The sequence below is a fragment of the Alicyclobacillus contaminans DSM 17975 genome, assembly GCF_000429525.1.
In the GTDB taxonomy this organism is placed as follows: Bacteria; Bacillota; Bacilli; order Alicyclobacillales; family Alicyclobacillaceae; genus Alicyclobacillus_A; species Alicyclobacillus_A contaminans.
This window is the reverse complement of record NZ_AUCA01000015.1, coordinates 1-57,671: the sequence shown is the minus strand read 5'-3', so window position 1 is coordinate 57,671 and position 57,671 is coordinate 1. Positions and strand designations below refer to the sequence as shown.

At 59.0% G+C, this 57,671-nt stretch carries 46 protein-coding genes, 1 rRNA gene, 1 pseudogene and 1 riboswitch (1 of these 49 running past the window's edge); of the genes and pseudogenes, 14 read left to right on the top strand and 34 right to left on the bottom strand.

Translation table 11 applies throughout. From position 1 onward, the window contains the following. Positions 1-743 carry the 5' portion of a branched-chain-amino-acid transaminase gene (ilvE, locus tag G463_RS0107975; protein WP_026974742.1) on the bottom strand. 160 nt of this gene lie to the left of the window's left edge, so only the first 743 of its 903 coding nucleotides appear in the window; its start codon is at positions 741-743; the stop codon falls past the left edge of the window. Positions 744-1,477: 734 nt separating this feature from the next. Then, positions 1,478-1,611: riboswitch (cyclic di-AMP (ydaO/yuaA leader) on the bottom strand. A gap of 213 nt (positions 1,612-1,824) precedes the next feature. Here ilvE and G463_RS0107970 point away from each other — a divergent pair. Next, positions 1,825-4,017: a HelD family protein gene (locus tag G463_RS0107970; RefSeq protein ID WP_026974741.1), complete on the top strand. Its 2,193-nt coding sequence runs from the start codon at positions 1,825-1,827 to the stop codon at positions 4,015-4,017. A gap of 80 nt (positions 4,018-4,097) precedes the next feature. Here G463_RS0107970 and G463_RS0107965 read toward each other — a convergent pair whose 3' ends face one another. The 5 genes and pseudogenes from G463_RS0107965 to G463_RS19425 all read right to left on the bottom strand — a co-directional run bounded on the left by G463_RS0107965 (position 4,098) and on the right by G463_RS19425 (position 9,269). After that, positions 4,098-4,859: an SDR family NAD(P)-dependent oxidoreductase gene (locus tag G463_RS0107965; RefSeq protein ID WP_026974740.1), complete on the bottom strand. Its 762-nt coding sequence runs from the start codon at positions 4,857-4,859 to the stop codon at positions 4,098-4,100. A 68-nt stretch (positions 4,860-4,927) separates the two neighbouring features. Further along, positions 4,928-5,341 carry a MaoC/PaaZ C-terminal domain-containing protein gene (locus G463_RS19430; RefSeq protein ID WP_035486273.1) on the bottom strand — a complete coding sequence of 138 codons (414 nt, stop codon included), beginning with the start codon at positions 5,339-5,341 and terminating at the stop codon, positions 4,928-4,930. After that, entirely contained in the window at positions 5,338-5,778 is a 441-nt protein-coding gene (locus G463_RS0107955; RefSeq protein WP_026974739.1) for a MaoC family dehydratase N-terminal domain-containing protein, read from the bottom strand. Before G463_RS0107955 ends, G463_RS19430 begins: the two co-directional genes overlap by 4 nt. A 122-nt stretch (positions 5,779-5,900) precedes the next feature. Continuing rightward, a complete protein-coding gene (locus G463_RS0107950; RefSeq protein WP_026974738.1) occupies positions 5,901-7,523 on the bottom strand; it encodes a long-chain fatty acid--CoA ligase in 1,623 nt (540 codons plus the stop codon). Positions 7,524-7,744: 221 nt separating this feature from the next. Beyond that, positions 7,745-9,269 (bottom strand): annotated as a pseudogene (locus G463_RS19425) (M3 family metallopeptidase). Positions 9,270-9,420: 151 nt separating this feature from the next. On the opposite strand from G463_RS19425, the gene G463_RS0107940 reads away from it, so the two are divergent. Then, the gene (locus G463_RS0107940) at positions 9,421-10,401 is read left to right on the top strand and encodes an NAD(P)H-quinone oxidoreductase (RefSeq protein ID WP_026974737.1); all 981 of its coding nucleotides are present in this window, start codon (positions 9,421-9,423) and stop codon (positions 10,399-10,401) included. A gap of 28 nt (positions 10,402-10,429) precedes the next feature. On the opposite strand, the gene G463_RS0107935 is transcribed toward G463_RS0107940, so the two are convergent. Further along, a complete protein-coding gene (locus tag G463_RS0107935; RefSeq protein WP_026974736.1) occupies positions 10,430-11,263 on the bottom strand; it encodes a L,D-transpeptidase family protein in 834 nt (277 codons plus the stop codon). 200 nt (positions 11,264-11,463) lie between these two features. Next, entirely contained in the window at positions 11,464-12,630 is a 1,167-nt protein-coding gene (locus G463_RS0107930) for an FtsW/RodA/SpoVE family cell cycle protein (RefSeq protein ID WP_026974735.1), read from the bottom strand. Between the two features lie 100 nt (positions 12,631-12,730). On the opposite strand from G463_RS0107930, the gene G463_RS0107925 reads away from it, so the two are divergent. Continuing rightward, complete coding sequence (locus tag G463_RS0107925; RefSeq protein ID WP_245575726.1) at positions 12,731-14,134, top strand: MFS transporter; 1,404 nt, start codon at positions 12,731-12,733, stop codon at positions 14,132-14,134. Positions 14,135-14,174: 40 nt separating this feature from the next. Here G463_RS0107925 and G463_RS0107920 read toward each other — a convergent pair whose 3' ends face one another. The 3 genes from G463_RS0107920 to G463_RS0107910 all read right to left on the bottom strand — a co-directional run bounded on the left by G463_RS0107920 (position 14,175) and on the right by G463_RS0107910 (position 16,656). Then, complete coding sequence (locus tag G463_RS0107920; protein WP_026974733.1) at positions 14,175-15,125, bottom strand: GNAT family N-acetyltransferase; 951 nt, start codon at positions 15,123-15,125, stop codon at positions 14,175-14,177. Positions 15,126-15,193: 68 nt separating this feature from the next. Beyond that, positions 15,194-16,138, bottom strand: a complete 945-nt coding sequence (locus G463_RS19420; RefSeq protein WP_051322083.1) for a diguanylate cyclase domain-containing protein — start codon at positions 16,136-16,138, stop codon at positions 15,194-15,196. Positions 16,139-16,284: 146 nt separating this feature from the next. After that, entirely contained in the window at positions 16,285-16,656 is a 372-nt protein-coding gene (locus G463_RS0107910; protein WP_026974732.1) for a VOC family protein, read from the bottom strand. A gap of 168 nt (positions 16,657-16,824) precedes the next feature. Here G463_RS0107910 and G463_RS0107905 point away from each other — a divergent pair, with 168 nt between their 5' ends. Further along, positions 16,825-17,253, top strand: coding sequence for a DUF4395 domain-containing protein (locus G463_RS0107905; RefSeq protein WP_026974731.1), 429 nt, complete (start codon positions 16,825-16,827; stop codon positions 17,251-17,253). A gap of 53 nt (positions 17,254-17,306) precedes the next feature. Here G463_RS0107905 and G463_RS0107900 read toward each other — a convergent pair whose 3' ends face one another. Genes G463_RS0107900 through G463_RS0107890 form a run of 3 tightly spaced genes read right to left on the bottom strand, consistent with a single transcriptional unit; the run spans position 17,307 to position 21,722 of the window. Beyond that, complete coding sequence (locus G463_RS0107900) at positions 17,307-17,843, bottom strand: GNAT family N-acetyltransferase (protein ID WP_026974730.1); 537 nt, start codon at positions 17,841-17,843, stop codon at positions 17,307-17,309. Positions 17,844-17,895: 52 nt separating this feature from the next. Then, complete coding sequence (locus G463_RS19415; protein ID WP_035486271.1) at positions 17,896-19,935, bottom strand: ABC transporter ATP-binding protein; 2,040 nt, start codon at positions 19,933-19,935, stop codon at positions 17,896-17,898. Beyond that, entirely contained in the window at positions 19,932-21,722 is a 1,791-nt protein-coding gene (locus tag G463_RS0107890) for an ABC transporter ATP-binding protein (RefSeq protein WP_026974729.1), read from the bottom strand. The genes G463_RS19415 and G463_RS0107890 overlap by 4 nt, the downstream gene beginning before the upstream one ends. A 173-nt stretch (positions 21,723-21,895) precedes the next feature. Here G463_RS0107890 and G463_RS0107885 point away from each other — a divergent pair, with 173 nt between their 5' ends. The 3 genes from G463_RS0107885 (at position 21,896) to G463_RS0107875 (ending at position 24,938) form a co-directional block, all read left to right on the top strand. Further along, a complete protein-coding gene (locus G463_RS0107885; RefSeq protein ID WP_051322082.1) occupies positions 21,896-22,465 on the top strand; it encodes an acyl-CoA thioesterase in 570 nt (189 codons plus the stop codon). Positions 22,466-22,657: 192 nt separating this feature from the next. Then, positions 22,658-24,031, top strand: a complete 1,374-nt coding sequence (locus G463_RS0107880) for a sugar porter family MFS transporter (protein WP_026974727.1) — start codon at positions 22,658-22,660, stop codon at positions 24,029-24,031. 115 nt (positions 24,032-24,146) lie between these two features. Beyond that, positions 24,147-24,938 (top strand): ABC transporter ATP-binding protein, encoded by a 792-nt coding sequence (locus G463_RS0107875; RefSeq protein ID WP_035486270.1) that lies wholly within the window; start codon positions 24,147-24,149, stop codon positions 24,936-24,938. A gap of 53 nt (positions 24,939-24,991) precedes the next feature. Here G463_RS0107875 and G463_RS19410 read toward each other — a convergent pair whose 3' ends face one another. The 4 genes from G463_RS19410 to G463_RS0107855 form a co-directional block, all read right to left on the bottom strand. Further along, positions 24,992-26,515, bottom strand: coding sequence for a S53 family peptidase (locus tag G463_RS19410; RefSeq protein ID WP_169725445.1), 1,524 nt, complete (start codon positions 26,513-26,515; stop codon positions 24,992-24,994). A 250-nt stretch (positions 26,516-26,765) separates the two neighbouring features. Continuing rightward, positions 26,766-27,602: a hypothetical protein gene (locus G463_RS0107865; protein ID WP_026974725.1), complete on the bottom strand. Its 837-nt coding sequence runs from the start codon at positions 27,600-27,602 to the stop codon at positions 26,766-26,768. Between the two features lie 100 nt (positions 27,603-27,702). Beyond that, positions 27,703-28,593, bottom strand: coding sequence for a DMT family transporter (locus tag G463_RS0107860; protein ID WP_035486294.1), 891 nt, complete (start codon positions 28,591-28,593; stop codon positions 27,703-27,705). Positions 28,594-28,735: 142 nt separating this feature from the next. Then, positions 28,736-29,887 (bottom strand): acyl-CoA dehydrogenase family protein, encoded by a 1,152-nt coding sequence (locus G463_RS0107855; RefSeq protein WP_026974723.1) that lies wholly within the window; start codon positions 29,885-29,887, stop codon positions 28,736-28,738. A gap of 257 nt (positions 29,888-30,144) precedes the next feature. Between G463_RS0107855 and G463_RS0107850 the strand changes: the two genes are divergently transcribed. Next, positions 30,145-31,881, top strand: a complete 1,737-nt coding sequence (locus tag G463_RS0107850; protein ID WP_026974722.1) for a phospho-sugar mutase — start codon at positions 30,145-30,147, stop codon at positions 31,879-31,881. 16 nt (positions 31,882-31,897) lie between these two features. Here the strand turns inward: G463_RS0107850 and G463_RS0107845 are convergent, their stop codons facing one another. The 9 genes from G463_RS0107845 to G463_RS19395 form a co-directional block, all read right to left on the bottom strand. After that, the gene (locus G463_RS0107845; protein ID WP_026974721.1) at positions 31,898-32,560 is read right to left on the bottom strand and encodes a ferric reductase-like transmembrane domain-containing protein; all 663 of its coding nucleotides are present in this window, start codon (positions 32,558-32,560) and stop codon (positions 31,898-31,900) included. After that, positions 32,548-33,462 (bottom strand): FAD:protein FMN transferase, encoded by a 915-nt coding sequence (locus G463_RS19405; RefSeq protein ID WP_156900133.1) that lies wholly within the window; start codon positions 33,460-33,462, stop codon positions 32,548-32,550. The genes G463_RS0107845 and G463_RS19405 overlap by 13 nt, the downstream gene beginning before the upstream one ends. 8 nt (positions 33,463-33,470) lie before the next feature. Continuing rightward, complete coding sequence (locus G463_RS19400; protein ID WP_169725444.1) at positions 33,471-34,067, bottom strand: peptidoglycan-binding domain-containing protein; 597 nt, start codon at positions 34,065-34,067, stop codon at positions 33,471-33,473. Between the two features lie 162 nt (positions 34,068-34,229). Then, complete coding sequence (locus G463_RS0107830; protein ID WP_026974720.1) at positions 34,230-35,399, bottom strand: sensor histidine kinase; 1,170 nt, start codon at positions 35,397-35,399, stop codon at positions 34,230-34,232. A gap of 5 nt (positions 35,400-35,404) precedes the next feature. Further along, complete coding sequence (locus tag G463_RS0107825) at positions 35,405-36,085, bottom strand: response regulator transcription factor (protein ID WP_026974719.1); 681 nt, start codon at positions 36,083-36,085, stop codon at positions 35,405-35,407. 248 nt (positions 36,086-36,333) lie between these two features. Continuing rightward, the gene (locus G463_RS0107820; RefSeq protein WP_026974718.1) at positions 36,334-36,993 is read right to left on the bottom strand and encodes a TetR/AcrR family transcriptional regulator; all 660 of its coding nucleotides are present in this window, start codon (positions 36,991-36,993) and stop codon (positions 36,334-36,336) included. 83 nt (positions 36,994-37,076) lie between these two features. Beyond that, positions 37,077-38,108 (bottom strand): ABC transporter permease, encoded by a 1,032-nt coding sequence (locus G463_RS0107815; protein WP_026974717.1) that lies wholly within the window; start codon positions 38,106-38,108, stop codon positions 37,077-37,079. Then, entirely contained in the window at positions 38,105-38,851 is a 747-nt protein-coding gene (locus G463_RS0107810; protein ID WP_051322077.1) for an ABC transporter ATP-binding protein, read from the bottom strand. The genes G463_RS0107815 and G463_RS0107810 overlap by 4 nt, the downstream gene beginning before the upstream one ends. Positions 38,852-39,005: 154 nt before the next feature. Continuing rightward, positions 39,006-47,102, bottom strand: a complete 8,097-nt coding sequence (locus tag G463_RS19395) for a GH36-type glycosyl hydrolase domain-containing protein (RefSeq protein ID WP_051322076.1) — start codon at positions 47,100-47,102, stop codon at positions 39,006-39,008. Between the two features lie 155 nt (positions 47,103-47,257). Here G463_RS19395 and G463_RS0107800 point away from each other — a divergent pair, with 155 nt between their 5' ends. Continuing rightward, positions 47,258-47,707: a GNAT family N-acetyltransferase gene (locus G463_RS0107800; protein WP_026974715.1), complete on the top strand. Its 450-nt coding sequence runs from the start codon at positions 47,258-47,260 to the stop codon at positions 47,705-47,707. An 18-nt stretch (positions 47,708-47,725) separates the two neighbouring features. On the opposite strand, the gene G463_RS0107795 is transcribed toward G463_RS0107800, so the two are convergent. From G463_RS0107795 to G463_RS0107785, 3 genes are all read right to left on the bottom strand, one after another. Next, positions 47,726-48,517 (bottom strand): MltG/YceG/YrrL family protein, encoded by a 792-nt coding sequence (locus G463_RS0107795; protein WP_026974714.1) that lies wholly within the window; start codon positions 48,515-48,517, stop codon positions 47,726-47,728. A 166-nt stretch (positions 48,518-48,683) separates the two neighbouring features. Further along, positions 48,684-49,484, bottom strand: a complete 801-nt coding sequence (locus tag G463_RS19390) for an IclR family transcriptional regulator (RefSeq protein ID WP_051322075.1) — start codon at positions 49,482-49,484, stop codon at positions 48,684-48,686. 51 nt (positions 49,485-49,535) lie between these two features. Beyond that, positions 49,536-50,399: a 3-hydroxyacyl-CoA dehydrogenase gene (locus G463_RS0107785; protein WP_026974713.1), complete on the bottom strand. Its 864-nt coding sequence runs from the start codon at positions 50,397-50,399 to the stop codon at positions 49,536-49,538. A gap of 256 nt (positions 50,400-50,655) precedes the next feature. Here G463_RS0107785 and G463_RS19385 point away from each other — a divergent pair, with 256 nt between their 5' ends. Next, the gene (locus G463_RS19385) at positions 50,656-51,168 is read left to right on the top strand and encodes a hypothetical protein (RefSeq protein WP_051322074.1); all 513 of its coding nucleotides are present in this window, start codon (positions 50,656-50,658) and stop codon (positions 51,166-51,168) included. 91 nt (positions 51,169-51,259) lie between these two features. Here the strand turns inward: G463_RS19385 and G463_RS0107775 are convergent, their stop codons facing one another. The 3 genes from G463_RS0107775 to G463_RS19380 all read right to left on the bottom strand — a co-directional run bounded on the left by G463_RS0107775 (position 51,260) and on the right by G463_RS19380 (position 54,703). Next, the gene (locus G463_RS0107775; protein WP_026974712.1) at positions 51,260-53,404 is read right to left on the bottom strand and encodes an ATP-dependent Clp protease ATP-binding subunit; all 2,145 of its coding nucleotides are present in this window, start codon (positions 53,402-53,404) and stop codon (positions 51,260-51,262) included. A gap of 325 nt (positions 53,405-53,729) precedes the next feature. Continuing rightward, on the bottom strand, positions 53,730-54,152 hold the full coding sequence (locus G463_RS0107770) for a universal stress protein (RefSeq protein WP_026974711.1): 423 nt from the start codon (positions 54,150-54,152) through the stop codon (positions 53,730-53,732). 62 nt (positions 54,153-54,214) lie between these two features. Then, positions 54,215-54,703: a universal stress protein gene (locus G463_RS19380; protein ID WP_051322073.1), complete on the bottom strand. Its 489-nt coding sequence runs from the start codon at positions 54,701-54,703 to the stop codon at positions 54,215-54,217. A 295-nt stretch (positions 54,704-54,998) separates the two neighbouring features. Here G463_RS19380 and G463_RS0107755 point away from each other — a divergent pair, with 295 nt between their 5' ends. The 4 genes from G463_RS0107755 to G463_RS23800 all read left to right on the top strand — a co-directional run bounded on the left by G463_RS0107755 (position 54,999) and on the right by G463_RS23800 (position 57,277). Continuing rightward, positions 54,999-55,541, top strand: coding sequence for a PadR family transcriptional regulator (locus G463_RS0107755; protein WP_026974710.1), 543 nt, complete (start codon positions 54,999-55,001; stop codon positions 55,539-55,541). A 110-nt stretch (positions 55,542-55,651) separates the two neighbouring features. Continuing rightward, on the top strand, positions 55,652-56,224 hold the full coding sequence (locus G463_RS21695) for an MFS transporter (protein ID WP_051322071.1): 573 nt from the start codon (positions 55,652-55,654) through the stop codon (positions 56,222-56,224). Further along, positions 56,187-56,756: an MFS transporter gene (locus tag G463_RS23805; protein WP_342663817.1), complete on the top strand. Its 570-nt coding sequence runs from the start codon at positions 56,187-56,189 to the stop codon at positions 56,754-56,756. The genes G463_RS21695 and G463_RS23805 overlap by 38 nt, the downstream gene beginning before the upstream one ends. Continuing rightward, complete coding sequence (locus G463_RS23800; protein WP_169725442.1) at positions 56,753-57,277, top strand: MFS transporter; 525 nt, start codon at positions 56,753-56,755, stop codon at positions 57,275-57,277. The genes G463_RS23805 and G463_RS23800 overlap by 4 nt, the downstream gene beginning before the upstream one ends. Positions 57,278-57,524: 247 nt before the next feature. Here the strand turns inward: G463_RS23800 and rrf are convergent. Next, a 5S ribosomal RNA gene (gene rrf, locus G463_RS0107745) occupies positions 57,525-57,641 on the bottom strand. Positions 57,642-57,671 lie beyond the last annotated feature (30 nt).

The window sequence follows — 57,671 nt, the reverse complement described above, 5'->3', positions numbered from 1 at the left end:
GTACCGGTCAGGAAGACCTCGTCCGCGTTGTACACATCGTGCAGCGTGAAAGGCTCTTCTTTCACCACGTACCCCGATTTTTCCGCCACTTCCATGACCGCGCGCCGCGTGATGCCGTCCAGTGCGCCCAGGTAGCAAGGAGGCGTGTACAAAACGCCGCGCTTGACCAAGAACACGTTGTCACCGGACCCCTCTGTCACATATCCCTCGGTGTTCAGCGTCAGCGCTTCCGACGCTCCCGCTTGATGAGCCTCGATGCGGATGAGAATGTTATTGAGATAGTTCAGAGATTTGATCTTCGGATTCAGCGCATCCGGACGGTTCCGCCGCGTCGGCACCGTCACCAGCGCGGTGCCCGACTCATACATCTCCTTCGGGAACATCGCGAGCTGCTCCGCAATCACAATCACCTGAGGCTGTTGGCAACTGAACGGATCGAGCCCGAGATTGCCGATGCCGCGTGAAACGACCACACGAATGTAGGCGCTTGCTAATTCGTTCTTCTGCAAGGTTCGAACAATCACGTCTTCCATTTCACTCGGCGAATAGGGCATATTCAACATCACCGTTTTGGCGGACTCGTACAGCCGTTCCACGTGAGCACCCAATCGAAACACATTGCAGTCATAGGAGCGAATTCCTTCAAAAATCCCGTCGCCATACAAGAATCCGTGGTCAAACACGGAAACTTTGGCTTCCTCGCGAGGAACGAATTGGTCGTTCATGAAAATCCATTGTCCCATGTCAGGTCCTCCTCAGATGTCGGAATATTATAACTACTAAAATTGAAATAAAGAGACCTCTGCATTCAGTTCCGTCCATACGGCCATCTGGGCTTTCCGGTTCAGAACCTTCCGCGGAGGCTTTTATCCTCACGGTGTACACCGATTGGGTGCTGGCATCGCTCGGTCCAATTTGTCCTGTGTTGAAATCACAGCGGAACCCTAGATACCCTCCTGAGCCTGCTGCACCGTTTGCAGTCCCTCACTGCCAACGAGACGGTGAATGCCATCCCTGGGGATGCCGAAGCGGCGTTTTCCGCGCCATGGCGGGGACTGCAAAAGCTGTTGTTGTGATTGTACCGATGCGGACGATGGAGGTCAATACAACGGAATTGCATGAAATCCGGAGCATTCTGACGTGTAAGCGGTTACCTATCGATGTGAAGAAGAATTGAGAGGAATTGTGAAAAAACGATGAAAGACATGCCTAAGCCAGCGACTGCGCCTGCCCGAATTCACACCCGCGTCTCTGTGTAAATATGTTTTACAAAACGAATGCGATAGGACTAAAAAATCGTTTGTTTGATAACAAACCTCATCCATTACGTTCGTTTATTTGCCATCAACGATAGGCTGACTCGTTCCATTCGTCAATCCCATCGTTCACAATGCCATACAGCGAATGGATGAAGACGAACAAAAGCCCCCACAGTTGCACTGAAGGGGCTCACGGTCTATGCAGACATCACACACGAGTGTGCTCTCATGGTACGCTTACGAAGTTAGCTGTCGGATTCGGACAGGAGAGACTGCCCTACCAGCCGTGGCCGGATTCACCCCAGAAGTCGTGGGTCCCCCGCTCCCATTCGGGATTCAGCGCGAATATCCGATTGTGTGACCATCTTATCAAAAGACTGTGGGCGGTGCAACACGCAGGTCCACGTGGCCTCCGCTGATTTTGCGCGGTGTGTGGCGCGGTGCGGAGCTGAATGACCGCGGAATCAGGTGAATGAAGAAACGACGGATTTATGGAATGCAACGACTCGGTTAAGATAAGGTTCGGTGCATCACAGGTGATGCGAGTCTGCACGGAGGTGTGCCCATGGACGCGAAGGAATGGAACTTTGAACAAGCTTACCTGGAACAGGTGCAGGACACCCTCGATGCCGCGAAAGCCAGGGCGACACAGGCGTCGTCAAAGCGTTTCCAAGACTTGTTGGAGCATCGTCGGTACATGTGGGAAAACGTGGGCCACGACGCTGCCAGCGAGGAAATCCGTATTCTGCAGGCGCAGCACGTGGCCGACCTGGCGGACCAGTCGCGGGACTACGAGACGTTCGACCGACTCGTGGAGCATTACAACCAGATTCAACGCCGGCCGTACTTCGCCCGCATGGACCTGCGGTTTCAAGATACGCCGTCGCCGGAAACATTCTATCTGGGCATCGCCACCATCCGGCGGCCGAACAATATGAAAATATTGGTGCACGATTGGCGAGCTCCCATTGCCAGCGTGTATTACGATGCAACCCCGGGGCCGTTCTCGGTCAACACACCGCTCGGTGAAGAGACGGGGCAAATGATCCTGAAGCGCCAATACCGCATCCAGGGCCGTACTCTGGAGGGAATGTTCGACACCGATGTGCACATTGGCGACGATATGCTTCAATCCCTCCTGGCCAAGCACGCGGATGAACGAATGACCTCCATCGTGACCAGCATCCAACGGGAGCAGAATCAGGCCATTCGCAATATCGATCACCGCGTGTTCGTGGTGCAGGGACCCGCAGGAAGCGGCAAAACGTCTGTCGCCCTGCAACGGATTGCCTACCTGTTGTACGTACGTCGGCAATCTCTCGCCTCTCAGCAGGTTCTGTTTTTCACCCCGAACGCGATTTTTCAGGATTACATCTCGAACGTCCTGCCGGAGTTGGGAGAGGATAACGTCCAAACGGCCACTTTCATGGATTATGTGCGTCGCGCCTACGCGCTCGACATCCCGATGGAATCGTTCTATGCGCATCTGGATGCCGTACTGGATGGCGTCTCGGCCATCAAAGCCGAGAGCATTCGACTCAAGTTCAGCCGTGTTTTCTACGAACTCATGCAACGCTATGTGGAACACCTGTCGCGGCGGGGCATTTCCTTTGCCCCACTGCGCCTGCGGGGCAAGGTGGTGCTGCGCGCAGAAACGCTGGCGGAATGGTTCTACGGGCCCCTGGCCCGTTATCGCATGCCCGCGCGTTTTCAGCATCTGGCGGACAGACTGGACGGTGCGCTTCGCAAGTGGTCTGACGCGCTGCAACAGCGCCTGACCGAGAAGTGGATGGCGCGAACCGACTACATCGGTACCGACGATGAGATTCAGGACATGAGCCGCCGCCAGGCGAAGCGCGAAGCGGACAAACTCCGCGCCGACTTCGAGCGCCAAGTGCGGGAGCTTCCACTGCGGTTGTACCGGCAGTTGTTTGAGCGGGATGAAACGTTCGCCGCGGTGAGCCAGGGTTTGGGTTTGCCGGCCGAAATGGCGGAAATCCGCCGACACACCGTGGCCGCCCTCGCGGATGGCGGCCCCATTCCGTACGAGGACGCAATGCCCATCCTCTACCTGTACACCGCGATGCTCCCTCCGGTGCACCGCGAGGACATTCGGCACGTGCTGGTGGACGAAGCCCAGGACTACACGCGGCTGCAGTACGACGCGCTCCGCCGCCTGTTTCCGCGCGCCGGATTCACCGTGCTGGGTGACCTTCATCAATCGGTGCACCCCCTGATGCCGGCGAACGAGTTCCACCACCTCGATGAACTGTTCGGCCCAGGGGAAACGGCCGTTTGTCGGTTGCACAAGAGCTACCGTTCCACAGCCGAAATTCTCCGTTTTGCGGCGGACGTGCTCGGTGAACCCGACGTCGCTGATTCCATTCGTCGCGGCGGCGACGCGCCACAGGTCCTCTCGGTGCCCGTGACGGAGCGCATCAGGGCTGTGGCGGACGCAGTGGAGGCGCTCCAGCCATCGAGTGCATCCATCGCTGTCATCTGTCGGACCGCCAGCGACACGGAATCCATGCACCGCGCGCTCTCCAGCCGATGGTCTGTCCATCTGATAACGGCGAACGCGGACACGTTCCAATCGGGCGTGGTGGTGGTGCCTTCCTATCTCGCCAAGGGATTGGAGTTCGACGCCGTGATTGTCAGCGACGCTGACGCATATGCGCCGGAAGAACGCCGATTGCTGTACACCGCATGCACACGCGCCCTGCATCAGCTAGTCGTCATCCGTGCCGCTGGCCGATGAACCGGAAAAGCCCGGCCGCCCAACCGCGTGCGTTGGGGAGCCGGGCTTCGCGAACCCACTCACCATCCGGACGTCTGCCCTCAGCCGCGCGGTCCACCCGCGACATAAATCACCTGTCCGGACACAAAACTGGCATCCTCACTGCACAAAAACGCAATCACGTTGGCGACGTCCTCCGGTTGGCCGATGCGCCGCAGCGGGATCTCTTTCGCCATGTACGCCTTGAATTCATCCGGGCTGATGCCCATCCGCTCGGCCGTCTGTTTCGTCATATCGGTGTCGATAAAGCCGGGGGCCACCGCGTTGACATTGATATTGAACTGGCCGAGCTCAATGGCGAGCGTTTTCGTGAACCCTTGAATCCCCGCCTTGGCCGCGGCGTAATTGGCCTGTCCCCGATTGCCCAGGGCCGATGTGCTGCTGACGTTGACAATTTTGCCGAACCGGTTGGCCACCATGTGACGCTGTGCGGCGCGGCTGCACAAAAAGTGTCCGCGCAGGTGCACATTCATGACGGTGTCCCAGTCGTCGTCCGTCATCTTGAACAACAGGTTATCCCGGATCACGCCCGCGTTATTCACAAGAATATCCAGACTTCCGAACGTGGAAACGATGTTCTCCACCGCAGCTTCCACCTGCCCCGCATCCGCCACATTGCACGTGACCGCCAGCGCCTCGCCACCCGCAGTGCGGATTTCCGCCACCACGGCCTCACAGGCTGCCTCGTTCAGGTCCACCACGGCCACCTTTGCACCGTCTCTCGCCAACCGCTTCGCGGTCGCCGCGCCAATGCCCCGCGCCGCGCCGGTCACCATGGCTGTCCGGCCCGCCAAGTTTGCCATATGCATCTCTCCTTCTCCCGTTGTGCAGTTTCGTATTGAGAAGTACGGATCCGACTGATATACTCGCTTCAGACGGTGAACACGGCTGTTCCCGCCACCGCCAAGCGCCCATCCTGTTGGACCGTGGCGGTGACTTCGCAGGTCACATATTGGAGGCCGTCGCGCTCCTCCACCTCGGTGACCGTCCCCTCGCACACCAACACGTCCCCTGGACGGACCATTTCGCGGAAGCGGACACCGAACGTTTTCAGCGCGCCCATCGCTCCGACCGTGTCCGTCAGCAGTTGGCCGACGAACGCCATGGTCAGCATGCCGTGAGCAATCACGCCGCCAAGGCCGGCTTCTCTCGCGAACTCGTCCACGGTGTGAATGGGGTTGAAATCCCCGGATGCCCCCGAATACTTCACCAATTGCGTCTTGGTGACGGGCGGCTTCACCAGCGGACCCAATTTGTCGCCTACGGCGAACCGTTTGCGCGTCACGCGGAAAGCCCCCCTTCCCGACAGATGACGGTCAGTGTTTCACGAACCACCAATTCTCCCGTTTCATCCACCGCCGTGTTGTCAAATACTAGAAAAATCATGGTTCCCAGCCGCCCATTGCGTTCCCGCACCTCGCGCAGGGTGGAGGTGCAGTAGAGCACGTCCCCTGAGTAAATGGGTCGAAAGTACTCGAACATCTGCTCGCCGTGAATGAGTCCCGCCGATGGCAGGGGAAGGTCGGGGATGCGCCCATAGTCAAACGTCCGGCTGAACGTCGGTGGCGCAATCAGGCGTCCACCCGCCGCCTCGACATCCCGGTACACGGGATTCGGATCCCCGATGGCGTCGGCAAACTTCCGAATCGCACCGCGCTCCACCTCATTGCGCACCGGCGAGGACGAGCGGCCAACAAACGGTTCGAAGTCCTGAAGCGGCACAGCCACTCCTCCTTTTCACACATCTCTACCGACCGATTGGTCGATTCTATCATACACCATCGAGGCGGGTCAGAGCCCCACCTTTGTCCAACGAGTGAAGCAACAGGGCCATGTCGCGATGGTCAGGATGTGAGTTGCCCTTGTTCATACTGTTCGCGAAGGGTCTTCTTCGAGAACTTGCCGACGCTCGTCTTGGGTACCTCGTCAATGAAAATGACGTCGTCCGGAAGCCACCACTTGGCCACTCTGTCGGAGAGGTACGCCAGCAGTTCTTCCTTCGTCACCCTGCCGCGAAACTCCGGCTTCAAGGCCACACAGGCCAACGGCCGTTCCTGCCACTTCGGATGTTGAATCGCAATCACCGCCGCCTCCGCCACTGCGGGGTGGCCCATGATGGCGTTCTCGAGGTCGACCGAGGAGATCCATTCACCTCCGCTCTTGATGAGGTCGCGCGTCCTGTCCACAACCTGCAGGTAGCCGTCCGGATCGACCGTGGCAATATCCCCGGTCCGGAACCACCCGTCGACAAAGGCCTCCTGGCTTTTCTCGGGCAGCTTGTAGTATTCATCGATGATCCACGGCCCGCGCAGCAGCAACTCGCCCATTTCTTTGCCGTCGTGCGCCACCTCTTTGCCGTCGGCATTGACCACGCGCATCTCCAGGCACGGCAGCAACAGTCCGGTCTTCGCGCGCAACCGGTACAACTCCGGCCCCTGCAAATCTTTGTACTTGGACTTGGGCACGTTGATGAACGTGACCGGCGACGTTTCCGTCTGGCCGTACCCCTGGTACAACCGCACGCCCAACTTTTCTTGATACGCCTGCGTGAGCGAGGCGGGCAATGCCGATCCGCCGGACATCAAATAGCGGACATGGCTGAAGTCGTACTGTCCAGGATGAGACAGCACATGCTGGAGCACGCCCATCCACACCGTCGGTACACCCGCGCTGAACGTCACCCGCTCGTTCGTGATGAGGTCGCACAACACCTCCGGCGTCGGCCGTGCGCCTGGATACACCTGTTTACAGCCGGCCCAGGTGTCCACGTACGGACGTCCCCAGGCGTTGACGTGAAACATCGGAACGATGGGCATGGTGACATCGTCCTCGTCCACGCCGAGTTCCCCGGCGAGACATGCGAGACAGTGCAGAAACAGCCCTCGATGCGTGTAGACGACTCCTTTGGGATCTCCAGTGGTCGCGGATGTATAGCTGATGATGGCGGGCGTTTTTTCGTCGAATTCTGGAAAGGAGAACTCTGGGCTCGCACCGGCCAGCAGTGTTTCATAATGGAGGGCGTTGGGCAGACCGAGGTCCGGAAGTTCCGGTTTGTCCGTCATGACGACATAATGGCGAACCGTTTTCAGTTCGCTGGCAATATCCGCCATCACCGGAGCCAGGTCTTCGTCCACGAAAACCACCAAGTCTTCGGCGTGATTGATGGTGTAAATCAGCTGTTCCCGAAACAGGCGAATGTTCACCGTGTGTAGAATCCGCTGGGAACAGGGAACCGCAAAATACAGCTCCAGATGACGGTGATGGTTCCACGCGAAGGACGCCACGCGTTCTCCCGGCTTCACCCCCAGCGCGGCAAGGGCGTTGGCCAGTCGGCACACGCGTTGCTGCAGGTCTCGGTAGGTGTACCGGAACACCCCGGAGTAATCTCTGGAAACAATCTCCTTGTCCGGAAATACAGTGACTGCGCGGTACAGTATGGATTTTAACAACAGTGGATAATCCATCATCTTCCCCTTCACTCCCTCACATCGTTGGCCTATCTTAATCCGTCGGCGCACCTGGACGATGTTTGCCCCATTGCACACGCTGCGAATGATTGCGCTTTCAAGACATTATACGCCGCGTTCGTTCGGTGCCACAAGTTATTCTCCCAAAAATCAGTCTCTTGAGATTTTTGGTTGAGGGATTTGAGCGGCGTAGAGATCGCGCCGCCCAGCGGATGTGAGTCTCAGGCGAAACTGGTCTCCAACTCGTCCACCAATCTGCCAACGTGCGCCACCGCCTGGCGGATGGCGTCCCGCTTCGTCATGTCGACCCCCGCGTGATTCGTCAATTCCAGTGGGGTCATGGTGCCGCAACTCCCCTTCCAGCAAATGCGTCACAAAATTGTGGTAATACGTACCCAGCACCTGCTGAATAGCCCACTGCCGCATCTTCACATCGTTCGCCTGCCGATAGACATACTGGAACAACAGCAATTCATTGAGCGTGGACGGGGCTTCCACAAAATAGGTGGAGGGACGAGCGTTGATGAGTCGCTGATGGCGTTGGGCCAACGCGAAATGTCCCGCGTGTCCCAATTCATGTGCCAACACGAACGCACCCCGAACCGTATCCGTCCAGGTGATCAAAATGTATGGATGGGCGCCGTATGGACTGGAGCAGAAGGCACCGGTCGATTTGCCGATGTTGTCCGCGTAGTCAACCCAGCGCTGGGTGAGCGCGGTGCGCAAGATCTCTCGATATTCATCCCCCAGCACCGTGAATGCGTCGAGAATCATTTCGGACGCCTGCTGCACCGTGGTCTTCGGGTGAAAATCCGGTTGAAGCGGGGACTTGAGGTCGCAGAAGTGCAGCGTGTCCAGCCCAAGAACGCGTTTGCGAAGGGCCGCGTACCGCTGCATATGCGGCGCCAGTTCCTGCTGGATGACATCCAAAATGCTGTGGTACATCTCCAGGGTCACTTTCTGCGGCTGCAACAGCATCTCCGTCACAGATCCATAGCGGCGCTGCTTGGCCAAAGTCACCTGCTTGTTGACTTCTGTGGCGAGCGTGGCTGCAAAGGTATGCTGGTACCGGCGAAGCGTCGCCGTGAACGACGCGAACGCTCGACGCCGCAGGTCCGTGTCCGAAGACAACTCGTAATGGTCTTCGTAGAGGGCGAAGGAAACCGGATGCTCTTCTCCCTTGGCATCCACAACGGAGGCAAACGCCATATCGGACAGCTTGCTGCGTTGATAAATGAGATAGGGGGCGGCATGAACGCTGCTGAGGGCGGCCAATACGCGCTCGGTTTCCGGAGAGAGGGTGTGCGGTTTTTTCGCGAGAAGGTCTTCCAGGAAAACTCGGAAGTCCCGCAACCGTTCGTCATTGAGAAATTGGCGAATGGTTCCGGTGGGAAGACTCAAAATTTCCGATGGGACGAAGGCCAGTTCGGCGGAAATCCGCGCGGCCAAAGTGTCGACCTTTGCGGCATTGGCCTGGTTCACAGGGTTGGTGCTATCCGCGGACTGGCGCAGCGAAGCCCAAGTCTGGGCACGGCTCAATCGCCCCTGAAGCGCTTCCCGGGCGGTGAGACACCGCTCCAAGACCTCCGCGGACTCCCCAAGACGCCCCTGGTATTGCGTCACCTGTCGGACATCCGCCTCGATGGTGGTTAATTCTGCCAACCATTCCGCCTCCGAAGGGAACAGGTCAGCGAGATTCCACGTCAGTGCCTCGGGGACCTCCTCACGCCGCACCCGCTTTGTCACTCGCGTCGCCCCCTTTCACGGGTATATTTCGAATTCCGAATCAATTCCAGTATACCGCGCAGGGAGGAGAATGAGAACACTCCGTCCGACCGTGGGCAGGTTTGGTGTGCAATTCCAGACACGTTACAATGAAGAAAAAGGAGGCATGATCATGCGTGCGGTTGTCATGAATGGAACCGGCGGCCCGGAAGTGCTCACGCTCGGCGAAGCGGAGGCGCCGCAACATGGACCGAACGAATTGCTGGTGCGAGTTCGTGCTACGGCGCTCAACCGGGCGGACCTGTTGCAGCGGCGTGGATTGTATCCGCCTCCGCCGGGCGCATCCGAGATTCTCGGATTGGAAATGGCCGGGGAAGTGGTGGCAGTGGGCAGTGCGTGCGCCGGTTGGCAGGTCGGAGACCGGGTATTTGCGCTGCTGCCCGGGGGCGGTTATGCGGAATACGCGGCGATTCCAGCGGAGATGGCGATGCGCATTCCGGATTCGTTTCGCTTCGAAGAGGCGGCGGCCATCCCGGAAGTGTTCCTGACCGCTTATCTGAATCTATTCTGGTTGGGCGGACTCCGCGCGGGGCAGCGCGTCCTCGTCCACGCAGGCGCCAGCGGCGTTGGTACCGCTGCGATTCAACTGATTCGAGAGGCGGGCGCCGTCTCCTTCGCGACTGCGGGCAGTGCAGACAAAATCAAGCGCTGCTTGGCCCTTGGCGCACAGGCTGGATGGAACTATCACGATGGGCCATTTGCCCCGTGGCTGAAGGAAATCACCGAGGGGCACGGCGTCGACATCATTCTGGACTTCGTCGGTGCACCGTACTTTGAACAAAATATCAGATCGCTCGCGATGGACGGCCGACTGATGATCATCGGCACCCTCGGTGGTGTGAACGCTTCGGTGAACCTCGGCACCCTGTTGAGTCGGCGCCTGCAAGTCATCGGCACGGCGCTGCGATCGCGCAGTGTAGCCGACAAAATTCGCCTGACCCAGGAATTCGCGGCGTTTGCACTGCCGCGTTTTGCCGACGGACGGTTGCAACCGGTGATAGACCGCGTCTTCGACTGGCATGAAGCGGCCGCTGCGCACGCCTACATGGAATCCAACGCGAATGTGGGCAAAATTGTGCTGAAGGTCACCTGAAGCCGCGCGCTGCGCCGAGGTTGGACGGTCACGGGTTGGTATCCCCAATCCGGATGTCGTACTGGGCCTGTACGGCCACCGCCGTATCCGGCCCGACCATGCCGTCCGCCGCCAAACCGTACGCGGACTGAAAGGCGCGCACCGCCGCTTCGGTGGCCGCGTCATAGCTGCCGGTCACAGCACCACGATAGAAACCGAGTGTCTTCATCATCTGCTGCAGGCTCTGCACATCTGGGCCCGGCGTCACGTAGCGATGCAGCAGCCGTGTAGTGAACACCTGTCCGGTCACCGTCACCATCGTTCCTAGCGGGACCATTCTGTACACGCGCACAACGTCCTCGTTTCGCATTCGAATGCAGCCGTGGGACACAGACTGCCCAATGGTGGCCGGATTATCCGTTCCGTGGATGGCGTACCCGCCATTGGGCACGGACAGCCGCATCCACCGCGCTCCGAAAGGTCCTCCTGGATTTTCTGTTTTTTCGATGATCACCCAGTCGCCGACCGGAGTGGGCGTGGACGGCTTCCCGACGGTAACCGGATAGGTGTCAGTCAGACGGCCGTTCTGATACACGGACAGCAGGTTGCTCGTGGTGTCGACCGCCAGACGGTACTGCCCTCCCCCCCACGCAACCTGGTCCAATCCGAGCGCCATCCACGTCTCGGGACCTACGATGCCATCCGCCCGGATGCCGGAAGCCCGTTGAAACGCGATGACCGCCGCGCGGGTCTGTGAATTGTACTCCCCGTCAAATCCACCGGACAGCACTCCGAGCGCGATGAGGCGACGCTGCACCGCCATCACGTCCGGCCCCCGCATATCCGGCGTGGTCAAGCGCAAGAAGCGGCTTGCCTGCACCATCCTCGGCTCACTCCCCTGCGTCTGCGGGTGGACGCAGTGAAAACCCATGAAAAAAACCGCCATCGCACCCGTTCAGGGAAACGATATGCGGAGCGAGCATGTCCAACAACCGACGCCGCGGGAACGGTCACAGCGGCTTCATCAAAGCTAGACGCTCCTGACCGCCCGGGCGGCGCTTCAGGTGGTAGGACCAAAGGATCTCAGTTGAATCGCAGCGGCTTGTACCGAAGGGACACGCTGAGCGCGATGCCCACCGCGATGAAATTCGCCAGCAGCGAACTTCCGCCGTAGCTGATGAACGGCAACGTAATGCCCGTCGACGGGCTCAGGTACATGTCCATGCCGACGTTCTCAAACACCTGAAACGAAAACATTCCCAATATCCCCACCACCATGTACAGTCCAAATGTATCGGTGGCACTGCGGGCAATGCGCGTCAGCCGGTAGATCAGCGCCAGAAAACAGAGAATCAACCCGGCCGATCCGACAAACCCGAACTGTTCGCCCACGGAACTGAAAATATAGTCCGTCCATTCATTCGGAACACCCGAATGCAGCGACAGCAGCCCATTGAGCGCGCCCTCGCCGAACATCTGTCCGGAACCGATGGCCATCTGCGCCTGATGAACATTGAACCCGCTGCTCGACAGATTGTATGAAGGGTCGAGCCAGGCCAAGATCCGCTCTCCCTGGTAACCTTTCAACAGATGGTGCGGGATCAGCACCTTATGGACAAACGTGGCGGCCTCCTGCGCATAAAACATGGGAACCGTCACAAGCACAATGCCGAACATCAGCACGACCACACAAGACACCACGAACCAAGTGCGTTTCGTGAACGTGGTGAACATGATGAGAGAAATGGAAACCATCACAAGCGCCTGTCCCAACGCCGGCTCCTTCAAGGTGAGAACGAAAGGGGGAATGAGCACTGCCCAAAACGGCCACGAGGTGCGCAGCCGATAGTCCGGCAGTTCACTCTCATCCACATTGGCCATCAGCGCCGCCGTGCTGATGATGAGGGCCAGCTTGGCAAATTCGGACGGCTGAAACGTTGTCACCTTCAGATTGATCCAAGAGTGGGCGTAGTTCACGGCAGGAAATGCGAAGACCACAATCAACAATACCGTCGTCACGCCGTACACCCACCAATGGATGCGGCGCAGCAAGCGGTAGTCGTAGAACGCGGTCAGGAACATCACCACGAGACCGAGGATGCCGACCACCAACTGTTTGAGCCACGCGTGGCTCGGCATCAGCGGATTATGCACGCCTGCAATCGCCACGCAGCTGTACGCCAGCAGGATGCCGACGAGGGCCACGATGGCGTAATCCATTTCACGCAGGTATCTTTGCAGTCCTTCCACGATTGCACCCCGCCTGTTCGATTCGACTTGCATTCATCGACAAAGATATAATCTAATGTGCATCTTAACACAGACCATGGGGGGAAGGAGGTCTGGTTTCGTGCCAGATGACACAGATTTCGGAACGATCACCCAACAGCATCCCATCCGTCACCGCCGCTGGCTCCTCATCGCCATCGCGCTCGGCGTCCTGCTCAATCCCCTCAATTCATCCATGATTTCAGTGGCCCTGAACCGCCTTGAACACGCCTTTCAGTTGAATTTCACCAGCGCGTCGTGGCTCATCTCCACCTACTATTTGGCCAGTGCCATCGCCCAACCCGTGATGGGCAAACTGGCGGACACGTTCGGCCGCAAACGCGTGTTTCTCGCAGGTTTGCTGTTGGTGGCCGTCTCATCCGCCTCCGCACCGTTTGCACCGTCGTTCACGTGGCTGATTGTGCTGCGCCTGATTCAATCGTTCGGCAGCGGCGCCATCTACCCAGCCGGTATGGGCATTGTGCGCAAATACATCACGGACGGACAGGCTCAGTCCCTGGCATTTTTGGCTGTGTTTTCCTCCGGTGCGGCGGCATTCGGGCCATCCATTGGCGGGCTGCTGATGCATTGGGGAGACTGGCCGACGATATTCTGGATCAATTTCCCGTTCATCCTCGGCAGTTTCACGCTCGGTGTCTGCATGTTGCCCAACGATGGGCGCCGCGGCACCGGGGAGCGCACACCCTTGCGCGAAGCGTTGCAGCAGTTGGATCTGGAGGGCATCACTCTGTTCACGCTCAGCATTGTGCTGTCGCTCGTCTTTCTGTTGTCCGTCACCGACCATCCGCTGTGGTGGGCTGCCGGAGCGGCCGTGCTGGCCATCGCCGCCTTTGTTTGGCGGGAGCTTACCGCACATACGCCGTTCATCAACCTTCGGATGTTTCGGCAAAATCCCGCTTTCGCATGGGTATTGATTCAGTTCGTCACCGTCAACACAATCTTCTACTCCATCTTTTTTGGCATGCCTACGTATCTGCAGGAGGTCAGGCACTTCACCCCGCAGGACACCGGACTAATCATGCTCTGCGTCGCTGGCTTTGGCGTCATCATCGCTCCCATCGCCGGGCGTTGGGTGGCGGCCTCCGGCTCTCGACCGCCGCTGCTGTTGGCCGGGCTCTGCATGACGGTGGGATCCAGCTTGTTCCTTGTCCTGCGAGCTCACGCCCCCGTGTGGTGGTTGTGCGTGAACCTGTCCATCCTCGGACTGAGCAATGGATTCAACAACGTCGGCCTGCAAACCGCGCTGTTTCAGGTGACGCCGCAACAAATCATCAGCGCCGCGTCCGGATTGTTTCAAACCTCCCGCTACATGGGCACCATCCTGTCCACCTTGCTGCTCGGTGTGTTGTTTGGCAACCACCTTAACACGGCGGAAGTGCACTCCCTCGGTGGCGTGCTGACCTTGCTTGGTCTGTGCGTCCTCTGGATGAGTTGGAGAATTCCAAAGAAGCGCCTCGGCACATGATGGGACCAAGGCGGGCAAAATATCGCGTCGAATGGCCGGATCACGCCGGGTCGTTGTGAAACGTCAACCAGCCCGGCGTCGCCGCAAACGGCAGCTCGTCCAGCACCGTCATGCTCCCCGCGTCCGTCGATGCGGCCTCCAGTGTCACGCGCCGCGCCCCATTCGCCGCTGCATAGGAGATCTGGGCCAGTGTCACGGCCAGGAGAAGCTGCCGTTTCGCGGGCGCGTGAGCAGCGGCGACGCCACGCCATCCCAGTTCCATGGACTGTTGGATCCCGTTGTGCAACAGCGCCACGGCAACCGGCACCCCGTTGCATTGCACCACCAGGCTGCCATCCGGCACCGCATTCTCCTGTAGCAGCGCCAACCAGTCCACCAACGCCATGTCCGCCGGCGGGTCGTGCCGATGGGACGCTGTATACACCTCGCGAAACAGTTCGGCCAACGCCAGCCTGTCCGCGCTCCGCTCCAGATAATCCGCCAGGGAGTGAACCGTGTATCCGGCCTCCTTCACCCATTCCATCAAGGGCCGGAACGCCTCCACGTCCACATCGCGCACAGACAACTGCCCGATGTATTTGGCCTGGACTTGGTGGAAACCGAGTGCATGGAGAAACCGGGCCGTCCGGCCTTCCGCTTTGTGTGCCCACAGCGATGTGGACAGCGGCAACGCTTCCGGATTGAGTTCTTCCAGACACGCGGCCAATTGTCGACCCAATCCCTTGTGGCGATAGGCGGGATGCACCATCACACCACAGCGAAGGCGGTTCGGATGCATCGAATCCCGCCAAACGGAAGCAACCCCAACCACCACCCCGGACACATCTGCCACCGTCGTCCGGGCCGGAACATCGGAGGACGCCTCCCGTTCCACAGGGCCGAACCGGTAATAGTGACGCACGCTGCTGTCATCCCCCCATACGGAATGCAACAGCGCGCGCAGCGAAGGAACGTCCGCCTCGTCGAAGGCTCGTAATAGAATTGGCTTCATCACGGTTTCCTTTCTATGACAAAATCACTCTGTGACATCGGTTGCACCACTGCCTCTGAGTCCACCACTCACACATCGTCTGTCCGCCTCGTCTCCGGAACGGATGCGGCTGTGTTTCGGAGCTGCCGATACATGACGTATCGGCCGCCGCCGGTGTTTTTCGCCGCCTGCAGTGCCGTATCCGCGCGCTGAATGACGCGCTCCAAATCCGGCCCGTCCGTGGGATACATTGCAATCCCGACACTGATGGACGCTTCAAATGAAGCGTCGCCAAACGTCCATGGGCGGCGCATGCTTTGCAGCACCCGTTCACTGATGCGGATGGCCTGGTCCTCATGCTCGACCGCCGATATGGCGACAAATTCGTCCCCGCCAATCCGGCACAGAATGTCCGCCTGCCGCAGACAGTTCTTCAAGCGCCGCGAGAGGGCGACCAGAAAATCGTCGCCGATGCCATGCCCGAATGCGTCGTTGATGGACTTGAAAATATCACAGTCCATGTAAAACACCGCCAACAAGCACGATCGTTCCTTGGCACCTGCCTCCAGCGTGATGAGACTGTCCAACAGGTGGCGGCGATTGGCCAACCCGGTGAGTGGGTCGTGGTATGCGAGATGCGCCAACTGCCGTTGATGGAGTTCCCTGGACGTGATATCCCGGGTAATGGCCAGGACGTGCGTACAACGGCCGCGATCGTCCACAATCGGAGACAGCACCGTCTCCCCATATACCCCGTTGAAATCTTCCACATATGAAATGACCTGTTTGGTGGTCGCTGCCTCTCGATAGTACGCGTTCAGCAACTCCGCCCTCTGCGGCTCAAGCACCTCATCCATGGTTTTTCCGTAGACATCCGGTGGCAGGCTTGCGGCTTTCATCGCGGAAGCGTTCACCAGGATATACCTAAATTTTCCGTCTCCACCATATTCCATGAGAACAAGTAGATCCGGAATATTGCTGAACAACATTTTTAACATATCGCGGTTATCCTGGATGAACTGATTCAAAAGCACTCTGCAGCCTCTCCTCGGTCACGGGCCGCCGGACGCAACCCCTCCAGCGGAAGCAAGGATTGTATCGTTTGGCAAGTGACAGATGGTGTGAAAGGTGAAGCCACCCATCGTGATGGGATGGCGCCTGCCCGATGGGATTCGGTCATTCAATCATCCGGGCTGGCCAGGACAAACGTGTTTCCGTCCGGATCGGCGAAGATGGCTTCCATTCCGCCCCAGTTCGCCCTGGTGAGCGGCTTGATGAAGCGCACCCCGCGCTCTTCCAACACTTTGCAGGTTTCTTCGATATTGTCCGCGGTGAACGAGACATTTTGAAAACCGCCAATCCTATCCTCTTGCCCTGGCGGCGTGAACAGCACCACGAGCGTATCCGAACCCGGCGGCTGTAGTTCAATCCACCGCTGTCCGTTGCCGAAAGGTTGGTCGGTTACCACCTGAAACCCCAATGCATCCCGATAGAATTCCAGCGACCGCTCCTGGTCGCGGACGGGAATACTCACGAATCGCACTCGAATCATCGGGAGGCCTCCTGTTCCTCAATCGTTGATCGCACAGTTCAACGTACATTATAGAGGAACAGAGGCCACAGTTCTACGAATCCACGTCCATCGCAGAAATTCCAGCTTTCCATCCCCGCCATGTTCAGGTAATATTCTTATATACCGATATGAAAAGGTGTGATTTCAATGGCACGCGCTTCGTCCATTCCTCGTCCGTTGGTGCGAACCAACCAATGGGTGATTGTGCTTGCCGTCGTCGCCACATGGTTGACCGGCATCCACTGGTTCTTGCTCATTCCACTGGTCGCCGGCCTGATGGGCCTGTTCACCGGATTTCATCCCATCATGCGGGTGGCGCGGCTGTTTCTCCGCAAGCCGCTGTCATCCTATATCCCGGAAGACCGAGACCAGCAACAGTTCAATCAGTGGATTGCTGTCATTTGTCTGGCCCTTGGTTGGCTCGGGTATCTTCTTCACTGGACCGTTGTCGCCGTCGTGTTCACGGCGCTGGTGGCTGCGGCCGCGTTCGTCGCCATCCTCGGCTTCTGCGTGGGCTGTTTCATTCGCTACCAGTGGACGCAATACCGCCACCGCCGCCGGACGCGGACGTCCTGAACCCCATGCGGGGAGCGGCGAACGGACCGTTCGCCGTTCCACCTGCCGCTTTGTTATTGCACCCAGTTCAGCACTTCTTCCGGATCGGCCACCACCCGGCCGTAGTACTTGAGCGCCCGGAAATTGTGAATCTCCCGACAGACCGTGGACATATGTCGCAAGATGGTGCGTTCTGAGACTTCGTTCGGCGACCAGTAGTAGACGTCCATGGTAAACGAAGTGCCGTCGTCGTCAGATCGCGTGTACTCAATATGATTGGCCCGATGAAAGCCGTTACGCTCATAGAATCGGACGCGCCGCAGGGTGTCTTTATCCTCCGCATCTGCCGGCTCCACTTCAAGTACGATGGTCTTTCCCTTTTGCTTGAACCGATTCAGTATCTGGCTCCCCACACCGTGTCCCCGCGTCCCCGGATAGACGAGCAGATAATCGATGAACAGAAAGTCAGGAAATTCGGCGTAGGTGACCACGAATTGGTCAGTCTCCCACTTGCGGTACGCACTGTGGTGCGAGAGCAACTCGCGCATCTGTCCTTCGTCTTTCATTTCATGTTCGGGAAAATACGCCTGCAGTTTGTTGAACCAATCCACGACCCTTCCCCCCTCGCGGTGCTCCCCATAGCTTAAGAGTCCGGACGCGGATTTATGCGCGGTGAGAGGATGCGCTGGTTTCCGGCAGCAAACTATGCTGCAATTGATACATCTGGTAGTACCGCCCCCGCCGCGCCATCAGCTCTTCATGGCTGCCCCGTTCCACAATCACGCCCCGGTCTAACACCAGAATGACATCCGCGTGGCGAATGGTGGACAGTCGATGCGCGATGATGAGCGTGGTTCTCCCCCGCTTCAGCACATCGAGCGCAGCTTGAATGGCGGCCTCCGTTTCGGTGTCGATGCTGGACGTCGCTTCATCCAAGACCAGGACGGCTGGGTCAAACGCCAGCGCCCGGGCGAAGGAGATCAGCTGCCGCTGCCCCGCCGACAGCGTTCTGCCCTGCTCGAGCACGGGTGCATCCAAGCCGCCCGGCAGGTGTGCCAGCACCTGATCCGCCCCCAACTCGGCCAGCGCCCATTGCACCCGTTCCCGGGTGATCCGCGGATCGCCGAGGCTCACGTTGTCGGCGACGGTGCCGGTGAACAGAAATGGATCCTGCAGGACAATGCCCAGGTTGCGGCGGACCTGTTGACGCGGCAGGGTGGTGATGTCCACGCCGTCCAACCGGATGGTCCCGGATTGCGGATTGTAAAAGCGAAACAGCAGGTTCATGATGGAACTCTTGCCCGATCCGGTGTGACCCACGATGGCCACCGTCTGACCCTGTCGCGCTGTGAATGAGATCCCCTTGAGAACTTCGTGCTTTCCGTCATAGGAGAAGTGCACCTGGTCAAACTCGATATCTCCGCGGAAACGGGGCACTGCGTCGGCGTCCACCAGGGGTTCTCCGGGCTCATCCAACAGTTCAAAGACGCGTTCGGCGGAAACGCGGGACTGCTCCAGGTTCGCCAGCTGATTCACAACCTGAACCACGGGTTGAAACAGCCGCGTCAGACAATCGATGAATGCGTACAGGGCGCCGAACGAGATGACGGTGGAAAGGTGCAGCGACCGCCAGCCGAAGTACGACAGCAACGCGAGGAAGAAGACGTTGCGCAACGCGCCGGCCAGGTTGAAACCGGTGGCGGAATTGACCCGCAGCAGCCGATTCTGTTCCAGGAACTGCCGGTCGTTCAGCGATTCAAACTCCGCGCGCACCGCCTCCTCGCGGTGGAACGCGTGGATGACCGGCATGCCTTGAACCATTTCGTGAATCATCGCGTTGATATCGGCCACGAGGGCGCGGATGCGTTGATTGACGCGCACCGCGTAGCGCCGATAGGCCCAAATCCAGAGCATCAGCAACGGCACGAGCAACAGGCAGATGCACGCCATCACCGCATCCAGCAGGAACAATGCGAAGTAGATCCCCGCCATATAGATGACGCTGGAGCAGATGTTGGCCAGCACCGTCACGAACAAATCCCGGATGGTTTCGGTGTCATTCGTGATTCGCGACACCACTTTGCCTGCGGGTGTCCGGTCAAAGTAAGCGATGGGAACGCATTGAATGTGGGCAAAAACGTCGAGACGCATGCGCTGTAAGATTCGGTTTGCTGCGACCTGAAACAGCCATTGCTGTCCATACGTGAATAAAGATGAAATCGCCAGCAGGGCGAGGTACAGTCCCGCCAGTTGCCAGAGCGCCGGCACATCCGGCCGATAAAAGGCCAGGAGTTCGCCGCGCGTCAATGGCACCGCCTGCACCGTCACATGCTGTGAGCCGTGGGTGATGGTCAACTGTGTCCCGTTCAGCACGCGCACGCCGTCAAACGGAAGCGCGGATGGGATGAAGTAAAACGAGCGGCCGACCTGCAGAATGTGGACCTCTGGACCGTGCGCCTGCCCCGGCTGCAACCGATCCGCTCGAACGTAAAACTGCCCGTGGTAAAGCACCGCCCCCTGAGTCTCGGCGGTGGTCCGGTACCATGGCTGTTCAATGCCAAGAATGTGCCGGTCAATCATGGTCTTGGCGATGAAAGGACCGCACAACTCAGATCCCACAGCAACCACGAGCATGAGCAGCGCGCCCAACAACGCCCCTTTGTACAGCCACGCGTACTTGAACAAGCGCCGGCCCACCGTCATTCGCCATCCCCGCCTTCTCGCTCAACATCCCCTGATTCCAAATCGGACGCCATGGCTTGCTCCACCTGCTGCCGTTCGTACTGCGCCTGATACCAGCCGCCCGCGCCGACCAAGTGAACGTGGGGCCCTTCTTCCACCACCCGGCCATCGTCCAACACGATGATCCAATCCGCGTGCTCCACGGCCGACAGGCGATGGGACGCGATGAGGGTGGTTCGGCCTTTGCGACAGGCGCGAAGTTGCATCAAAATATGTGCCTCCGTGCGCGCGTCCACCGCGGACAAGGCGTCGTCCAGAATGAGGATTTCCGGATCCTTGATGAGAGCCCGGGCGAGCGCGATGCGCTGTTTTTGTCCGCCGGACAAAGACACACCACGCTCACCGACCAGCGTGTCCACGCCGTTCGGCAGCATCGCCAAATCCTCGCGAAATCCGGCCATCCAGAGCGCCGCCAGCACGTCCTTGAGCGGTGCGTTTGGTGCGGCAAAACGGACATTGTCGGCGACCGTTCGCGAGAACAACATCGCTTCCTGCGGAACATACCCCAACCAGTTCCGCAATTGGTCCAGGGGAATCTGCTCAATGGGCACGCCGCCCAACAAGATCTCGCCATCCCCCAACGGATATTCCCGCAACAACTGCTTGAGCAGCGTCGACTTGCCACTGCCGGTCCGGCCCACCACGCCGAGGGTCTGACCGCGCCGGAGATGCACGGACACGTCCCGCAGGCTGTCGTGGGCGGCCAACGGGTATCGGAAGGTGACGTGGCGAAAAACTATCGAATCCGGCGCGGACACGGACACCGGGGTCGGTGCCTCTGTCACATCGGGCGGGTACGCCAAGGTCTGCTCAATCCGGTCCAGAGACGCATTGCCGCGCTGCATCGTGTTCATCAGTTCGCCAATCGCCAGCATGGGCCAGATGAGCATCCCGAGATACACGTTGAACGCCGTCAATTCACCGAGCGTCAATTGACTGTGAAAAACCATGTCCGTGCCGTATCCGAGTCCAATCAAATAGCTGATGCCGACCAACAGCTTGATGGTGGGTTCGAACATTGCATCGATTTTTGCGACCGCCACATTCTTTTGGTACACATCGTCCGCGATTTCCTGAAAGTGGGCGAACGCTCGGCGTTCCTGTACGTAAGCGCGCAGCACGCGAATCCCCGAGATGGTCTCCAGCACGCCGTTGTTCATGCTGCCGAACGCGTCCTGGGCCAGCGTGAAACGGCGGTGCACCATCGAACCGTACTTTGTTACCGCAACCGCAATGACCGGCATGGGCAATAGGGAAAGCAAGGTGAGCTTCCAACTGATCAACATGCCCATGGTCAGGAGGATGGTGGCGGAATAGGTGGTGGCGTCGACGAGCGTCATCATGCCAAAACCGACAGTTTGCGAAACTGCTGTCACATCGTTGGTGGCCAGCGCCATCAGGTCGCCGGAGCGGTGGCACTCAAAAAACGGGGCCGTCATGCGCAAAAAATGTTGAACGAGGCGCAATCGAAACGTGCGTTGAAGCAGATAGCTGCCTCCGTACAACTGATACTGCCAGGTGAATCCCATGCTGTAGGAAGCTGCTGCCAACAACGCGTAAAGGGCCAGCATCACAAACAGTTTGGAAGGGGTCAGGGTCCCCTGATTCATCGCATCGATTACGTTCCCCACCAATTTTGGGGGCGCGACTTCCACGAAATTCAAAATGAACAGCAAACCGAGGGCAATCGAGTATCGCCGCGAATGTTGGCGAAAAAACCAGAGCAGCTTGCCCAATACGCTGAACATGCCAGTCAACCTCCGGATTCACCACTGTAGCACTGCCCAGGAAGACTGTCAATTCGCACAACAAAGCGCATCGGGAGCGTGTGAAAGAACCCGCATGCGCAGATTTTGGATGCCGTGAAGGTCCCAGGTATAATGGCTATGGCGTGGTCTGTCATACCAGTTCACACGGACCCATGTCCAGGTTATCAACACGGCCGACAGAAGGAGGTGAACCTGCCTTGGAAGCGAAAAAGTGCAAGGAATCCCGATGTGTGAAAATCAGTCGGGTATTCCCATCGGATTTCAATGATCACGACACCCTCTTCGGCGGTAAATTGATGGCATACATCGACGACATCGCCTCCATCTCTGCTTCCCGGCACGCCAGAACCGAGGTGGTCACGGCGTCCACCGATTCCGTGGACTTTCTCACACCCATTGGCAAGTCGGACTCGGTGTGTCTGTCGTCCTATGTGACATGGACCGGAAGAAGTTCGATGGAAGTGTTTGTAAAGGTGGTTGCCGAGAATCTGAAAACCGGTGAACGGCGCATCGCCGCCACCGCATTCTTGACATTTGTGGCCCTGGACGATGAGGGGAAACCCACCCCCGTCCCCAAGGTCATCCCGGAAACGGATGAAGAGAAGAAACTGTATGAAACCGCGCCGGTCCGCGCTGAACTGCGCAAGCGGCACCGCGCGGAAAGCCAAGCGTTGGCCGCCCATCTGAAAGTGGACAAGTTCTGGGACGAGACCATGATCTGAGCGCGATGCCATCTGACCAGCGTGTCCGCTGCCGGACACGCTGGTCGCGCTTTCCCGCACCGCAGGAGGCGCAGTGACTCGAAGAGACAAACGGGAACGGCGAACCTGCGTACACGAACCTGCAGCAACCGGCCAGCCGCTTCTCGCGGTGGATGCGTCACCCTTCAAGACAATCAAAGGAGAGAATCAGACTTGGCAAAGACTGTGCACAGCTCGGACCGCGTGGACGTAGGGTTTGTCGTCCTCACCTCCCTGGTGGCGGCGGTGGGGGGACTGCTGTTCGGCTACGATACAGCGGTCATCTCCGGCGCCATCGGGTTCATGCAGCAACTGTTTCACCTGACACCGTTCATGCAGGGCTGGACGGTCTCCAGCCTCATCGTCGGCGCCATCATCGGCGCAGCGTGTTCAGGATTTCTCAGCGACCGGTTCGGCCGCAAACGCATTTTGATGCTGTCCGCCATCCTCTTTTCATTGGGAGCGATTGCGTCCGCCACAGCGGGCAGCGTGACCTGGTTCACCATTGCGCGCATTGTGGGCGGCATTGGCGTGGGCATCGCATCGACGCTGTCGCCATTGTACATTTCTGAAATTGCGCCGTTCCGACACCGCGGCAGACTGGTATCCCTGTACCAATTGGCTGTGGTCATCGGCATTTCCGCCATTTACTTTGTGGACGCCGGCGTAGCCAGTCTCGGAGGCACCGAATGGGATATTCACACCGGCTGGCGTTGGATGTTCGGATTGGGACTGGTACCGGGCATCGTGTTCTTGGTGTTGCTCGCCTTCGTCCCGGAAAGCCCGCGCTGGCTGCTGAAACAAGGCCATGAGTCGCAGGCATTCTATATTCTTCTGCGCGTCAACGGATCCACCCAGGCCAAGCGCGAGCTGGATGACATCAAACAGGCCATCGCCACCGAAACGGGGCGTTTGCGTCAGCTGTTCCGTCCCGGATTCCGCAGGGCGCTATGGGTTGGCGTGATCCTCTCCATCTTCCAACAGGTCACAGGCATCAACGCCGTCATGTACTACGCGCCTGAAATTTTTAAGCAGACCGGCGCGGGACAGAACGCGTCGCTGATTCAAACGATTCTGGTCGGCGCAGTCAATCTGTTGTTCACGCTGGTGGCGCTGTGGCTGATTGACCGGGTCGGCCGTAAAGTACTGTTGTTGGTCGGATCCGGCTGTATGACCATCTGCCTGATTGTGGTCGGATTCGCGTTCCACACAGGGCACATTCAAGGCTACCTGGTGCTCATCTTCATTCTGCTGTTCGTGGCATCGTTCGCCATGTCTCTCGGGCCCGTTGTCTGGGTCGTCATTTCCGAGATTTTCCCGACGCACATCCGCGGCCGCGCCACGGCCATCGCGTCTCTCGCGCTCTGGGCGGCGGACTACCTGGTATCCCAGACGTTCCCGGTCCTGCTCACGGGCATTGGTGCAGCGCTCACATTCTGGGTGTTTGCGGTGATGTCGGTCCTTACATTCCTGTTCACAATAGGCGTCGTTCCGGAGACCAAGGAGAAGACACTGGAGCAGATTGAGCAACTGTGGTCGCGCGGCTAGCGCTTTCTCGCCGTCCCATCCGCACGTGGCGGGTTCCCCAGGCGTCCATTGTTCGCTACAATGAGTGGCAATGCGACGCCGCCCGTGCGGGACGAGGAAGGGGATAGGTTCTGCCATGCAATCCACCATCATCCATGTGAATCAGGTCACCGTCCAGCGAAATGGAAAAGCGATTCTGAATGACATCAACTGGCGGGTGGAGCGAGGGCAACATTGGGCGGTCATCGGAGCGAACGGCGCCGGCAAGTCGACGCTGTTGAATGTGCTGAATGGCTACCTGTGGCCGACCCGCGGGCAGGTTCAGGTACTCGGAGAACGGTATGGTCACACGAACATTCAGGACGTGCGAAAACGCATAGGTTGGGTCAGCGTGGCCACCGCAGATACGCTGGTGGAGTCCCATCCGGGTGAAACGGCCGTCCGGATTGTTGTGGGGGGCAAATACGCGTCCATCGGACTCTGGCAGCAGCCGTCGGCGGCCGACCTCAACGAGGCGCTGGCGATGCTCGACGCGTTTCAAGCAGGAGAACTAGCGGCGCAGCCTTTTCACACGTTGTCCCAGGGCGAACGCCAGCGCGTGCTGCTCGCCAGGGCGTGGATGGCCCACCCCGACCTGTTGGTGCTCGACGAACCGTGCACGGGCCTGGATATTCGCGCGCGGGAACGGCTGTTGTCCGCTCTCGAACAGCGGGCTGCAGCACCTGATGCACCGACACTGCTGTACGTGACGCACCATCCCGAAGAAGTCCTGCCGTTCTACACGCACGCGCTAGTGCTGAAGGATGGCCGGGTCCTGGCGCAGGGGCGAAAGTTCGATGTGCTCACCGCTTCCATACTGTCCGAAGCACTGGACCTCACGGTCGACGTGGTGTGGCAAAGCGGTAGACCGTGGGTGCACGTTCTGTGATGCTACTGGCACCGTCGCCGCAGCGGCGGTGCCAGGCTGTTCTGAAAGTCCGTTTATTCGTATCGCACGCCGTGATAGATGACAAATCCCACAGGATGGTGCGTGAAATGCAACACGGCGTCGCCCGGGTTGCCAATCGACGGGTAGATGCGATTGACCGCCACGAATTCCCCCTGCAGTTCCATCGGCTGGCCCGGCGCCAAATCCGGAATGGGCCTTGGCAGCCCCAGCGAATCCCCGTAGCGAATGGCGCAAAACAGCTCGGCGGGAATATCATTCGCCGATACGCCGCGCGCCTGGAGTACATTCTCCACAGTCACAAGCAAATGATGATGAGATGCACCGTGTGTGGTCTCATCCGGTTCGACGGTTCGAATGATGGCAGAGATATGAATCACCGGATGCGCCGCCGTGACGGATGATGGTGTTGCAGTCCCAACCGAAGGATCCATCACGTCTTCCGCCGCGGCCAAGTAGTTGATGAATGCGGTGGCGTCCACGCTGCCCCAACCGGTGCAGGCATCCCAACCGGGGCCGGCGCTGAAGCCAGGAACCCCATTGTACGTATTGTTTCCCACCGTCACGTCGCGGTAGCCCGCAGAGGCGGGAGACCGGTACAGAAGCTCTGTGACATGGGCCAAAGGCTGCCGGCCACGCTGGGCCCGCCGTTGGTTGGCGAGCGCGATGATGGCAGCCAACACCGGACATGCGACCGACGTCCCCCCTACCACTGCGGGTTTCCCATGAAAAACGATCTGATAGCCGGTGGCCGGATCGGCATTCAGAGCGACATCTGGAATCCCGCGTGTCACCAGGTGCAGAGCGGCCTGATATGGCGTGCGCCCAAAGACCGCGCTGAACCCGCCGCCCGTCGCGCCTCCGTTGTCCGGACCGTTGTAGGTCCACGCGGTCTCAGTGCCGTCGGGCTGCAGGGAGGTGCCGCCCACGGCCACCGCGGCGGGTACGGTGGCCGGTGCGTCCGCGTGGGGAGTCAAGGGGCCGCGGAGGTTGTGCATCCCGTACGCTCCCTGATCCCCGGATGCGATACAGACGGTGACGCCCCGCGCGCTCAGTTGTTCCACCAGGTCGGAAATTTCCGTCAGCGACTGGGGAGCGAAATTTGTTTCCGCGTCGCCGTAGGATATGGAGAGGACAGAAGGTTGATGAACCGTATCGCGAAGAATGTAGCGCAGCGTTCGAATGAGCGCCTGGGCGAACTCGTCATACGTACGTCCAGCGTTCGCCTCGTATACAATGAGGTGGGCCTTCGGTGCGACGGCGCCGGCCCACTGCAAGTCCAGAGAGGCTTCTTCGTCGTCCGGGTTGATTCCCCCGTCATTACGGGTGCCATCCACACTGACGAAGGTGAGTCGCGGGCGCGCGATGCCGTGCAGCGACCAGAATTGATGAGCGTCGCGGAGACTGTAGCCATTAGAAAATTCAAGGATGCCTATCGTTTGACCCGCGCCGTCCAGGTCTGCCGGAATGTTGTACAGTCGCCGAATGTCGGCAGGATAGTAACCGTTCCCATTGTTTGGCACCACATCTCCTGTCGCGAACAGTACTTTCCGTTGCAACTGCATCGCCTCCTGTCATGTGCCCCCGCCGTTCGGGTGGCGTTCGCTGCCAGCCCCAAAATGACGAATCATTCCGAGTTCTGTCCCTCTCATTATAAAATGCGAAGGACAACGAGGCGACGAGCACAACGGCGGACAAGCCGGTAGAAATGGGCTGACCTCCTTCCAGCGCGTTCAGGCGCCTTCCATCGGCATCATGCGCAACAGCCCCCGCTCGCGTCAGAGCGGGGGCTGAGACAGGACGCACGACTCATGAAAACTGATTGAAGTTTCCGCGGGCTTGGGACAAATCCTGCTGGATCTGTTGTTGAACCGCCTGCGGGTTGCTGCCGAACTGGGATAGCGTGCCGGTTGCGTAACCTTGCCCATACGCCGCCTGACCTTGGCCCGCTGCGTTGCTGAGGTCATTGCGGATCTGCTGCTGCACCAGCTGCGGATGGGTGCCGAATTGCGACAAAGTTTGTCCAGCATACCCCTGTGCCTGACCGTAGCTTGCCTGTCCCTGGCCGTACGGTGCCGCTCCATAGCCGAGATCACTGCGAATCTGTTGCTGGATGGCCTGTGGATGGCTGCCGAACTGCGACAGGGTGGAACCGGAGAAACTCTGTGCAGGACCGTACGCCGCCTGCGCTTGTGCGGCGCCGGCATACTGGCCATAGCCCAAATCCTGCTGGATCTGTTGCTGCACCACCTGCGGATTCGTGCCAAACTGCGACAGCGTATTGCCATACGCCCCGCCGTACTGCACGTTGCTCGCGTAGCCCTGTCCCAAGTCTTCGCGAATCTGTTGCTGAATGGCCTGCGGATGGCTGGCAAACTGTTGCATCATTTGGCCAGCCCCCACCGGGGGGCCCTGCGGGGCGGACACCATGGGTTGTCCGTACGAAGGGGCCAGATCCTGGCGGATGTGGGATTGAACCACCTGCGGGTTTGTCCCAAACTGGGACAAGGTCGATCCGGAAAATCCCTGCGCCGGATACCCGACTTGACCTTGGCCGCCGCGCAAATCCTGTTGAATCTGGCTCACCACATTCTGCGGCTGGCTGCCGAACTGGGAAAGCGTACTTCCACCGCGATACGTCTGCACATCATCAACTCCTTGCCAACAAAAGATTCGGTATCGCAGTTGAAGTATGTGCTTCCCGGGTCAACCTATGCGTTGGCAACGGACATCTTGCCAGCCACCATCAGACTTTGGACGACCCCTCCAGACCGGCCACGGGCGTGCGGTGCTTCGGCCTGGTTCGCCGATTGACCAAGTAGATGCTGGCGACAATTAGCACGATGCCCACCAGCAGGTTGACCGTGATGGGTTCGTGCAGTGCCAGTGTGCCAGTGACCACTGACAACAGCGGAACGAGAAAAGTGAAGGAGGCCACTTTGCTCGCATCGCCCGCCTGCACCAATCGGAAATACAACAGCCAAGCCGCCGAAACGCCGAGCAGCGCGCCGTACGCCAGGCCGAACCAGTACTGCCCGTGCGCAAATTGGATGTCCGACCAGCGTTCTGTGAGGAGTCCGTACAACGTGGTCGCCAATCCACCCCAAGTAAACTGCACGGCGACCAACCACAGACCGTCCACCCGGTCCCCCACTTTCTTGACGTAAACGGCCCCCAACGCCCAACTGATGGCAGATCCCAGCGCAAACAGAATGCCTGCAACAGACAGGTGCCCACTCAGACTCTCCGCGCTGATGCAGGCCACACCGAGAAATCCAAGCACGAGCCCAATCAATTTCAGCACCGTCATCGGCTCACCGAGCCACATCCAGGCGAGCAGTCCCACCAGCACCGGCTGCAGGTACACAATCACCGAGAACAGACCGGACGGGAGATATTGCAGCCCGATGGTCTGCAGCGCAAAAAACAGAACGGCGTTAAACACGCCCGAAATCACATACACGCGCCAACATTGCCGCCAGCGCAGCGCATGCCACCGCGGCAGAGCCAACATCAGCATGAAGATGCCTCCGAGGAAACAGCGCATGCCGGCAAACAATACGGGTGGTGTATCCATCAACGCCACCTTGTATATGGGCCAACTCAACCCCCAAATCAACACCAACGCCGCAATCATCCAGGCAGATTTGGTTCGCGACAATCCAGCCACTTTCCACACACCCCCACGACCTGTCCCGGCTGTCTGTTTCATGGAACGAAACGTATTATAGCCGAAACAATTCATTGTGCAAGGGCCATGGAACCTCCCGCCGGCGCTGTCAACGGGTGTATTCCTTTTTCAACTGCGCCGCAATGATGTTTTTCTGAATCTCAGACGTTCCCTCGTAGATGCGCGTGATGCGCGCGTCTCGGTAGAACCGTTCAATGGGATACTCCGCAATGTACCCGACACCCCCGTGAATCTGCACAGCCTTGTCGGCAATCCGGTTGTACACCTCGGAGCCGTACAGCTTCAACATGGCCGCCTCTTTCACCACATTCATGCCCTGGTCTGTCATCCACGCCACGCGATACGTGAGCCAGCGCAGTGTCTCAATCTCCACGGCCATCTCGGACAAATAATGTTGAATAATCTGTTGTTCAAAGATGGGCTTGCCAAACTGCTCGCGTTCGAGCGCGTAGCGCACCGAGCGGTCGAGCAGATACTGGCAAGAGCCGAGACACCGTGCGGCCAGACCAGCTCGCCCGTTGGCCAGAATTTTCAGTGCGTTGACGTAGCCCTGGCCCTCTTGTCCCAGCACGTTTTCTTCCGGTACCTCCATATCCTCGAAATACAGCTGCGCCGTGTGCGACCCGTGCAATCCCATCTTTTTCTCCACCTTGCCCATCTGAAAACCCTTGAAATTCCGCTCGACAATGAACGACGTGATTCCCTTGGGCCCCTTCGCAGGATCTGTCACCGCCATCACGGTGAACACATGAGCAATCGGTGCATTGGTGATGTAAATCTTTTGTCCGTTCAGAATGTATCGATCGCCCTTCTTCACCGCCGTCGTCCGGAGTGCTGCCGCGTTCGACCCGGCCTGCGGCTCCGTCAACGCGAACGCCCCAATCCATTCGCCGGTGGCCATCTTTGGCAGGTACCGCCGCCGCTGTTCTTCATTGGACAGCTCCACAATCCCCACGGAACCAATACCGTTGTGCGCGCCGAGAATCGTTGTGTACCCATTGATGGTCTTGCCCAGTTCCTCGTATATCGCGCACTTTCCGAGCATGCTGAGTCCCATGCCGCCGTATTCCTCCGGAATGCTCAGACCAAACAGTCCCAGCGCCTTCGACCGCTCCAGCAATGCATCCGGTACACAATTTTCCTCTTCAATTTGCATGGCGAGCGGTTCGACCTCGTTCTCCACAAAATCTCGGACAATGTCTTTCATCTGCAGTACTTCTTCCGGCAGCTCAAAATTCATCGTCACGCCTCCATTTCTCCGCGTCATCATCGGACGAGGGAACGCATTCCCCCCCGGGCGTCCATGCGCCACCCCTAATATTTCATATATGAAATACTGTTACAAATAAGAATTATGATTTTATTGTAAGACGCTTATGTAAGCGCCGTCAATCACCGCCCAACCACACATGGATATCTGTTCCAGATTGACACAGAATACAGCATGAAGGGATGCAGACATCCGATGGACAAATTTCACAGCAAGGAGTCGAATTTGTGGACGCACAGCGAGAGTTCGAAACGTGGCTGAACCATGCACAGCTGCCCGACGATGTACGGAACGAGCTGGAACACTTGAAGGGTAATCCGGATGCTGTCAACGACTGCTTTGGGAAAACTTTGGAATTCGGCACCGGTGGCATGCGCGGTTTGATGGGCGTTGGCCCCAATCGGCTCAACATTTTCACGATTCGCCGTGCCACATTCGCGCTGGCGCAGTTTCTGATGCAAACCGTCGCGGATGCCAAAACCCGGGGCGTCGCCATCGGTTACGACTGCCGGCACCACTCCCGAACCTTTGCACAGGAAGCCGGATTGACGCTCGCGGCCCTCGGCATTCGCGCGATGGTGGCGCCCGTTCTGTGTCCGACGCCGGAGGTGTCGTTTGCCATTCGCCACCTTCGGGCCGCTGGCGGCATCATGATTACGGCCAGTCACAACCCTCCGCAATACAATGGCTATAAGGCGTACGGTCCAGCGGGGTATCAACTGCTGCCTGAGGATACGAACCGGATCCACGAGCTGATGATGCAGCAGGAAGATGTGTTTGCCCTGCCCACGCTGCCCTTGGCAGACGCAGAACAGAAGGGATTATTCCAATGGTGGGACAATGCCCTGACCGAACGCTACGTCCGGTCGGTCGTACAATCCGTCGCAAGTCCCGCCGTGACGTCCGAGGACCGGCGGAATTTGACCGTGGTCTACACGCCGCTGCATGGCGCCGGAAACCGGCCGGTGCGACAGGCGCTCGAGCAGGCCGGTTACAAACACGTGCATGTGGTTGCAGAACAGGAACAGCCGGACGGTGATTTCCCCACGGTGAAAAGTCCCAATCCCGAGGAGCACAGCGCCCTCCGCCTCGGCATCGAAGCCGCCCGTGCACGGGATGCGGACCTGGTCCTCGGAACCGATCCGGACTCGGATCGAGCGGGCATCGCCGTTCGAACCCGGCATGGCACGTACGAGTTGTTGAGCGGCAACCAGGTTGGCGCCCTGCTCATCGACTTTCTGCTCTCCCGGCGAAAGGAGACGAGGACGCTGCCGGCCAACGGCGTTGTATTCAAAACGGTGGTAACGTCGGACCTGGGGGCGGTGATTGCGGCCAGCTATGGTGTGGCCGCTGAGAACGTGCTCACCGGGTTCAAATACATTGGCCACGGAGCCACCGTGTACGAACAGACCGGCGCCCACACGTTCCTGTTTGGCTTTGAAGAGAGTTATGGATATTTGATCTCGCCGATAGTCCGGGACAAGGACGCGGTGCAAGCCTGTCTGGCCATCGCCGACATGGCCGCCTGGTATAAACGGCGGGGAGCGACCCTCATCGACGCGCTGCACCATCTGTTTGCGCGCCACGGGTGGTTTGCCGAACGATTGGTCACGGTTCCGCTGAATGCGGGCGAAGGCGCGAAGGAAGTGGAACGGGTCATGGACGGATTGCGAAAACAAGTGCCGACGGTGCCGGACCTGAACCTCTCCGCTGTGGAGGACTACCTAACCTCGGAGCGACGGACCCTCGGCAAAAGGAGTGGGCAGGACGCGGTCGATCCGCTCTCTCTGCCGCGCTCGAACGTCCTCAAATATATTTTTGAAGATGAGAGTTGGATGGCCATTCGGCCATCCGGCACGGAGCCGAAGATCAAAGTCTATCTGGCCGCCCGCGGCGTCAACGAAACGGAGTGCGAAACCAAGCTGCAGGTGATGCAGGACGCCATGGAACGGCATCTGCAATAAGATCCGCCTCGCCTTACTATGTCCGGCTCGGTTTGTGCACCGGGCGGGTCGGCAGAAACCGCCTTGCCACCAGAAGGAGAAACAGGGCGATGGGAATCAGGTACACCACCGCCGCCCACAACGAGGCGCTGTCCGAGCCGGTGAACAGGCCGTGCAGCGTCACAAGGATGAACATCGGCATGGACGAGTAGTGAATCCAACGCCATACTTTTACAGACATTCGCTCCCGAATGTACGACGAGATCACCAGCACCACCCAGCCGTACAATGCCAGGACGCCGAAACCGGTGAAAAGCGGTCGGTACTTGGCCGTGAATGCAACCAACAGGCCGACCAGCCCAAATGGCACGGACGTGTCCTGATACAATCCGAACAGGTGAAACAATAAAAAGGGAAGCACAAGCAGCGCAGCGTACTGGTGCATCTGCGTCATCAGCTTGCGCAGCCGCCACCTGTCCCAGAATGCGCAGCTGGTGGACAGACCAAGCAGCACGGCCAGAGACAGCATTCCGTACGACGTGAATCCGGCCGCTCTGGCCATGTACCAATAGAACTTGTTGGCCGTGGCCTGCCCCGGGGCGGCGAGGTGCAGCGCTACGAATGAACCGGCGAGCAAGAGAACGGTCATGACCCAGACAAACGCAAACGGAACGCGTTGACGTTCGTTCAGGAGTTCCATGCATGCACCACCTCCCCTGATTTCAGGACCAGCACAAAGCCACCGACAGCGCGCTTTTGCAGCCATTGCCTGCCCGCATCCGCACCGAGCAGCAAGCCCACTTTTGCGAGCACCTCCGCGCGCACCAAATCGGGGTGGAGCGCGGAACAGGAAACCACGTCCGAGGCCGCCGGCACGCCGAAATACGGGTGAATCAGGTGGTGAACCGGCGTCCCGTGGAACGACCAGCGTCGACGGTACGTTCCGCTCGTGGCGACGGCCATGTCGGTCACGTCCAGCATGAGCACATTGTCTCCCTCACCGCCGAACGGATTGGCAATCCCCACGCACCACGGCCGTTCCCCGTTCGAGCCGCGGCAGACCAAGTCCCCGCCGGCGCTCACCAGGAAGTTCCGCATGCCCCACTGCTCCAGGACCAACGCCGACCGCTGCACAATCCAACCTTTTGCAATCCCTCCGAGGTCCAACTTATAGCCGGGATGAAGCAGGACCCTGTGTTGGGACGGATTGATTTCAAACGGACAGGTGGTCGGAGCCTCGTACGGATGCGACGAGTTCAGACGCACGACGGGTCGCCCCTCCACCTGTTCAAACGAAACGTCATATCCAATATGCTCCAACACCTGACCAAGGCATGGATTGAACAGGCCCTCCGTCTCGTCAAACGCTTGTTTGGCCAGTTCGAGAACGCGCACAGTCTCTTCACGCACCGTCACCCACTGTCCAGGCGCGGCGTTGATCCGGCTGACGTCGCTATCCTGGCGAAATCGCGACAGCATCGCCTCCAATCGCTCCATTTCGTCCCTCGCACACTGCAATGCGCCATCCGCCTCCACGGGTGCGCCGTCCGCCACCAGCATCTCCACATCGGTTCCCATGGCTCGAAATCGCAGACGATTCATGGCAGCCGTCACGACCCGGACGAAACAATCACCGGAACCGATTGCTGACTCGGCTCGGCACTTCCGAAATTGCCGCTGGACGATGGCGCCGCGGAGGTGACGGAACTGGCACCGGCTTGTCCGGCGGCGTTCCGCAGGGCGTTCCACGTCTTCTGGTCCACCGCTCCGGTCGCCGACAAGCCGTGGTCCGCCTGAAACGCTCGGACAGCCGCCGCGGTCACGCTGCCGTATGTCTGGGTCACGACATGGTGAAAGTACCCGAGTTTGGACAGCCATGCCTGAATGGCGCTGACGCCCTGGCCGTGGGATCCGATTTGATACAAAATCTTATTCGCAGTGCCACTCGTATGAAGCGGGGACGACGGCTTCGACGAGGTCATGGTTTGCGCAACGTCGTGACGGGTTCCCGTCACTTTCTGCGGCACTGCCGCCGTGGTCGAAGTGGCTGTGCGATGACCGGTCGACGCGGATGCGATCTGATGCCAAAGGGAGAACAGGGAACCGAAGGCAACCACCGGCGTCCCCCAGGACAGGGTGGTCAACCACAGGCGAAGCTTGCGCTCCCGCCGCTGGCGGGCCAATTGTTTCTCTTCCACCGTCGGCACGTTCATCAGCCTCCTCTCCGTAACCCTACATCCCATCCATCAAACGGACTTCAAACAGGTGATACAAGCTGGTCATGAATTCAAATCACTCCCGTTCAGCGACCAGCATAGCGGTGAAACCTCAAAACCATCTCAAGCCGATCCAAGCGGCCTGGTAGGACATCACAGCTTCACCTTTCGCGGCACCGTCACCGTCGTAATCACCCATGGACCGTCCCGCTCAATGTCCATCCGGCCACGCATCTCCTGCAGAATGCGACGGGCAATTTTCATGCCAAAGCCGCGGGTGGCGTCTGCCGGCGCCTCCCCGATGCCCTTGCGACTGCGATTGCGCAATCGAAATTGCACCGTCGCAGCCCATGCCGTAAGAGACCACGTCGCCTGACTCCCCGCCTCCGCATGATCCGCCAAATTTTTGCACACGACACTGATGAGGCGCGTCCACATCTCCGGCGTGGACATCACGAACAATCCCGGCTGCGCATGTCCGGCCAACTCGATATGGCGCTGCTGCAGCAGCGGCTGGAATCGATCAATCACCTCTTCCGTCAGATCGGACACAGCCACCGGTTGCAGCGGCACCTCGAACGGTTCGGCGTTCAGCCGCGAGAGATACAAAATGTCCTTGACAAGATTGGCGGCTTCCTGGATTTCTCGGCTCAAATCCTCTCGAACGGCCGAATCCGCGACATGGGTGCTGACAATGGCGCTCATGGTCGCCAGCGGGGTCTGCAATTCATGGGAGATCTCCGCCAACATTTCCTGATGCGCCTGCCAGGTTTTTTGCGCCGGGATGAGTGCCTTTCGAGCAATCCAGAGGTGAAACAAAACGGCGCACAAAATCCCCGCCACCCCCAGAGACAGGAGCACATCTCGGACATGTTCCAACGTCTCGTGCGCCTGCGCCGTGGACTCACAGGTCACCACCAGTACGCGCTGCCCCGCCTGGGTGAACGTTTTCGCAAACATGCGGTAAGGCGAGTCCCCCACCATCATGGTGGTGTAGTGGCCATCTTCCGCGTGCGCCAACATATCTTCGGAAGAAATCGGCGAATGAGGCGATATGTAGTCGGCGTGAGCCGTGTGAATCAGCACGTACATGCTCATTCCCTGGTCGTCCGAGGTATCCAACTGGGACCAGATGTCCGGCAACGCTCCAGGTTCCATCAACCGGTCATGAACTTCCATGTATTCGGAGCGGAGGCTTACTTCTGATACAAAGCGCAGGTATCGTTGCAGTTCGAAGTACACAAACCCGCCGAAGCAGGCGAGCAGCACCACGGTTCCGAGAATCATCAACGAGGAAATCTGCAGGTAAAATCGCTTCAGCATCCCGCTCACCTAGGATTGGGGTGTATCATATAACCTTGGCCCCGCACGGTTTTGATAATATTTTTGATCCCCAACTGCGCGCACTTCTTGCGCAGAAAGTACACATACGTGTCCAGCGCATTGTCGGCCAGTTCCGCCTCCGGCCCCCACACGTGGTATATCAACTGATCTCGCGACAACACCTGATTAGGGTGGCGCATCAAGCACTCCAACAGCAAAAACTCCTTGCTGGACAGTTCCAGGTGCTGGCCGTGATAGGACAAGGTGCGTGAATTTCTGTGCAGCGCCGCCTGGCCAAGCGTGATGACATCAATGGCGGTGTATCCAGCGGCACGCCGGATCAATGCCTCAATACGCGCGATGAACTCACTGGCGTTGAACGGTTTCCCCAAATAATCATCGGCACCAGCATTCAGTCCGTGGACTCGGTCTTCGGGCGCGTTACGCGCGGTCAACATCAGAATCGGGGTGTGAATCCCCAGTTCCCGCAGTTTCGCCACGAACTCCATGCCATCGCCATCCGGCAGCATGACGTCCACCACCATGCAGTCATGCGCGCTGGTCATGGCCAAATCAATGGCGTTGAACACCGTATCCGTATGGTCCACTTCAAATTCGTGCTTTTGCAGAAGCTCCGTTAATGCGCGGGCGAGATGAGCGTCGTCTTCCACCACCAACACTCTCACCGGCACCCCTCCTTCCGCCGCTGCGCCGGCCATCCGCATTGGGTGGAGGCCTGTCCTTGTCACTCAGTATACCCGGTCTACTTCAAAACTGTTTCAACCTTGCATTGACTGCGCAAATCGAGAAAATGGTATGTTCGTTTTCTCGGCACGAACATTCACTCTACATTCGTGCATCTCCAAATTGGAAACGGACCTATGCGGGCGGACAGGGAGGGGAGAAGTTCTCGAGCGGTATCCGCATGGCTTCATCAGGACGGCCGCAGACCCTGCATGATGAAGCGGACGGTGTACTCCATTTCCTGTGGGTCATCCCAATCCAGCTCGGGCACCAGGAAGAAGCGGGCGAACAAATAGCCAATCACGGTCGAAGCGGTCAACCGCATCACGGTATACGGCGGCATGTCCACAATCTGCCCCTGTGCCTGAAACCGCTCCACGATGACACGGATGCGTTCGATGACCTGTTTGCCGACGTGTTCCTTGAACTGCGATTGCAGTTCCGGTTGAAAGGGGATTTCGTGGATCATGATTTTCAAAATGGGAAAGTACTTTTTCGCGAATTCCAAGCGATTCTGCAAGAGCGCTCGAACAAAGTCCTCGTAGCGGACGTAGTTCGAATCCAGCACCTCGTAAAAATCGCGCAGGACAAACGGCGCGACCAACTTGGACATCACGGGAGCGACGATGGACACCAACAGATCCTTTTTCGTCTTGTAGTGCCGGAATATGGTCCCTTCCGCCACACCCGCGCGCTGCGCGATTTCACTGGTGGACGTGGCAGCGTACCCCTTCTCGGAAAACATCTCAATGGCTGCCTGCACAATCTTCAACTGCTTCTCGGTGAACTTCTCGTCCTCGTCGCTCAGCCGAAGCAGTTCCGCGACCCATTGTTCCACCTGATCCGCCACGTGTCCGCACCTCTCTGAATTGAAATGCTGAGCGCGGCCTGCGGAAAATTGGCCCGCCACCGCGCCCATTCCATATCACGATACTAAACTCTTCGGTACTTCCGCAACGAAATGGTGTTGGCCACCATGAACACCAGCGAAAACGCGAGCAGCATCAGGAGATCCGGATAAATGTCCGTGAGACCTCGCCCGCGGATCATCACGTCCCGCAGCGCATCGGCAGCGTAGGACAACGGCATCATCTTGCCGAGCCAGCGCAGCCACACCGCCATGTTGTCCATGTTGAACAACCCGGACAGGAAGATTTGCGGCACAATCACCAAAGGAATGAACTGCATCATTTGAAACTCCGAGTTCGCAAACGACGACAGCAGCGTCCCCAGAGTCAATGCGGTCATGGACAACAGCAGCGTGACCAGCAACAGCAGCACCAACTGGCCGTTCATCATCAGCCCGAGGCCGTAGACGGCAAACGCGGTCAGGACCGCCGACTGAAGGGTGGTGAAAATGCCGAACCCAATCACATATCCGAGCACCATTTCCCAGCGCCGAAGCGGCGTCGCCATCAACCGCTCCAGGGTTCCGCTCGTCCGTTCCCGCAAAAAGGCAATCCCGGCAATCAAGAAGACGAAGAAAAATGCGAATACCCCAATCAATACCGGACCCACGCCATCGAACGTGGACATGTCGGCCGATCCGTACAGATACGTGATGACCGACGTCGGAACCCCGCCGACGGGCGCCGCATGGGTGGACAGCGCCTGTTGCAGCAACAGCAGCACCGATTTGTTGATGGACGGATCGCTGCCTTCCAGTCTCACCTGCAGCGTTCCCGAACTCCACGCTACATAGGCGTCCAATTCATGCGATTTCAGCGCGGACTCCGCCGCCGCAGCCGTATCATAGGTGGACACGTCAGCACCCGCGCGGGAGAGCTGGGCCGTCCACTGCGCCGGCAGCTGAACTGTGCCCACGTGTGGATGATAGGCGTTTCCGTTGAATACCAGCGACACAAGCCACAGAACCAGGAGCGGCGCAATGAACATCAGCCCCAGCGTACGCTTGTCGTGCCAGAATTGACGGACAATGCGCAGAATCAACGCACCAAGCCTCATTGTTCGCCACCTCCGTACACAAGGAAGGCTTCCTCCACACTGCCGGCTCCGGTGTCCTGCTTCAATTGCTCCGGCGTGCCGACCGCCATCACAACGCCATTGCGGATCAATCCCAGGCGATGGCATTTTTCCGCTTCGTCCATCACGTGCGTCGTGACCAGAATGGTGGTTCCCGCCTCGCTCATCCGCTTCAATTCGTCCCAGACCGCCTTGCGCAGGACGGGATCAATCCCCACCGTCGGTTCATCCAGAATCAGGATTCCCGGTTGGTGCAGCAGCGCGATGGCGAGCGACAGCCGCCGCTTCATGCCCCCGGAGTACGCCGACACCACCCCATTCATGGCATCGGACAGGTTCACCAGCTCCATCACCTCGGCCATTCGCTTCGCCCGTTGCACGCCCGACAGCCCGTACAACGACGCGAAAAACGCCAGGTTCTCCTTGGCCGTCAGTTCCGTGTACAGCGCATCCGATTGAGCCATGTAGCCAATCTTGCTCAACATGCCAAGGCTCGGCATGCGCACGCCTGCCACCTCCACCTCGCCGGAGGTCGCATCGTCCAATCCTGCAATCAACTTCACCAATGTCGTTTTGCCCGATCCGGACGGTCCCAGCAAACCGAAAATTTCCCCGGACTCCACCGTGAGCGTGATGTCCCGCAACACGTGCTTTCTGCCGAACGACTTGTGCACCTGCGCCACACGGATGGCCGTCTGCCCCTTGGCCGCAGTCCCATGGGTCATTCGCATCACCTCCAGAATAAGAGTGAGTAATCACTCACACAAGACCACCGTACTTCAATCGAACTGGAAAGTAAAGGACGTGTGCAGCCGAAAAGAGGCTGGTCCACCGGTGCCCAGACACCGAGGGACAGCCTCTGTCCTGGTTGATACGCGGTTATCCGACCGTTTCCAAAGGTGCTGCCGGTGCATTGACCTCCACCGTATGGATCTTGCCGTCGTTCACCAATTCCAGTTCATCCTGCCCGGTCATGGCCACGCCGTCCACCACCCAGCGGGGCGCGTCCTCGGACGGTTGACAGTGAACCGTGATCTCATACACCGTGGCACCAAATCGATACCTTACCTGAAACGACGCCCACGACTCCGGCACGCAGGGGCGAATGCGCAAACGATGGCCGCGACGGGTCACCCCGAGCACAGATTCAAGCCCCACTTGATACATCCACCCGGCCGCGCCCGTGTACCAGGACCATCCTCCCCGCCCTTCGTGCGGCGGCGCGGTGTAGATGTCTGCCGTCATCACGTACGGTTCGTTGCCGAATTGCGCCACATCCCGCTCCGACTGCGTGTGTGTGATGGGATTGAGCAACTGGAACAACGCGTGCGCCTTGTCCCGCGCGCCCAACATGGCCCACGCCGCGATGCTCCAGATCACCCCGTGCGTGTACTGCCCGCCGTTCTCCCGAATGCCAGGAGGATAGCCCTGGATGTAGCCGGGGCTCGGCATTGTCTCATCAAACGCCGGGGTGAGGAGGCGAGCCACGCGGAGGTGCGGATCGACCAATTCCCGTTCAAAGGAACGCATGGCCCGCCGCTGGCGTTCTTCGGAAGTCCCTTGGGACAACACCGACCAGGACTGGGCGATGGCATCGATGCGGCATTCCCTGTCCTGGATGCTGCCGAGCCACGTTCCAGCATCGGTGTACGCGCGGCGGAACCAGGCGCCGTCCCACGCGAATTCGTTCAAATTGCGCTGGAGACGCTCGGCCGTCTGTTTGAACGCCGCCACGTCCGCCTCGGGCAGCACCCCCGCCGGGAAATGGGTGAATCGGTTCAGCACGTCGAGCAGGAACCACCCCAGCCACACGCTCTCCCCGCGGCCGCGGGCGCCGACCTGGTTCATCCCGTCGTTCCAGTCGCCAATTCCCATGTGCGGCAGTCCGTGTTCGCCGAAGGAGCACGCACGGCGGATGGCGCGCAGACAATGGTCCAGAACCGTGCCGGTTTCGGTGGAAACCACCGTATCCTCGTACCGCTCCGTTTCGTCCGGCTTCAGCGGTTCACTGTGCAGATACGGTACACGCTCGTCCAATAGGCCGGTGTCTCCGGTGTGCTCCACGTAACGGGAAACGGCGTACGGCAGCCACAAGAGGTCATCGGAATACCGTGTGCGAATCCCTTTGCCCGTCTCTTCGTGCCACCAGTGTTGAACATCGCCTTCTTCGTACTGATGCGCCGCGTTGCGCAGGATTTGCGCTCTGGCGATGTCCGGATCCGCGTGAAGCAAGCTGAGCGAGTCCTGCAACTGATCGCGAAAACCGAACGCGCCCCCCGCCTGGTAAACCGCGGTTCTCGCCCACAACCGGCAGGCCAGCGCCTGGTACAACAGCCAGCCGTTGAGCAGGACATCCATCGCCCTGTCCGGGGTTTGCACCTGAACCTGACCGCAGATTTTGTTCCAGTACGCATCCACGTCCCGCCGTGCCAGCGCGTACAGTCCGGCGTGCCGGTACTTTTCCACCAGCCACTTCACCTCCGCGCGCGACGACGTGCAGCCGAGCAAAAGCATGACGGTGGTCTCGGCCCCAGCCGGGATCTCCACCACCACCTGTACGGCGCCGCAGGCGTTGGCGAAGCACCCGGCCTTTCGCGGCAACTCCGGATAGGCGAGGGCAGCCGGCCGTTGATGACTGCCGCCGCGGCCAAAGAACGCCATCCTGTCTCCCGTCCACGACCAGTTCACACAGTCGGCAGCCACCTGCCCCTCCACCTGCGGAGCGACGTGAAGAAAGGCCACCGCGTCCCGAAACGCCTGCTGGTAGGTGTTCCAGGCGAGCAGCGTGCGGCAGTCATCATCCCACTCCGTCACCACAAATGGAGATTGCGCTTCCCGGTCCACGCCAATCACCCAATCGGCGAAATACGTGATGGCGATGCGCCGCGTCACCCCGCTCTGATTGCGCAGGTGCAGACGTGTCAATTTGACGGGGTGATCCAAGGGAACCACCGTCTCCATGGCGTGCGTGATGTCGCCGTCCAGTTGTTCCACTCGCGTGTATCCGAAGCCATGCGTCACCCGGTAGCGCCGGTTTTGTCCCGCCGGCTTCGGCGCGGCCGACCACGCTTCACCGGTCTGTGTGTCCTGCAGGTACACCGCTTCTCCGGGCGGATCGAGCACCGGGTCGTTGGTCCAGGGCGTCACCTTGCACTCTCGCGCGTTCTTCCACCATGTGTAGCCTGTTCCAAGCTCCGTGACGAGGGTTCCAAAGTGGGGATTCGCCAATACGTTCGTCCAGGGACGCGGTGGCTGTTTGCCCGGCTGCACCAAGATCTGATACGCCCGGCCGCCTTCCACGAACCCGCCATAGCCGTTGGCGAATTCGGCGCCGGACGCCAAGGCAGCAGGCAACCCCCGGGCTGGCGAATGCGCCGCCACCAGCTCCGGTGCGGTGGCGAGCGTCGGCCAATCCTCGGCGGGGACGCTCAACTGCGCCGCCAGGCTGGGGCCGCCAGCGCGCAGCCACACGCGCGCCGTCGCCCGCAGCAAGGTGAGTTCCGCGTCGGACAATCGATCCCTTTGGACGGCCGTCACCCGCTGCATGTTTGCCACTCCGTGCATGGCCAGCTCATCCTGAAGGCGGTGCATCCACACGTCCAGATAGCCACCGCCGGTGTCGTCGAGCACCACCAGGTCCAGTGGGAGTCCGAGCCCGCACAGATACTGGTGCATCCGCGTCACCCGCGCCAAGAATGGAAAGTCCGCGGCATGCTCGAACTGAACCACGGCGATGGGCGCATCGCCGCTGATGCCGAGCGGCCAGAGCGCAGACACGCCGAGCAGGTTTCGCCTCACCGCCTCCCTCCGGGCGCGCGGCATGGTGGCCTGATACAGCCATCGACCGGCGAACATCTGCGCCTCCGCCGCCTCTTCGGCAGACAATCCCAGGTGCCGGAGATCCATCTGCGCTCGCACCCAGGCATGGTCGAACACCGCGTCCAGCTGGGCGGGTTCGCAAAGCTGCTCCATCGCGTGGAGCACCTCATCGCGAGACGCGCCAAGTCCGGTGACAAAATATACCACCGCCTCCGCGCCGGGCGGCAGGTGAATGCCGCGGCGCACAACCAAGGCGGGATCGGCGACAGAACCTACCGTTCCCTGCAGTTTTCCCTGCAAGCCGCGGGGCGCCGCCAACTCCGCTCCGCGGCCGATGAATGCGGCTCTGTCCGTCTCGTACTCCACGTCCCCAACCACCGGACCATCAACGAGCACGGAGTGTCCGGCCCAGCGCTCCTTCTCCTCGGCGTCGCGCGGACGGCGCTTGGCAAGCAGGCACTCGTGCGAACGCTCGTACTGTGTCTGGACAAACAGCTTGCTGAACGCCGGATGTGCGCTGTCCGTCGACTGCGGAGCGAGCGCCAGTTCCAAATACGACGTCACTTCCAACGTTTTGGTCGCCTGGCTGCGGTTGATCAACTTCAGTCTCCGCACCTCGGCGTCCAGGTGGGGGGACACGGCCACCTCGTACCGACTTTCCACACCGTTCTGCAACGTTTCATAACAAGTTTTATCCAGCCGAAACTGCACGTTCCAATCCGTGTCTGCCGATGCGCACGGATAGCGCGCCGGGCTCCAGGTTTCGTCGGTCAGCGGATTGTGGATGTACACCGCGATGCCGCTTCGATCCATGGCAGCATCCTCTCGCCAGCGGGTCACGGACGCCCCGTTCCAGAGCAGCATCCCGGTGCCGTCCTGCGTCAGCACACTGGTGATGCGGCCGTTGGACAGCACGTTGACTTCCGGCAGCGGCGTTGGCGCGTGAAACGTGCGGGTTCCGGTGTGCCGGTGCGCGTCGAACGCCGGAGGCTTGGCGTCGCGATGGGCGGTTTGCACCGTCCACGACACACGTGTCGGCGCGCGTTCCTGCAGCAACAGCTCCGCCGCCCGCACGTTGGGATGGGCGTGAAAGCGGCGGATGATGCTTTCGTCGCACAGCAAATTGGCGATGGCCAGAAGACCCATGCCCTGATGATGCGCCATGAAACTCTTCACCACCTCATGGCGGCTGCCGGGCGGCAGGCGGCGTTTCGTAAAGTCGACCGCTTCGTAGTATCCGTACGGGCCCATGGCGCCCAACCGCTCGTACTTCCGGAGCGCCTCCAGCGCCACCTCGCCCGCAAAGGGTAGAGCCAGCAGAGCGGCGTACGGCGCGGTAACCAACTGCTGCTCCAAGCCCCTGTCTAAGCCGAGGCCGGGAACGCCAAAAGCGCGGTATTGGTAATTGTGCTGGTAGTCGAACGCATAGTAACCGCTTTCGGAAATGCCGAAGGGCACGCCGTTGCGTTCGGCAAAGGCGCGCTGGCGGTGAATGACGCCTTCGTACGTCTCGGCCCAGATGGTTCCGGGATACGTTCGCATCACCAGGCTCGGCATCAGATATTCAAACATCGTGCCCGACCAGGATAGGAGCGTTTTCCAACGCGCCACGCGCGTCATGGTTCGGGCCAGCGTAAACCAGTGCGTCACGGGGACCTGACCGAGGGCAATCGCGACAAAGCTCGCCTGACGCGCCTCCGACGCCAGCAGGTCGTAGAGAATGTCGTCCTTCCGCTCCGCATCCACGTGGTGCCCGAGTGACAACAGTCGCTCGTCCGCATTGTAGAGCGGCCGGAAATCGGTCGCGGTGACCAATTGGTCCACCGTTTCCCGCAGCGCCGTCACCCTGATCGCCCACTGCGGATAGCGTTCACCGCAGCCGCGCAGGGCCTCGTGCACGACCATCAGACACGTGACCAGATTTCCAGAATCCACGGTGGATACGTACCTGGGCGGCAAGGGCCGCCCGGTCTGCGTGTCGTACCAGTTATACAGGTGGCCGTGCCACTTTTCGAGCGATGCCACCGTCTTCAGTGTCCGCTCGAGCCGGTCGAGCATGTCGGCCGCATCAATCATCCCAAGGTCCCACGCCGCCACGACACAGGCCAGGTAGAGCCCGATGTTGGTGGGCGACGTCCTGTGCGCCACCGTTTCCCGCGGGTGGTACTGGACGTTGTCCGGCGGCAGCCAGAGATCCGCTTCGGTGACATAGTGGTTGTAGTACGCCCAGATTTTTTCGGCCAGCCCGCGCAGATTGGGTTCCGCCTGCTGCAGCCACGGCCGCTTCGGGTGCCGCCGCGGCCGCCCGAGCCAACGCGCAACCGGCCTGGCCGCCAACCACAGCCCCAGCGCGAGGACAGCCGAAGCACGCCCAGTTTGGGTCCCACTCGCAAAGGCCGCTGCGACCCACGCCAACGCGGCGGCGTAGCCGGCGGGTTCGTAGACGAAGACGCGCCCACCGTTCGCCTCTCTGTCGGTGTGTGCGGATGGCACCCATTCCAATAGACGACGGTGGCTCACCCCCATCCGATACAGCGATCTGGCCACCGCGTCCACCTGCAGCACGGCAGTGAACGGCAAGACGAGCGCCTGCACCAAGCATTGCGCCGTCGCCACCACCACGTCTCGACCGCGCTGTCGGCCGCCGACCGACAGAACGGCGGCGCGGAGAGCGGGCAAGAACAGAGTCAGCAGCACAAGTCCCTCCCACGCTGCAGGAGAGCCGGGCAGCCACCCCGCCCCCAGCGCGGATACCACAAACAGGGCCGGATGCAGCAGACTCCGCCGGCAGTGATCCACAATGTGCCACCGAGCAATGCCGCACAGGTCGTTCAACTGCCGCTCGCCCGCGCGATTGGGACACACGCGTCCCAGCCAGCGCAGCAGCTGCCAGTCTCCGCGCACCCAGCGATGCTGCCGGCGCTGATAGGCGTAGATGGTCTCCGGATGGGCCTCCACCACCTCGATGTCGGAGGCGAGCCCTGCGCGCAAAAACCCGCCCTCGAGGACATCGTGGCTCAGAACCTGGTTGTCCGGAATCCGATCCGCCAGCACCCGCCGGAACACAGCCACATCGAAAATTCCTTTGCCGACGAACACCGCCTGGTCAAACCAGTCCTGATACGGGTTGGAGACGGCGAATGCGTACGGATCGACCCCGGGTTGTCCCGCCCACAACGCCGCGAAGCGCGACGCTTGGACGGACGCATAACTCGCGCCGACACGCGGTTGAATCACCCCGTATCCGGCCACCACCCGCGTCCCGGAGGCGTTCAACCGAGGTCGGTTGTACGGCAGATGAATGGTTCCGGCAAGTCTGCCCACCACCCCTATGGGCAGCTTGGTGTCCGCATCCACCGTGAGGATATAGCGAATCTGGGGAAGGACCGACTCCTCTCCGACCACGGTCTCAAAACTGGTTTCCCGCTTTCCGGCCAGGTATTCGGCCAATTCGACCAACTTTCCGCGTTTGCGTTCCCACCCCATGTACACGTTGTCCGCTGCATTGTGCCGACGCGCCCGGTGAAACAGAAAGAACGTGTCCGCGCCGTATTCTCTACGCAAGTCATTCACAACTGCCACCGCGTGCTCTACCAGTTCGGCGTCCTCCGGGTGTTCGGCGGTGGGTGCATCTGGAAAATCGGACAGAACGGCGAAGTGGATATTCCGCTGACGGTTTGCGAGGTAGTGGACGCGAAGTGTCTCCATCACCTCGTCCACCTCCGCGATGCTCGACCACAGAACCGGTACCACCACCAACGTTTTCGCGTCGTCGGGCAGTTCTTCAGAAAAGTCGTAGCGGAGCAATGGCGTCGGTCGGCAGCGATGTTCAATCCAACTGTGCGCCACCGTCACCGCCCACTCACTGACCGGAATGGCGATGGCGAGCAGCACCGCAACCCAAGCCCACGGCGATGCAACGCCGCTTCGCCCCACCACTGTCCCAACGGCGATGAGGCCCGCCGCGAACAGCAGAGCCAGGCCGGTCAGATAGGAGGCGAGCGGGTGTCTGCGAAACACCCATCGAGGCAGCGGACGCGGACGCGTCTGCTCGCGTATGGCCCCACGCAAAGCCCGCAGGCCTTCCGGATGCAAGAGATAGAATGCGAGACAGGCGGAGCGAGGAATGTCCGTCTGGGTGTCGTTCACCAAATCCCACTCCCGCTTGGCCAGCCGGACCGCGGTCTCCGCAACCAGCGTCTCAGGCACGCGCAGCTGCTGAGCCACCCGGACCACGCGCTGACGTAGAACGTCGCGGCTCTCCATATCCATCCGCTCATAATCGCCGGTCGCATCCTGCAACAGTCTCTGCTCCACCTCACTGATGGCGATGAAGGTCTGCCGCCACGGGTGGCGCTCCAACGCGTGCAAACTGCGCACCAGATTGCCGCACATCACCTGTTGATCCGCTTGGAGTTCGCGCTCGTATGAGACCATCTGCTCGAGGCTGTGCATGCCGTTCTCAACATGAGCGATGAGCCATTCTCTCACCGTCTTGATATCCGCATTCCACTCGCTCAAATGGCGCACCCAGTGCACAACTTCCGTTGCTGTGAGCTCCCGCCCCCCGATGCTGTCTTCGAGCAAGCCGCGAATATCTTCCGACGTCAGGCTCCTGGACCGCGCGGAGGTCAACAGAGTGTGAATCCGCTCGCAGGTTTGATGGTGGTGACGAACCACACGCATGACCGCGGCCAACTGTCGAATGATGGCCACGCGCATAGCGCTGGGAAGAACCCAGCACTCTATCGTCTTCAGCACACTGACCTGTTGGTACGCCTGAAGGAACCGCGTCAACGTCGCTGGATCGTAACGGCCGTCGACCGCTTCCAGATACGCGTCACAAAGAGCATACACGCGCGGAGCACCGCTCCCTTGGAGGCGGGGCAGCAACCGCAGCACGTTTCGCGGCAGTTCGCGCATCACAACGTGCGCCTGGGTTTCCAGAAACGCAATGTGATCCAACAGCCAGTCTTCCGCTGGCTGCACGCAGATGGATTTGTGGCGAGTCAGTTCAACTGCAAACTGGTGCAAGCTATCCACATCCGCTCGAAAGCGAGGCAAAAACCGCCCCTCGGGACGGCGTGCGGATGCCGTGTCATGCGTCAAAGCCAACGCACGTGCACGCGCTTGCAATTGCTCAGTGTTTAGAATCATAGGGGCCTCCTCAGCACGGTACACCGGTGTGGCAGCACATGACGTGGTGTCCGGCAAATGGGTAGCATATGAAAATATCCCCAGAATGCCCCCGATTTATGAGCTATACTTGTGCAGAACGAAAGCCTACCACCGACGAAAGGAAGCGAGATGCCTTGGGGAACGTACGGATTGGAATCTGTGCGCCATCGCAATTGGATAAAGCGTTTGAAGTACGCCGACGCGTCTTTGTGGAGGAGCAAAATGTGCCGGAAACACTGGAGTTGGACGAATTCGATCACCATCCAGAGACCGTGCACTGGATTGCGTGGGATGCCGACGGCGCGGCCGTTGGGACGGCTCGCATGCGTCCTTATTCAGCATCGGCCACGGGCAAGGTGGAGCGGGTTGCCGTACTGGCTTCCCACCGCGGCGTTGGCATCGGCAAACTGCTGATGATGGCCGTTGAAGCGGAGGCCCGCAGTCGAGGCTACCGGGAATTGCGGCTCAATGCCCAGTGTCACGCACAGCGGTTTTACGAACAGATGGGCTACATCTCTGAAGGATTTCCGTTCGAGGAAGCGGGGATTCCGCACATTGCCATGCAAAAGCCGCTGTCTTCCTGAAGGATGAAAAAGCCCGCGTCAATGCGCGGGCCCCTGTTTCAGCACCTGTAAGATTTCATTCTCCGTCATCCCGGTCCGAAACTTGTACGTTCCGGGGTGTACATCCTTGTCAACCCCTGTTTTCTTCATCAGCATATCGAACGAAATGGCATTGTCGACCAAGTGCTCACTCTGCAAGTACTTGGACAGATGGTACAAAGACATGCCCGGTTGCAGTGTGAAAGTCATCGTCTTGGCCGTCCGCACTTCGGTGGCTCCAGATGTTGTGTTCGACGGCGTATTGGAGGCTTTGGTCGTGTTTGCCGCAGGCGCAGCGTTCGACGCAGCCGTGCGAATCACAACGGGCTGTTGCACCACCCGTTCGCCTGGCCGATGCAGGACATACCCCACCAGCACGGCACAAACCATCGCCGCAGCCAGCGCCGTGTTGCGAATCCACGGTGTCTTCCAGGCCGGGGCCGTGAACATTGCCGTGACGGCTTCAAGCTGCCATTGTCGCTGGCGGCACAAGAGCCGCACGTCCATTCGGCGAACCCCTAACGCAAGGCGCACGTAGAATACAAACGTTTCGCCATTGTCCCGCGTGTGAGTCGCGAACACCTCCCCACGGTGCAGGGCTTGCCACAATGCTCTGTGCTCAGGTTCCGTGTCCTCAAACAGACTGCCGGGCGATTGGAGGAACGGTTTCAGTTCCTGCACAAATGCAGCTTCCGGATAATCCGGAAGTCCGAGTTCCTTGATGGCATGAGAAAACGAGCGGTGGATCACCGATTTCAACAATGGATGGGTCGTTACATGATATGCCAGCACTTCGCGCCACCTTTTCTTCATTCGCTACGTCATTCATCATCTGTGGATGAACGCGGTTCAGCCATTCGTGCGCGGTCGAGACCGCCACGAATGGCACGCACATGTCTGATAGATACCATAGAATTCGATAGAGGCCAAGGGGTTATGAGGGTGGCGTGCGAACGGCTCAGGGATTTTCCGAAGCATCCGGGATGGCGCGACGGGCCGCCTGCCACCCATTCCACTCCGACAGTCTGCGGGTGGTTTCCACCAATACGTTCACCGCTCGCTCGGCTTGAGACGGCGTCACCTGAGAGGTGACCGCCAGACAGGCCAGGACGAACTCAACGTTCCCCTTCTTGTCGAAAATCGGCGCAGAGAACGATGAAATCCCTGGCGTGAAATCCCCATGGGACACCTCGTACCCCTGATTCCGAATGGTCTGCAATCGACTGGCCAGCTTCTCCAAATCGTCCGGAGACTGCACTTCCCGAAGCAGACCGTCATCGGCGAGTTTGCGCCACGCGGCCTCGTCATCGTAGGCCAGGAAACAGCGCCCGAACGCAACGCTGCCAATGGAAAACTGTTGACCAATGGAAACCGATATCTTCACATCGTCATTGGGGGCTTCCTCGGATCCGATGTAAATCAAATGATTGTCCTGCAGTCGCTCAATCAACACCGTGGTGAATTCGGTGGCGTTGGCGACCCTGCGCAGTTCGGAGAGAAAAAGGGCCACCGCGTCATTCAATTCCATCGCTCGGTTTCCCAGTGGAATCAGGTAAGGACCAAGGCTGTATTTCTTGGTCTCCGGATGGAACCGAACAAAATCCTCGCGCGCCAGCGTCCGCAGTACGCGCAGACAGGTGGTTGGGTTCGCTTGCAGCAAATCGGAAATCTCCTTCAGCGAACACCGCCTGTATTTGAAGCGGCTGAGCAATTTCAGCACGCGCATGGCCAGTGCAACTGACGGCACGTGATATTCCATCCATACCCCTCCACACGCAGCACACCACAAAATCAAGTACGCGGCCGGAAATCACGCCTTCGGCGCTGTGTAATCGTAAAAGCCGCGTCCCACCTTGCGCCCCAAGCGCCCCGCCTTGACGTATTTCTCCAAAATCGGCGCCGGCCGGTAGGTCTCTCCGAGCTTTTCATGTAAGTATTGCATGTTTCGCAGTCGAGTGTCCAATCCTACCAGATCGGCCAATTCCAATGGCCCCATGGGATAATTCAACCCAAGCTTGATGGCTTTGTCGATATCCGCCGCAGAGGCCACCCCCTCCTGCAGCATGCGCATGGCCTCATTCCCCACCAGACAACTGATGCGGCTGGTGACAAACCCCGGAAACTCGTTCACCTCCACGGTTTCCTTGCCCATTTGTTCCGCCACGGATCGCGCAACGGCATACGTTTCGTCCGATGTGTCGAGGCCCCGTACAATTTCCACCAACTTCATCTTAGGTACGGGATTGAAGAAGTGCATGGCGATGGTTTTGTCGGCTCGCTTCGTGGCGGCCCCGATTTCCGTGGGACTCATGGTCGAAGTGTTGGTGGCGAGCACTGTGTGCGGCGGACAGTGGGCATCCAGTTGCTGAAACACAGCCACCTTCAACTCCATCTTCTCGAGCACCGCCTCAATGACCAGATCCGCGTTCGAAGCCGCTTGTTCCAGCGATGTGGTGGTCTCCATTCTGGCCATGGCAGCACGGACATCCGCCTCGGTCAGCTTCTGACGCGCCACCGCCTGCGCCAGGTTCTGTTCAATGTCTGCCAGCGCACTTTGCAAAGCTGCCTGCGAGATATCCTGCAAGGCCACTCGAAAGCCGCCCACCGCCGCAGCGTACGCGATGCCCCGTCCCATGACGCCTGCGCCAATCACCGCGATGTTGTTCACCCGCATTCCACTCACTCCCCCTGTGTTCGTGCGGGATTGCCCACTACGAACTGCAGTTCATATTTGAATGACACGTTCGTATATAAAATTACGTACAACAAGCGTACTGCATTTTGATAACGCTTTCAATCGTCGTTGTCACAGGAATTCTGCTCATCCATCCTGCCATCGGGCGCATGCCTCTGCTATGATGGGGATATCCTTGTGTGAAACGCGAACTGTGGAATGGACATCATCCCGGCGGATGGAAATGGAGGGTCTGATGTTGACGTACGTGCTGCTGGTTGTCATTGTCATCCTGCTTGTGGTGTTGATTGGCCAACGAGGCCGCCGTTGGAGCAACCCTCGTCCTGACGTACGACCGGGGTACTATGACGCGCCGACATACCAACCGGAGTATGATTCGTTTGAGTCGCGGTTTGGCGGCGCTGGCACGTTTTTGGGTGGAATGGCCGCGGGGGCGCTGTTGACGTGGCTGCTGGAGCAGGGACGAATCGATGCTGCGCAGTACGACTACTTCAACAGTCTCGATGATCAACGAATGTTGGACGAACTGATGCAGCAGAACATTCTCCAACAACAAGAAATTGACGCGCTGCAGCGACAGGTGATGGACTATGGAGGATATCCGGGGAATGCCGGCCCTGATTTCGTCCCACCGACAGAAAGCAATCCGTTCGACACCGTCGACTACCGTCCGGACGACTTCGGCTACGATGACCGAAACGACAATTACGACGGATACAACGGCGACAATTCCAGCGACTGGATATAGAGAAAACGGGGATTGCTGTTTGAATCAGCAATCCCCGCTTGGGTTACCGAAAACGAGAAAGAATTTATGAACGCCGCGTCCACTGGTCGCATCACTTCGAGCGCACAACCACTTCGTCGTTCACCACGTCCACGGTCAAAGCGCGGATGTCGGGGTGTTCGAGCAGGATATCCGCCATCGCATCTTCCACATGGCTCTGCACGGCGCGACGCAGTGGCCGTGCGCCAAATGCAGGGTGATACCCCAAAGCAACCAGCTTCCGTTTGGCCGCGTCCGTGACCTCCAGGGCAATTCCGCGTTCCTTCAGACCGGAGCGCACGTCTTCGAGCAACAGGTCGACAATCTTCATCAAATCCCCTTCCTGCAACTCGTTGAACGGTACAATCGCGTCAAACCGGTTCAAGAACTCGGGTTTGAAGTACGCACCCAGCGCCTCAAACGGCTTAGCCGCCTGTGCCTGTTTTCCATCGACTCCAAACCCGACGGTCACCTTCCGGTCTGCGGCACCTGCGTTGCTGGTCATGATGATGACTGTGTCCTTAAAACTCACCGTCCGCCCTTGACTGTCGGTCAGACGGCCATCATCCATAATCTGCAGAAAGATGTGTTGGACATCCGGGTGCGCCTTCTCGATCTCGTCCACCAGGATCAAGCTGTACGGATTGCGACGCACGCGTTCCGTCAGTTGGCCCGCTTCCTCAAAGCCTACATATCCCGGCGGAGAACCAATCAGTTTGGAAACACTGTGTTTCTCCATGTACTCACTCATGTCGAGGCGAATCAACGCATCCTTGGTACCAAACAACGCCTCCGCCAGGCATTTTGCCAACTCCGTTTTACCCACGCCGGTCGGTCCCACGAACAGGAACGACCCGATGGGCCGTGTGCTTGCCTTCAACCCGGCGCGACTGCGTCGAATAGCCCGCGTCACCTGTTTTACCGCCTCCGGCTGACCAATCACTTGGCGATTCAAGCGAGATTCAAGATCTTTCAATTTCGCCTGTTCATCGGCCTGCAGTGCCTGTACCGGGATGCCGGTCTTCTCTTCGATGATGGCCTCGATGTCCGCCACGGTCACCACCGGCCGCACCCCCTCCGTCTGCACCTGCTGCAACTGTGCCCGGAGCCGCTGTTCCTCGTCGCGCAATTTTGCGGCTTCCTCGTATGCCTCGCGCCGAGTCGCATCGTCCTTTGCTTTCAACACCTGCTCCAGACGGGTGCGCAGTTCATCTGCTCCCCCCGCGTTGGTTCGCAGATTCACCTTCGATCCCGCTTCATCCAACAGATCGATGGCCTTATCCGGCAAATAGCGATCCTGAATGTAACGCTGGGACAACCGCACACAGGCCTTGAGCACGTCGTCTGGATAAGAGACATGGTGGTATGCCTCGTACTTGTCCCGAATTCCCTTCAGAATCTTTACAGCCGCCTCTTCAGAGGGCTCGTTCACCATCACGGGCTGGAAGCGACGTTCCAGCGCCGCATCCTTCTCAATCTGACGGTATTCTTTCAGGGTCGTGGCACCAATCACCTGAATGTCGCCTCGCGCCAAAGCAGGCTTCAACAGGTTTCCGGCATCCATCGATCCCTGGGCCGATCCGGCGCCGACCAACAGGTGAATTTCATCGATGAACAGGATGACATCCTGACGTGCTTGCAGCGATTCAATCAACTGCTTCATCCGTTCCTCGAACTGGCCTCGAATTCCCGTATCCGCAACCAGCGAGCCCACATCCAGCACATAAACCTGCTTGCCGCGCAGTTTGGTGGGAACTCGCCCTTCCACGATGTTCAGCGCCAATCCCTCTGCAATGGCTGTCTTGCCAACGCCCGGCTCCCCAATCAGCACGGGGTTGTTCTTATTTCGACGATTCAGAATTTCAATCACCCGGGCAATTTCCCGGTCGCGTCCAATCACCGGATCGATCTTCCCCTGCTTGGCCAGGTCCGTCACATTCCGACCAAACTGGTCCAAGAATCCACCACCGCCGCCAACGCCCCGATTCCGAGCTGCAGGATGCATCGTCAACGGTTGCCGTTCCTGGGGGATACCCATGACAAATCCCTGCAACCACTCCTCCAACGGAAAGCCGCCGAACGCCCCTGCGGAAATCGGTGATGTGGCACGCATTTGTTCGTAGCAATCGGCGCACAGATGCATCCGTTGCACGTGTTGGTTCACGCGGACCTGCATGCCGATGGTAGCAGCGTTAACCTTGCAAACATCGCATTTCATGACTCATTCCTCCTCAATCAAAAGTTTGTCAATGTCTTTCGCCTTCTCATTCTCGTTCTCGTTCCACAGACCGACACGCAAACATTGTCCACGCCTGCGGTTCCGATGTCTTTCTACAATTTCTTTCGCCTCAACTTCTCGCTATACGAATTGACTTTGATGAACTTTGACCTTTTGGTGATGAAGATTTTTGACTTTGACTTACATTGACCATTATAGCATGTTCGCTCTTTTGTGCAACCCCTGGTACCCAAACTCGCGTGATGCCATGCATTCATTGATAAAATGGGGCGCCGCTTCCGGCGCCCCTGATGGCGCTCTCCATTTATTTCACAACCAGCACCGGCACGTGTGCTCGATGCAGCACGGCGTTGCTGACACTGCCAATGAGCAGTCTGTCCACGGCGCCGCGACCGTGAGATCCGACAACAATCAGGTCCACCTGCGCCTCCTTCGCCATGTCGCAAATGACCAGCACCGGTTGCCCCAGGCGTTGTTCGAAGGTCATGCGCTGCGCAAACTCGGCAAAATCCCGCTCCACGTTTTCCTTGATCTCATTTCCGACCTTTTCGTAATAAGTGGTCACGGTATCCGGAATGACAACCATGCCGTCGCCGAGCGGCAGTGGTTTGATGACATGCAGTACAATCAGTTGTGCCTGCGGATATGCGCGCAACAGGGATTTTGTCATTTCACCCGCCTTGGCTGCAGAGTCCGATCCATCCGTTGCGAACAGAATCTTGTCCATTTTTCTCCATCCTTTCCCCATATTCATCCTATCCACCGATTTGTTGAGTGTCCCGATTGCCCTCAGCCACCCTGACTCAGGGTGGCAGACACCGCATCGTGCGTCTGTCCCTCAGCAGGGTTCCAGTCCTTCACCACCAAGACCGGAACATGTGTGCAATACAACACGCCGTGGCTCACGCTGCCGGTCAACAAGGGATCTGGCTGCCCCTGTGCTCGACTTCCCAAAACAATGAGATCCATGATGTGTTCCTCGGCGTACAACCCAATGGTGAGCGCGATGGGGCCATACAGATGTTTAAAGTACATACGTTCTTTGTGATCCGAGGTGCGAAACCATTCGTCACGGGCCATTTTTTCAATTTCGCGCGCTCTGCGCTCCTCATACTCCCGTTCCGTATCGGTGATCTCGTCCATCCTCGCCATTCCTGGGTCGGATACATAGACTACGTGCAGTTCCGCATCTGGCCAAGCGCACAGCAAATGGTTGACCATGTTGACGGCTTTCAGTGATGAAATACTTCCATCGGTCGCATATAGGATGCGTTTCATGGGAATTCATCTCCCGAAGTCAATGACATTTTCTTTCGTGCGCGCGAACGGTTTGCGCAACATCGTTCCTGTGATCAGTGTAACTGAAGCGGTTGCACGGGGTCAGACCCAAATGGACCAATGCGGAGATAGTCCGTTTGGAGGGGGAGTGTTCTGATAGTGAACAAATGCCCCACCGTCGACCTTCTTGCGAAGTTATATCGTATCGATATATCATTTCGTTATATCAGGGAGATATATCAGGGAGATATATCAGAGAATACATCGGATTTGGTGACGGTTGGAGGTGAAGGATGTGTACGAACTGTTCGTTCTCGGAGAACTCTGGGATAAGCCATTGCACGGCTACCTCCTGCAAACTATATTTTCCAACCAACTCGGACGCCAAGTTAGCTTCGGTGTCCTTTATCCGGCGCTGCGCAAGCTCGCGTCGGAAGGATTCATTCGCGAGCGCACGGAGGAACACCGCGCACAGACAGGTCGGCCACGTAAGGTATACGCCATCACGGACAGAGGCCGACAACGCTTCATTGAGTTGATGAATCAACCGATTGAGCCTGGGCCCGACGCCGAAATTGTCTTCCGCATCAAGTTATCGAAATTCGGCTACGTCGCGACCGACGTTCAGCTCAAGGTGCTCCGTAACTATCGCGGATGTCTGGAGCAGGAGTTGGATTGGGCTAGGCGTCGCCAACAGTTCATTGAATCACACCCAGACATCAGCGAACGAGAACGACCACACATCTTACGGGCTATTGCACATCGGATCCACATCGTTCGCGCGGATCTCGCATGGGTAGAAGACGAGATGGTGCATATCGAGTCGAGCGGCGCGTGAGCTAAAGACTAGGATTTCGTCGTATCGGGAATTCTCAAACTCCACGGCTCGGACAATCGGGCGGCTCTCATCGTCCCCTGTAAACTACACACAAGGAGGAGTACATATCAATGTCACACGCATCCGGTAATGATTTATGGGTTCAGCCGGGACACCATCAGGCAGGACATCAATGGTGGGCGCTGGCCGCCGTATGCTTCGGTCTTTTCATGGCCCTTCTAGACGTGACGATTGTCAATGTTGCACTTCCGACCATCCAGCGCGATCTCACTGCACCGTTTGACGATCTGGAATGGGTGGTCAACGCCTACACGCTGGTCTTCGCAGTGGCGCTGGTCACCTGTGGACGCCTCGGTGACATCTTCGGACGCAAACGGGTGTTCATATGCGGCCTGAGCGTGTTCTCGCTTGGATCCGTCCTTTGCGCTCTGTCTGGAGACATTCACCTGTTCGGCCTGTCCCACTCGGCAGTGCTGATTGCCGCTCGTGCTGTACAGGGGCTCGGCGGTTCGGCGATGGCGCCACTTTCGCTCGCCATCATCTCGGCGACGTTCCACGGTCGTGAACGTGGTACGGCCATTGGCATCTGGGGGGGGCGTGAGTGGCCTTGCAACCGCCATTGGTCCGCTCATTGGCGGCGTTTTGGTGGAAAAGGTGAACTGGCAGTCCATCTTTTGGATTAACGTGCCCATCGGCGTCGTGGGTATTGCATTGTCGCTCTGGGCGATTTCGGAGTCGCGTGACGAACGCGCGCCGAGGAGCATCGACTTGTATGGTCTTGTCACCGTAACAATGTTCTTGTTCTGTCTGGTGCTTGCATTCATCCTGGTCAACCATCCGGACAAAGGATGGACGTCACCTTACATCCTTACACTCTTCGGTATCGCGCTGGTTTCATTGATCGCGTTTGTCGTGGGCGAGCTTTTGCTCAAACATCCAATGCTGGATCCTCGTCTATTCAAGAATCCGAGCTTTACGGGTGCAGCGATTGCCGGTTTCACCCTGTCGGCTGGGTTTTATGCACTGTTTTTCTTCCTTACGATGTTCTTCCAAAACCGTCTCAGTTTTAGCACGCTGGAGACAGGGCTTCGTTTCCTACCGATGAGTGGGTTGGTTTTTGTCGGTGCACCGCTGGCGGGACGGCTAACGGACAAAATTGGACCGAAGTGGGTACGACCGGCATGGGCTTGCTCACACTGGGCGTCCTCCTCATGACGCGTATCGGCGGTGTATCGACTCCGTCAGAGTGGGTCTGGCTGCTCCCCGCATTCATTGTTGCTGGCATCGGCAATGGTGTCGTGAACCCGCCAATCTCTGCCGTCGCGGTCGGTACTGTGGAGCCTTATCGGGCGGGTATGGCCTCGGGGGCAAACAACGTCTGCCGTCAGGTCGGATCGGCGTTCGGCATCGCGTTTCTCAGTGCACTTTTATCTAAGCGTTATGACACCTTGGTGCAGAACGGCGTCGCAGCGCTGCCAACGCCGGGCCTGTCGGACTCGGCGAAGGCAAGCATCGTCCAGGGTATTCAATCCGCCGGTACCAATGCCGGCAGTACGGGCCTCCGAGGAGAACCGAATCCGTACATCCACAACCCGCTATTTCCCAAACTATCTGCGTTGGCCCAAACGTCTTTTGCGACCGCCACGGCGGACATCCTGTGGGCAGCTGCCATCACCCTCTGTGTTGGCTTCGTCGCGGTCATGATTCTCGTGCGCCGACAGGATTTGAAGCACTGAAGCCGCACGAAAATGACGCCACGGGAACCTGTGTGGCCACGTATAGAGACTGGCGCAGCAATACGCTGGCGCCAGTCTTCCTTTTCACTATGTGTGTTCGGCAGGTACGACATTCTGCACGGAGTAGCGGCACGGCGGATGCGGGCGGATTGGCACGTCAGTTATGGGTCGTTGGACCCGTTCTTCCAATGCCGGGCAGAACACAAAAAGCCCAACAGGAGATGACCTGTTGGGCTCATGTTCCTTCGCCTGGCAGCGTCCTACGTTCCCAGGGGCTCCCGCCCCAAGTATCCTCGGCGCTGGAGGTCTTAACGGTCGTGTTCGGGATGGGTACGCGTGTTTCCCCTCCGCTATCGCCACCAGACCCGGTTCGTGGGTGTCTGCTCACTCCTGC

What these genes read in the sequence shown, in the direction of transcription:
- G463_RS0107970 (WP_026974741.1), top strand. Translation starts at nt 1,825, where the DNA reads ATGGACGCGAAGGAATGGAACTTTGAACAAGCTTACCTGGAACAGGTG.
- G463_RS0107965 (WP_026974740.1), bottom strand. Translation starts at nt 4,859, where the DNA reads ATGGCAAACTTGGCGGGCCGGACAGCCATGGTGACCGGCGCGGCGCGG.
- G463_RS0107950 (WP_026974738.1), bottom strand. Translation starts at nt 7,523, where the DNA reads ATGATGGATTATCCACTGTTGTTAAAATCCATACTGTACCGCGCAGTC.
- G463_RS0107940 (WP_026974737.1), top strand. Translation starts at nt 9,421, where the DNA reads ATGCGTGCGGTTGTCATGAATGGAACCGGCGGCCCGGAAGTGCTCACG.
- G463_RS0107935 (WP_026974736.1), bottom strand. Translation starts at nt 11,263, where the DNA reads ATGGTGCAGGCAAGCCGCTTCTTGCGCTTGACCACGCCGGATATGCGG.
- G463_RS0107920 (WP_026974733.1), bottom strand. Translation starts at nt 15,125, where the DNA reads ATGAAGCCAATTCTATTACGAGCCTTCGACGAGGCGGACGTTCCTTCG.
- G463_RS0107910 (WP_026974732.1), bottom strand. Translation starts at nt 16,656, where the DNA reads ATGATTCGAGTGCGATTCGTGAGTATTCCCGTCCGCGACCAGGAGCGG.
- G463_RS0107905 (WP_026974731.1), top strand. Translation starts at nt 16,825, where the DNA reads ATGGCACGCGCTTCGTCCATTCCTCGTCCGTTGGTGCGAACCAACCAA.
- G463_RS19415 (WP_035486271.1), bottom strand. Translation starts at nt 19,935, where the DNA reads ATGACGGTGGGCCGGCGCTTGTTCAAGTACGCGTGGCTGTACAAAGGG.
- G463_RS0107890 (WP_026974729.1), bottom strand. Translation starts at nt 21,722, where the DNA reads ATGTTCAGCGTATTGGGCAAGCTGCTCTGGTTTTTTCGCCAACATTCG.
- G463_RS0107885 (WP_051322082.1), top strand. Translation starts at nt 21,896, where the DNA reads ATGTCCAGGTTATCAACACGGCCGACAGAAGGAGGTGAACCTGCCTTG.
- G463_RS0107875 (WP_035486270.1), top strand. Translation starts at nt 24,147, where the DNA reads ATGCAATCCACCATCATCCATGTGAATCAGGTCACCGTCCAGCGAAAT.
- G463_RS0107860 (WP_035486294.1), bottom strand. Translation starts at nt 28,593, where the DNA reads ATGATTGCGGCGTTGGTGTTGATTTGGGGGTTGAGTTGGCCCATATAC.
- G463_RS0107855 (WP_026974723.1), bottom strand. Translation starts at nt 29,887, where the DNA reads ATGAATTTTGAGCTGCCGGAAGAAGTACTGCAGATGAAAGACATTGTC.
- G463_RS0107845 (WP_026974721.1), bottom strand. Translation starts at nt 32,560, where the DNA reads ATGGAACTCCTGAACGAACGTCAACGCGTTCCGTTTGCGTTTGTCTGG.
- G463_RS19405 (WP_156900133.1), bottom strand. Translation starts at nt 33,462, where the DNA reads ATGAATCGTCTGCGATTTCGAGCCATGGGAACCGATGTGGAGATGCTG.
- G463_RS0107830 (WP_026974720.1), bottom strand. Translation starts at nt 35,399, where the DNA reads ATGCTGAAGCGATTTTACCTGCAGATTTCCTCGTTGATGATTCTCGGA.
- G463_RS0107815 (WP_026974717.1), bottom strand. Translation starts at nt 38,108, where the DNA reads ATGAGGCTTGGTGCGTTGATTCTGCGCATTGTCCGTCAATTCTGGCAC.
- G463_RS0107810 (WP_051322077.1), bottom strand. Translation starts at nt 38,851, where the DNA reads ATGACCCATGGGACTGCGGCCAAGGGGCAGACGGCCATCCGTGTGGCG.
- G463_RS19395 (WP_051322076.1), bottom strand. Translation starts at nt 47,102, where the DNA reads ATGATTCTAAACACTGAGCAATTGCAAGCGCGTGCACGTGCGTTGGCT.
- G463_RS19390 (WP_051322075.1), bottom strand. Translation starts at nt 49,484, where the DNA reads ATGGAATATCACGTGCCGTCAGTTGCACTGGCCATGCGCGTGCTGAAA.
- G463_RS0107785 (WP_026974713.1), bottom strand. Translation starts at nt 50,399, where the DNA reads ATGCGGGTGAACAACATCGCGGTGATTGGCGCAGGCGTCATGGGACGG.
- G463_RS19385 (WP_051322074.1), top strand. Translation starts at nt 50,656, where the DNA reads ATGTTGACGTACGTGCTGCTGGTTGTCATTGTCATCCTGCTTGTGGTG.
- G463_RS0107775 (WP_026974712.1), bottom strand. Translation starts at nt 53,404, where the DNA reads ATGAAATGCGATGTTTGCAAGGTTAACGCTGCTACCATCGGCATGCAG.
- G463_RS0107770 (WP_026974711.1), bottom strand. Translation starts at nt 54,152, where the DNA reads ATGGACAAGATTCTGTTCGCAACGGATGGATCGGACTCTGCAGCCAAG.
- G463_RS19380 (WP_051322073.1), bottom strand. Translation starts at nt 54,703, where the DNA reads ATGAAACGCATCCTATATGCGACCGATGGAAGTATTTCATCACTGAAA.
- G463_RS21695 (WP_051322071.1), top strand. Translation starts at nt 55,652, where the DNA reads ATGTCACACGCATCCGGTAATGATTTATGGGTTCAGCCGGGACACCAT.
- G463_RS23800 (WP_169725442.1), top strand. Translation starts at nt 56,753, where the DNA reads ATGACGCGTATCGGCGGTGTATCGACTCCGTCAGAGTGGGTCTGGCTG.